This window comes from Neobacillus sp. S1227, assembly GCF_055385255.1.
The window spans coordinates 2899469-2957139 of the sequence record NZ_AP038276.1 but is presented as its reverse complement, the minus strand read 5'-3'; the positions used below and the strand labels follow the sequence as shown (position 1 = coordinate 2957139).

At 41.0% G+C, this 57671-nt stretch carries 46 protein-coding genes, 18 tRNA genes, 3 rRNA genes, 2 pseudogenes and 1 riboswitch (2 of these 70 running past the window's edge); of the genes and pseudogenes, 57 read left to right on the top strand and 12 right to left on the bottom strand.

The genetic code is table 11. The annotated features are described in order from the left end of the window. Positions 1–1788 carry the 3' portion of an AMP-binding protein gene (locus ACZ5AE_RS14940; RefSeq protein ID WP_464565089.1) on the top strand. It extends 1479 nt beyond the left edge of the window, so 1788 of the gene's 3267 nt are visible here — the last part of the coding sequence; its start codon lies beyond the left edge, outside the window; its stop codon occupies positions 1786–1788. A 902-nt stretch (positions 1789–2690) separates the two neighbouring features. Here ACZ5AE_RS14940 and ACZ5AE_RS14935 read toward each other — a convergent pair. Continuing rightward, positions 2691–4355 carry a long-chain fatty acid--CoA ligase gene (locus ACZ5AE_RS14935; RefSeq protein WP_464565087.1) on the bottom strand — a complete coding sequence of 555 codons (1665 nt, stop codon included), beginning with the start codon at positions 4353–4355 and terminating at the stop codon, positions 2691–2693. A gap of 379 nt (positions 4356–4734) precedes the next feature. On the opposite strand from ACZ5AE_RS14935, the gene ACZ5AE_RS14930 reads away from it, so the two are divergent. Continuing rightward, positions 4735–5679 (top strand): phosphotriesterase family protein, encoded by a 945-nt coding sequence (locus ACZ5AE_RS14930; protein ID WP_464565085.1) that lies wholly within the window; start codon positions 4735–4737, stop codon positions 5677–5679. Positions 5680–5813: 134 nt separating this feature from the next. Here the strand turns inward: ACZ5AE_RS14930 and ACZ5AE_RS14925 are convergent, their stop codons facing one another. Together ACZ5AE_RS14925 and ACZ5AE_RS14920 are read right to left on the bottom strand one after the other, a co-directional pair. Then, positions 5814–7064, bottom strand: coding sequence for a multidrug effflux MFS transporter (locus ACZ5AE_RS14925; RefSeq protein ID WP_464565083.1), 1251 nt, complete (start codon positions 7062–7064; stop codon positions 5814–5816). A gap of 186 nt (positions 7065–7250) precedes the next feature. Further along, positions 7251–8378 carry a 5-methyltetrahydropteroyltriglutamate--homocysteine S-methyltransferase gene (locus tag ACZ5AE_RS14920; protein WP_464565081.1) on the bottom strand — a complete coding sequence of 376 codons (1128 nt, stop codon included), beginning with the start codon at positions 8376–8378 and terminating at the stop codon, positions 7251–7253. A gap of 84 nt (positions 8379–8462) precedes the next feature. Further along, a riboswitch (SAM riboswitch) is annotated at positions 8463–8562 on the bottom strand. Between the two features lie 269 nt (positions 8563–8831). On the opposite strand from ACZ5AE_RS14920, the gene ACZ5AE_RS14915 reads away from it, so the two are divergent. The 3 genes from ACZ5AE_RS14915 (at position 8832) to ACZ5AE_RS14905 (ending at position 10426) form a co-directional block, all read left to right on the top strand. Next, positions 8832–9038, top strand: coding sequence for a hypothetical protein (locus ACZ5AE_RS14915; RefSeq protein ID WP_464565079.1), 207 nt, complete (start codon positions 8832–8834; stop codon positions 9036–9038). Between the two features lie 108 nt (positions 9039–9146). Next, entirely contained in the window at positions 9147–10106 is a 960-nt protein-coding gene (locus ACZ5AE_RS14910) for an aldolase catalytic domain-containing protein (protein ID WP_464565077.1), read from the top strand. 116 nt (positions 10107–10222) lie between these two features. Further along, positions 10223–10426 carry an SE1832 family protein gene (locus ACZ5AE_RS14905; protein ID WP_464565076.1) on the top strand — a complete coding sequence of 68 codons (204 nt, stop codon included), beginning with the start codon at positions 10223–10225 and terminating at the stop codon, positions 10424–10426. Between the two features lie 74 nt (positions 10427–10500). On the opposite strand, the gene ACZ5AE_RS14900 is transcribed toward ACZ5AE_RS14905, so the two are convergent. Next, on the bottom strand, positions 10501–11496 hold the full coding sequence (locus tag ACZ5AE_RS14900) for an LLM class flavin-dependent oxidoreductase (RefSeq protein ID WP_464565074.1): 996 nt from the start codon (positions 11494–11496) through the stop codon (positions 10501–10503). An 18-nt stretch (positions 11497–11514) separates the two neighbouring features. Continuing rightward, a complete protein-coding gene (locus ACZ5AE_RS14895; RefSeq protein ID WP_464565072.1) occupies positions 11515–11799 on the bottom strand; it encodes a DUF3219 family protein in 285 nt (94 codons plus the stop codon). Positions 11800–11978: 179 nt separating this feature from the next. On the opposite strand from ACZ5AE_RS14895, the gene ACZ5AE_RS14890 reads away from it, so the two are divergent. Continuing rightward, on the top strand, positions 11979–12362 hold the full coding sequence (locus tag ACZ5AE_RS14890; protein ID WP_464565070.1) for a PaaI family thioesterase: 384 nt from the start codon (positions 11979–11981) through the stop codon (positions 12360–12362). A gap of 7 nt (positions 12363–12369) precedes the next feature. Here ACZ5AE_RS14890 and ACZ5AE_RS14885 read toward each other — a convergent pair whose 3' ends face one another. Next, positions 12370–13323 carry an AEC family transporter gene (locus tag ACZ5AE_RS14885; protein ID WP_464565069.1) on the bottom strand — a complete coding sequence of 318 codons (954 nt, stop codon included), beginning with the start codon at positions 13321–13323 and terminating at the stop codon, positions 12370–12372. Between the two features lie 624 nt (positions 13324–13947). On the opposite strand from ACZ5AE_RS14885, the gene ACZ5AE_RS14880 reads away from it, so the two are divergent. The 30 genes from ACZ5AE_RS14880 (at position 13948) to ACZ5AE_RS14735 (ending at position 25884) form a co-directional block, all read left to right on the top strand. Further along, positions 13948–15497 (top strand): 16S ribosomal RNA (locus ACZ5AE_RS14880). 202 nt (positions 15498–15699) lie between these two features. Then, a 23S ribosomal RNA gene (locus ACZ5AE_RS14875) occupies positions 15700–18634 on the top strand. Positions 18635–18963: 329 nt separating this feature from the next. Beyond that, positions 18964–19080, top strand: a 5S ribosomal RNA gene (gene rrf / locus ACZ5AE_RS14870). The 16S, 23S and 5S rRNA genes sit together here with 18 tRNA genes alongside, the layout of an rRNA operon. 125 nt (positions 19081–19205) lie before the next feature. Continuing rightward, a tRNA-Ser gene (locus ACZ5AE_RS14865) sits at positions 19206–19296 on the top strand. Between the two features lie 19 nt (positions 19297–19315). Next, positions 19316–19390, top strand: a tRNA-Glu gene (locus tag ACZ5AE_RS14860). A 5-nt stretch (positions 19391–19395) separates the two neighbouring features. Then, positions 19396–19471 (top strand) — tRNA-Val (locus ACZ5AE_RS14855). A 21-nt stretch (positions 19472–19492) separates the two neighbouring features. After that, a tRNA-Leu gene (locus ACZ5AE_RS14850) sits at positions 19493–19577 on the top strand. A 7-nt stretch (positions 19578–19584) separates the two neighbouring features. After that, positions 19585–19659: transfer RNA gene (locus ACZ5AE_RS14845), tRNA-Gly, on the top strand. 22 nt (positions 19660–19681) lie between these two features. Then, positions 19682–19758 (top strand) — tRNA-Arg (locus ACZ5AE_RS14840). An 18-nt stretch (positions 19759–19776) separates the two neighbouring features. Next, positions 19777–19853: transfer RNA gene (locus tag ACZ5AE_RS14835), tRNA-Pro, on the top strand. A 17-nt stretch (positions 19854–19870) separates the two neighbouring features. Next, positions 19871–19946: transfer RNA gene (locus ACZ5AE_RS14830), tRNA-Ala, on the top strand. A gap of 21 nt (positions 19947–19967) precedes the next feature. Beyond that, positions 19968–20044, top strand: a tRNA-Met gene (locus tag ACZ5AE_RS14825). Between the two features lie 7 nt (positions 20045–20051). Next, positions 20052–20144 (top strand) — tRNA-Ser (locus ACZ5AE_RS14820). Positions 20145–20403: 259 nt separating this feature from the next. Continuing rightward, positions 20404–20477, top strand: a tRNA-Met gene (locus ACZ5AE_RS14815). A 3-nt stretch (positions 20478–20480) separates the two neighbouring features. Continuing rightward, positions 20481–20557, top strand: a tRNA-Asp gene (locus ACZ5AE_RS14810). A 29-nt stretch (positions 20558–20586) separates the two neighbouring features. Continuing rightward, positions 20587–20662 (top strand) — tRNA-His (locus tag ACZ5AE_RS14805). A 17-nt stretch (positions 20663–20679) separates the two neighbouring features. After that, positions 20680–20753, top strand: a tRNA-Gly gene (locus ACZ5AE_RS14800). 4 nt (positions 20754–20757) lie between these two features. Further along, positions 20758–20832: transfer RNA gene (locus ACZ5AE_RS14795), tRNA-Gln, on the top strand. Between the two features lie 4 nt (positions 20833–20836). Beyond that, positions 20837–20911: transfer RNA gene (locus ACZ5AE_RS14790), tRNA-Gly, on the top strand. Between the two features lie 8 nt (positions 20912–20919). Next, positions 20920–20994 (top strand) — tRNA-Cys (locus ACZ5AE_RS14785). Between the two features lie 6 nt (positions 20995–21000). Next, positions 21001–21082 (top strand) — tRNA-Leu (locus ACZ5AE_RS14780). Positions 21083–21243: 161 nt separating this feature from the next. Further along, complete coding sequence (locus ACZ5AE_RS14775; RefSeq protein ID WP_464565067.1) at positions 21244–21405, top strand: hypothetical protein; 162 nt, start codon at positions 21244–21246, stop codon at positions 21403–21405. Between the two features lie 57 nt (positions 21406–21462). Next, the gene (locus ACZ5AE_RS14770; RefSeq protein ID WP_464565065.1) at positions 21463–21714 is read left to right on the top strand and encodes a hypothetical protein; all 252 of its coding nucleotides are present in this window, start codon (positions 21463–21465) and stop codon (positions 21712–21714) included. A 267-nt stretch (positions 21715–21981) separates the two neighbouring features. After that, positions 21982–22194 carry a tyrosine-type recombinase/integrase gene (locus ACZ5AE_RS14765; protein ID WP_464573639.1) on the top strand — a complete coding sequence of 71 codons (213 nt, stop codon included), beginning with the start codon at positions 21982–21984 and terminating at the stop codon, positions 22192–22194. Positions 22195–22267: 73 nt separating this feature from the next. Beyond that, complete coding sequence (locus ACZ5AE_RS14760) at positions 22268–22405, top strand: hypothetical protein (protein WP_464565064.1); 138 nt, start codon at positions 22268–22270, stop codon at positions 22403–22405. A gap of 225 nt (positions 22406–22630) precedes the next feature. After that, on the top strand, positions 22631–22837 hold the full coding sequence (locus ACZ5AE_RS14755) for a hypothetical protein (protein ID WP_464565062.1): 207 nt from the start codon (positions 22631–22633) through the stop codon (positions 22835–22837). 508 nt (positions 22838–23345) lie between these two features. After that, a complete protein-coding gene (locus ACZ5AE_RS14750) occupies positions 23346–23507 on the top strand; it encodes a hypothetical protein (protein WP_464565060.1) in 162 nt (53 codons plus the stop codon). Positions 23508–23579: 72 nt separating this feature from the next. Next, positions 23580–24020, top strand: a complete 441-nt coding sequence (locus ACZ5AE_RS14745) for a hypothetical protein (protein WP_464565058.1) — start codon at positions 23580–23582, stop codon at positions 24018–24020. Continuing rightward, positions 24020–24472 carry a DUF6884 domain-containing protein gene (locus tag ACZ5AE_RS14740; protein ID WP_464565056.1) on the top strand — a complete coding sequence of 151 codons (453 nt, stop codon included), beginning with the start codon at positions 24020–24022 and terminating at the stop codon, positions 24470–24472. The genes ACZ5AE_RS14745 and ACZ5AE_RS14740 overlap by 1 nt, the downstream gene beginning before the upstream one ends. 77 nt (positions 24473–24549) lie before the next feature. After that, positions 24550–25884, top strand: a complete 1335-nt coding sequence (locus tag ACZ5AE_RS14735) for a GIY-YIG nuclease family protein (protein ID WP_464565054.1) — start codon at positions 24550–24552, stop codon at positions 25882–25884. A 588-nt stretch (positions 25885–26472) separates the two neighbouring features. Here ACZ5AE_RS14735 and ACZ5AE_RS14730 read toward each other — a convergent pair. The 5 genes from ACZ5AE_RS14730 to ACZ5AE_RS14710 form a co-directional block, all read right to left on the bottom strand. After that, entirely contained in the window at positions 26473–26862 is a 390-nt protein-coding gene (locus ACZ5AE_RS14730; RefSeq protein ID WP_464565052.1) for a DoxX family protein, read from the bottom strand. 282 nt (positions 26863–27144) lie between these two features. Then, complete coding sequence (locus ACZ5AE_RS14725; RefSeq protein ID WP_464565051.1) at positions 27145–27774, bottom strand: DsbA family oxidoreductase; 630 nt, start codon at positions 27772–27774, stop codon at positions 27145–27147. Between the two features lie 14 nt (positions 27775–27788). Beyond that, on the bottom strand, positions 27789–28766 hold the full coding sequence (locus tag ACZ5AE_RS14720; RefSeq protein WP_464565049.1) for a pirin family protein: 978 nt from the start codon (positions 28764–28766) through the stop codon (positions 27789–27791). A 9-nt stretch (positions 28767–28775) separates the two neighbouring features. Then, positions 28776–29510 carry an NADP-dependent oxidoreductase gene (locus ACZ5AE_RS14715; RefSeq protein ID WP_464565048.1) on the bottom strand — a complete coding sequence of 245 codons (735 nt, stop codon included), beginning with the start codon at positions 29508–29510 and terminating at the stop codon, positions 28776–28778. An 8-nt stretch (positions 29511–29518) separates the two neighbouring features. Continuing rightward, positions 29519–30001 carry a VOC family protein gene (locus ACZ5AE_RS14710; protein ID WP_464565046.1) on the bottom strand — a complete coding sequence of 161 codons (483 nt, stop codon included), beginning with the start codon at positions 29999–30001 and terminating at the stop codon, positions 29519–29521. 256 nt (positions 30002–30257) lie between these two features. Here ACZ5AE_RS14710 and ACZ5AE_RS14705 point away from each other — a divergent pair, with 256 nt between their 5' ends. The 17 genes and pseudogenes from ACZ5AE_RS14705 (at position 30258) to ACZ5AE_RS14625 (ending at position 52603) form a co-directional block, all read left to right on the top strand. Beyond that, positions 30258–30809 carry a TetR/AcrR family transcriptional regulator gene (locus ACZ5AE_RS14705; protein ID WP_464565044.1) on the top strand — a complete coding sequence of 184 codons (552 nt, stop codon included), beginning with the start codon at positions 30258–30260 and terminating at the stop codon, positions 30807–30809. 274 nt (positions 30810–31083) lie between these two features. Continuing rightward, positions 31084–31338, top strand: a pseudogene (locus ACZ5AE_RS14700) (Tn3 family transposase); the annotation flags it as partial. 417 nt (positions 31339–31755) lie between these two features. Continuing rightward, positions 31756–31878 (top strand): annotated as a pseudogene (locus ACZ5AE_RS14695) (recombinase family protein); the annotation flags it as partial. A gap of 504 nt (positions 31879–32382) precedes the next feature. Continuing rightward, positions 32383–34968 carry a PBP1A family penicillin-binding protein gene (locus tag ACZ5AE_RS14690; RefSeq protein ID WP_464565043.1) on the top strand — a complete coding sequence of 862 codons (2586 nt, stop codon included), beginning with the start codon at positions 32383–32385 and terminating at the stop codon, positions 34966–34968. Positions 34969–35441: 473 nt separating this feature from the next. After that, positions 35442–36131, top strand: a complete 690-nt coding sequence (locus ACZ5AE_RS14685) for a FadR/GntR family transcriptional regulator (protein ID WP_464565041.1) — start codon at positions 35442–35444, stop codon at positions 36129–36131. An 86-nt stretch (positions 36132–36217) separates the two neighbouring features. Continuing rightward, complete coding sequence (locus ACZ5AE_RS14680) at positions 36218–37528, top strand: FAD-binding oxidoreductase (RefSeq protein ID WP_464565040.1); 1311 nt, start codon at positions 36218–36220, stop codon at positions 37526–37528. A 2-nt stretch (positions 37529–37530) separates the two neighbouring features. Beyond that, complete coding sequence (locus tag ACZ5AE_RS14675) at positions 37531–38883, top strand: (Fe-S)-binding protein (protein ID WP_464573638.1); 1353 nt, start codon at positions 37531–37533, stop codon at positions 38881–38883. Next, positions 38883–40349, top strand: a complete 1467-nt coding sequence (locus ACZ5AE_RS14670; RefSeq protein WP_464565038.1) for an FAD-linked oxidase C-terminal domain-containing protein — start codon at positions 38883–38885, stop codon at positions 40347–40349. The genes ACZ5AE_RS14675 and ACZ5AE_RS14670 overlap by 1 nt, the downstream gene beginning before the upstream one ends. An 81-nt stretch (positions 40350–40430) precedes the next feature. Further along, positions 40431–42611: a malate synthase G gene (locus ACZ5AE_RS14665; protein ID WP_464565036.1), complete on the top strand. Its 2181-nt coding sequence runs from the start codon at positions 40431–40433 to the stop codon at positions 42609–42611. A 167-nt stretch (positions 42612–42778) separates the two neighbouring features. Next, positions 42779–43981 (top strand): NAD(P)-dependent malic enzyme, encoded by a 1203-nt coding sequence (locus tag ACZ5AE_RS14660; protein ID WP_464573637.1) that lies wholly within the window; start codon positions 42779–42781, stop codon positions 43979–43981. A 14-nt stretch (positions 43982–43995) separates the two neighbouring features. Then, positions 43996–44775, top strand: a complete 780-nt coding sequence (locus ACZ5AE_RS14655) for a fumarylacetoacetate hydrolase family protein (RefSeq protein WP_464565034.1) — start codon at positions 43996–43998, stop codon at positions 44773–44775. Positions 44776–44850: 75 nt separating this feature from the next. Then, a complete protein-coding gene (locus ACZ5AE_RS14650; protein WP_464565032.1) occupies positions 44851–45627 on the top strand; it encodes an IclR family transcriptional regulator in 777 nt (258 codons plus the stop codon). A gap of 395 nt (positions 45628–46022) precedes the next feature. After that, complete coding sequence (locus ACZ5AE_RS14645) at positions 46023–47717, top strand: L-lactate permease (RefSeq protein ID WP_464565030.1); 1695 nt, start codon at positions 46023–46025, stop codon at positions 47715–47717. 278 nt (positions 47718–47995) lie between these two features. Then, a complete protein-coding gene (locus ACZ5AE_RS14640) occupies positions 47996–48919 on the top strand; it encodes a VOC family protein (protein ID WP_464565028.1) in 924 nt (307 codons plus the stop codon). A gap of 618 nt (positions 48920–49537) precedes the next feature. Beyond that, on the top strand, positions 49538–50662 hold the full coding sequence (locus tag ACZ5AE_RS14635) for an NADH-dependent flavin oxidoreductase (protein ID WP_464565026.1): 1125 nt from the start codon (positions 49538–49540) through the stop codon (positions 50660–50662). Between the two features lie 307 nt (positions 50663–50969). Then, entirely contained in the window at positions 50970–52004 is a 1035-nt protein-coding gene (locus ACZ5AE_RS14630; protein WP_464565025.1) for a beta-carotene 15,15'-monooxygenase, read from the top strand. A 35-nt stretch (positions 52005–52039) separates the two neighbouring features. Then, positions 52040–52603, top strand: a complete 564-nt coding sequence (locus ACZ5AE_RS14625) for a ParB N-terminal domain-containing protein (RefSeq protein ID WP_464565023.1) — start codon at positions 52040–52042, stop codon at positions 52601–52603. A gap of 64 nt (positions 52604–52667) precedes the next feature. Here ACZ5AE_RS14625 and ACZ5AE_RS14620 read toward each other — a convergent pair whose 3' ends face one another. Beyond that, entirely contained in the window at positions 52668–53126 is a 459-nt protein-coding gene (locus ACZ5AE_RS14620) for a low molecular weight protein-tyrosine-phosphatase (protein WP_464565022.1), read from the bottom strand. Positions 53127–53508: 382 nt separating this feature from the next. Here ACZ5AE_RS14620 and ACZ5AE_RS14615 point away from each other — a divergent pair, with 382 nt between their 5' ends. The 4 genes from ACZ5AE_RS14615 to ACZ5AE_RS14600 all read left to right on the top strand — a co-directional run. Further along, entirely contained in the window at positions 53509–54303 is a 795-nt protein-coding gene (locus tag ACZ5AE_RS14615; RefSeq protein ID WP_464565021.1) for a hypothetical protein, read from the top strand. A 181-nt stretch (positions 54304–54484) separates the two neighbouring features. Further along, the gene (locus ACZ5AE_RS14610) at positions 54485–55699 is read left to right on the top strand and encodes an acyl-CoA dehydrogenase family protein (protein ID WP_464565019.1); all 1215 of its coding nucleotides are present in this window, start codon (positions 54485–54487) and stop codon (positions 55697–55699) included. Continuing rightward, complete coding sequence (locus ACZ5AE_RS14605) at positions 55674–56723, top strand: phosphotransferase family protein (RefSeq protein WP_464565017.1); 1050 nt, start codon at positions 55674–55676, stop codon at positions 56721–56723. The genes ACZ5AE_RS14610 and ACZ5AE_RS14605 overlap by 26 nt, the downstream gene beginning before the upstream one ends. Before the next feature lie 206 nt (positions 56724–56929). Continuing rightward, positions 56930–57671 carry the 5' portion of an acyl-CoA dehydrogenase family protein gene (locus ACZ5AE_RS14600; RefSeq protein ID WP_464565015.1) on the top strand. It continues 401 nt past the right edge of the window, so only the first 742 of its 1143 coding nucleotides appear in the window; it begins with the start codon at positions 56930–56932; its stop codon lies off the right edge, out of view.

Below are 57671 nucleotides of genomic sequence, written 5' to 3'. Positions count from 1 at the left end.
GAGATGCAGGGGATGAAAAAATCTATGGTCAAGGTAGAAACAAAAATCGATTATTCCTTGTGGGAAAGCGGGAAAGATGCGAATTGGTTTAGTGATGATCCCATTTTAACAAGGTATGGAGAACGCTACTTATCAGAGGATGTCCTTCAATACGTCCAGGAACAATTTAAAAAAACAGGTGCCCTTGCGGCAGGTCCTATGGACATTAGGGCTGTTCATACTGATCGCGAAGGTGCCCCAAAATTAATCAGGTATAATAAGAAAGGCGAAGAAAGTAATGAAGTATGGTATAACGAAGGGTACAAGCAAACCGTCAAGGATGGGTATGGAACGGGTGTTGTCGCCTATCGTTACGATCAAAATGCACCTGAAAAGATTCCATTTTTCGTTAATTCCATTTTGATATATTTAATGTGTGAAACTGAACCTGGGTTTACTTGTCCAGTTGGTTTATCCCAATCTACTGCTTTTGTTCTCGAAAAGTTTGGTTCAGAACAGCAGAAAGCCGAGTATTTATCCCGTCTCGCATCATGGGATTCTGACAATTTTGCTGAAGGTGCTACGTTTTTAACAGAAATTCAAGGTGGTTCCGATGTAGGTGCAGCCCAAACTAAAGCGATTAAAAATGGTGATCATTATTTGATATCTGGTGAAAAGTGGTTTGCCAGTAACTGTGATGCTGAAGTAGCCATTGTGTTAGCGCGCGTCAATGATAAGCCATCTACGAAAGGTTTGGGTCTGTTCCTAGTTCCACGTACCTTACCTAATGGAAATAGAAATAATGTAACGATTCGTCGTCTGAAAGACAAACTAGGTGTTCGGGCGGTTGCCAGTGGTGAGTTGATTTTAAATAATGCAATTGGATACCTGATTGGCGAGGAAGAAAAAGGCTTCAAATATATGGCCGAGGCTTTGAATGTTTCCCGGCTTGGGACTGGATTAAGCGGCATTGCTATTGCAAGAAGAGGTTTTCTAGAAGCTGCCATTTATACTTCTCATCGGGAAGCATTTGGTCAAACAATTAACAAATACCCAATGGTCAGAGAAACATTGGTTAATATGATCACAGAAATAGAAGCGGGTTGGGCTGCAGCAGCACAAACCATAAAACTTTTCGACGAAGTGCACACGTATGATCGTAGAAATGAAAATAATTATACTTTGTTACGCATATTGCTTTCTTTATTAAAATATCGTGGCAGCGAATTGGGGGTTTCTGCTGCCAAAGACGCCTTAGAACTGCACGGCGGCAATGGGTATATTGAGGAATACGTAACACCACGGTTAATTCGCGATGCCATTGTCAATCCTGTATGGGAGGGAACAGCAAATATCCAATCCCTCGAAGTGTTGAAAACGCTATCGAAGGTTGGCAGTAGTGTATTCGTTAACAATCTAAGGAATGTATTAAATACTATTTCTCATCCAGCTGTACTAGATTTAACATCATTTTTTAATAAAGAAGTAGACCGTCTTGAAGGGTTAATAGACCATGTTTTAAACCAGGATGATTACACACAAAATGCATTAGCGAAAAAATTAGCGGACATTATGTATGATGTTTTCTCTGGGGTTTATCTGCTTGAAGAAGCCCAATACGATCTAAATCAGAAGCAGGATGCGCGCCGGGTTTTGGCAGTGGAGCAGTGGATTCGTTTAAAATTTGATCGGTCGGAGGATAAAGGGATTCTAGCGAACTTTAGTGTATCAGATGAACTATTTGAATCCTTGGTTTGTTTCGGAAAAAAGGCTCCTCAGTTTAGAGAAGACTTATTAAATAAAAGTTAAAATGACAAAATTACTGCAAAAAATTCGTCTGATTTTGTAAACCGTTCAATTTTGAAGTAGCCGCAAAGGAAAAAGCAGTAAAAACAAAGATGAAAGCAGTGGAGTTCTCTTTCGAAATCTCACTGCTTTTAGCATTTTATACAAGGCTCTTTTCTCAGAGATTGTTGCTTTTAACTATATTGAAAACACCGAGTGGATTGGAGCAAAAGGCGCTTGACTCCTGCGGGAAATAGAGGAAAGGTCGAGACCCCGCAGACGGAACGTCGAGGAGGCTCGATTTCCTCCCCGCGGGTTTGCTGAGCGCCTGTAGCGGAAAGGAACGGACAGTGTTATTCCCAAAAACAACAAACTTTACGAAAAGAGCCTTATACCAACAATATTTGATAAAATTTGCTGATAAACTTCCTGAAAGGAGAGCAGAGTTGAAAAAGGAATAATGCCTATGTAGTTGAATTTAACTATTAGAGTCTGCTTCATTCGTGGACATTCCTTTTATTGAAAAAATGATAAAATGAATAAAGAATAATAACGATAAAGAAGATAATAATGAGAATTTATGTTTTGGGATGCAATCGATGGGGCACATTTATAGATTAGTATGCTAATAAAATTGGTCATGTTCCAATGCTATGGGGGAGAGAAAGTTCTCATAATTTTGCTGGATTATAAGAAACTAGTTAAATGAATATCTCTCATTACCCGATACAATAGATTTATGTAGCTCATTAGACAAATCCATAACATTTAATTTCTTACTGAAGAAGAAGTATTTAATATAAAGGAAAGATAACGGTTCGACAGAATTTTATAAACTTGATGTAACAAGAAAATGACGTATGCCAATTCATACGTCACTCCTTATGTCATTTAGAAAGAAAACAAATCAAAACGGAATCCTAATCTTATTTCACTTTCGCCTCTTCCATCTCCTGCAGCTTTCTCCACAGGATTTTTCCGCTTCCTGACATCGGCAGTTCATCTAAAAATTGAACAATCCTCGGAACTTTATAGGCGGCCATGTGTTCTTTGGACCAGGCGATAATTTCCTCTTCCAAAGTTCCTTTTCCTTGAGAGTTCAGCACGATGAACGCCTTAACGGTCTCACCGCGTCTAGGGTCGGGAACACCGATAACGCAGGCGTTCTGCACGGATGAGTGTTTATACAAAGTATTTTCCACTTCCGCAGGCCATACCTTGAAACCGGAGGCATTGATCATGCGTTTGACCCGGTCGACTAGGAAGAAATAGCCTTCTTCATCATAGCGGCCGATGTCGCCAGTCCGGAAAAATTCCTTCCCTTCAATCGTGACAAAGGAATTCTTGGTTTCCTCAGGCCTGTTCCAGTAGCCTTTTAACACTTGCGGTCCATTGACAATGATTTCACCTTGTTGGTTAGGGCCTAATTCTTTCAATGTGTTGGGATCAACGACGCGGGCGTCCACATCAAACTGCGGTACTCCCAAGCACTGCATCTTTGGCCGGTCAACTGGATTTTGATGTGTTTGTGAAATGGTCTCGGTTAGCCCGTAGCCTTCTACATAGCGAAGCCCTGTCAGCTCTAAAAGCTTTTGTCCGACTGCTTCAGGAAGGGGAGCACCGCCGCCGCTAATCATCTTCAGGGAATCGATTGAATAGTCTTTGAGATTTGGGTGCGCCAATAAATCAACGACCATCGTTGAAATGTTCGTCCATCTTGTGCACCGATAGCGATCGATCAATTTTAAGGCAACATCCCGGTCCCAGCGCGTCATCATCACCATCGTGGAACCAAGATAGATCGGCCCATTCATGTTATGCTGCAGTCCGGTCACATGGAAAAGGGGAAGTGTTGACAAACCAACATCAGCAGGTGTTGACTGCGACCATACAATTCCGCCAAGAAGAGTAGATTGCAAGGTTTTATGTGTGTGCATGCAGCCCTTTGGTTTGCCGGTCGTTCCCGAAGTATAAGGGAGGCAGCATAAATCATCACATGCGGCCTGGCTAGGATTCGCTTCTAGGCCTACTGTTATAGCTTCATCCCAATCAATAATTGCTAAGGATTCAAATCTTTCTTTTGGAGCAGCCACGGCAGGAGGGACAGTATAGTCCAAATCAGTTTGGGCATAGTCCGAATAGGCTGCAACAATAATCTGCTTCAGGGGAGTGATTCCAAAACACGGCTCAATTTCCGGAATTAATTCTTGCCCTGCAATCGCCACTTTGGCATCACAATCTGATAAATAAAATGCTACTTCATCCTTCACATTCATTGGATTAATTGGCACCACGACAGCGTCCGCCCGTAATATCGCGTAAAATGCGATAATATATTGTGGTGAATTTTGCATGTACAGCATCACGCGGTCACCTTTTGCTACACCAAGCTCTTTCTGCAGATATCCTGCTAGTTTGTTTACTTCTGCGTGAAGTTGTTTATAGGTGATTTCCGTACCGTAATAAATAATTGCCGTCTTATTCGGATAACGCTTTGTCGTCATATCCAGGTTGTCGTAAATGGTTGATTCAGGTATTGGTAAAGTTTTCGGCAGCCGTTCCGGCCAGAATTCAAAATGACGTGTAAACATTAAACAAATCACCACCAAATAAATTTTTTAAAAACTTCTGTTGAAATCGGTTACAACTATAATAATAATACATAAATAACAGAATATTCTAGTAATTGGGTTAATTTTTTTCGCAGAAAAATAATAAACTGCAAGAATTCTAGATTATTAACGGTTTTGGAATTTTTTACAAAAAAATAATTGACTTTACAGGAAAAGGCTTGGTACTATAACTATCAGATGATTCATAATCTTTTAAAAGTGGAGAAAGAGATAAGTACCAGATATGCCTTTTTTTATGCACCGAATTGAAAGCGTTAACATTATGTTGCTACAGACTTAGGTTATGGATTATTTTTTTTAAAATTTCAATGGACCGAGGGTGAAAGGGGAGTATGGAATGACACTTATTAATTCTGTTACAGGACAAGTCGATTCTTCTGAACTAGGTTTAACGCTAATCCACGAGCACATGCGTGTTCTCTCTGAATCTGTTTTCGTGCAGTTTCCCCATTTGTATGATGAGGAGAAGGACTTCGCTAGAGCAGTGGTACAAGTTAACAAAGCAAAAGCACTCGGTGTGAAAACCATTTGTGATCCAACCGTCATGGAACTTGGGCGTGACATCCGCTTTATTGAGAGAGTCTCCCGTGAAACGGGGGTTCAAATCATCGCCGCAACAGGAATTTACTCCTATCACTATATCCCACCTCATTTCCAAAATCGTGATATCGACTATATGGCAGATTTGTTTGTCCGCGATATTGAAGTCGGTATTCAGAACACATCCATTAAAGCTGGATTCTTAAAATGTGCCACGGATGCACAAGGGGTCACCCCTGATGTTGAGAAGGTTATTCGCGCAGTTGCTCGAGCTCAAAAACGGACGGATGTACCGATTATGACGCATTCTCATCCAGGAACCGGAACCGGCTTAAAGCAAATTGACATTCTTCTTGAAGAGGGAGTTGAGCCGAAGCGGATTCTGATCGGGCATACGGGAGATACAGATAACATGGAGTACATATTGAAGGTGCTCGACCATGGCGTATTTATTGGCATGGACCGTTATGGGTTAACCGCTGAATGTGCAACTGAAAATAGAAACACAACCGTTATCGAATTGGCGAAGCAAGGCTATGCGGACCGCATGTTTTTATCACAGGATCATTGCTGCTCGATTGATTGGTATCCTGAGGGAGCGACCGAGCAAATGGTCCCGAAATGGACGATGACATTTGTGCTTGAAGAGATTATTCCAGAATTGAAAGCGAGTGGAGTAACGGAAGAACAAATTAACCTGATGATGGTCGATAACGCACGCCGCTGGTTTGAAGGGAAATAGAAAAAACGACCTTCCAACGAATGGAAGGTCGTTTTTTAAAAGATATGATGAGAAAAAGAGCTGTTTTCAAAAATATTATTGCTGCTTTGAATAGAATTGACGTCGGAAAGAGTGAATTTTCGATTTTACAATTGTCAATTGCGAACCTTATTTTTCAACTTTATAAGGTTTCCCTTTACTAAAATCAAATACAATAGCACTGCGCCACAACCGGCACAAACAATCACCACACCCATCGGAATGGCCGTCTGTCCGCCGCCTATTCCAACCAGGGGAGCGACAAAACCGCCAAAGGTAAATGAAGTAACACCCAGTAAGGCAGAAGCACTTCCTGCATTTTTCCCTTGTGTTTGCATGGCAAGGGAAAATCCTGCTGTATTTACCATTCCTACACTGGATACAACGAAAAATAATGGAATCAAAACGAAAATTAGCTTCGCCTGAAAAAGTAAAAGAAGCAGTAAAATAATCCCGCCTGTTGCGGACATTCCCAATCCAACTTTGAACAGTTTAGCTTCAGGGACTCTTCCTGCCAACCTGCCTGTCGTTTGACTCATGATCATGATCCCAATGGCGTTGATTGCAAAGATCAAGCTAAACATTTGCGGGGAGGCACCATAAATATCTTGAACAACAAAGGGTGAACCCGAAATGTATGCGAACATGCCAGCAAAGACTAAGCCCTGCGCCAAAGCATAGCCCATAAAGCTTCGATTTTTGATTAATTTTAAAAAAGGGCTAAATGTATTCTTCATTCCTCCTGCCGAACGCTTTTCTTTAGGCAGCGTTTCCGGCAAGCCAAACAGAATGACAAAAAACATTGCGATTCCAATGATACTTAAAACAATGAAGACGCCTTGCCAAGGAACGGCCTTAAGCAGCTGCGCACCCACGATCGGAGCGAGGATAGGGGCCAGCCCGTTCACCAATGCAAGGAGTGCAAAAAACTTGGTTAATTCAGTTCCTGAATATAAATCTCTGACAATCGCCCTTGAAATCACAATTCCTGCTGATCCAGCAAAGCCCTGTATAAGCCTTAAGATAATCAATCCCCAAACGGAAGGACTAAATACGCATAAAAGTGACACGATAAAATAAATCATTAAGCCAACTAAAAGTGGTTTTCGGCGGCCAGTTACATCACTGATAGGACCAGTGAGCAGTTGTCCCGAAGCTAAACCGAGCACGAAAAGCGACAGACTGAGTTGAACAGAAGATGCGTTTGTATCGAAATCTTTCGCGATATTTGGCAGGGCCGGTAAATACATATCAATGGATAAAGGTCCAAATGCTGCAAGTGAACCGAGTACGATTGCCATCCATACTCGTTTAGAACGAGAAAGCACTTGTTGATTATCCTCTGGCTTGTGTATGAATTCCCCCATATATAAGTTATTCCTCCAGTTATATATATGCAATCTAGTTTTCTTGGATTTTATCATTCTATGTTAACAGATTAATGTATATTTGGAAATTCTTAAAAGTAGGAACAAACAACTAAATTAGGAAACTATTTAATAAAAAAGGCCGTCTTTCATAATATAAATGGAAGGCGGCCTTTCCGAGTGGATTTAAATGGTACCCCAAACATCCTTAGCAATAGTCACTACATGTTTAATCTTATTCCATTGCTCTTCTTCAGTTAATATATTTCCTTCTTCCGTGCTGGCAAAACCGCATTGAGGGCTAACTGCCAAGTTTTCCAGAGGAATGAATTGACTGGCTTCTTTAATTCGCGCTTTTATGGATTCTGGATCCTCGAGTTCTGGGAATTTAGATGTAAATAATCCTAGTACAACGGTTAGGTTAGGACACTTGAAGCCTTTTAAAGGTTCGAAGTCACCAGAGCGCTGATCATCATACTCTAAGAATAGCCCATCCACATTTAACTCAGCGAAAATGGCATCGGAAATTTGATCGTACCCGCCGCTTGTGATGTAGGTGGATCTGAAGTTTCCGCGGCAAATATGCATGGTTATAGTCAAATCTTCCGGCTTATTGGCAATGGTTTCATTAATTGCACTTACTCTTGTTTTAATGATTTCATGTACATCTAAGCCAACTTTTTCTATCACTGCCTTGATCCGCTCTTCTGAAACAAAATCAATCCAGGATGTGTCGTCTAATTGCAAGTAACGACAGCCTGCATCATAGAAAGCCTGGATGGCTTTTTGATAAGCAGCAACAGTATCCTTAAAAAACTGCTCATTGTTACCATTGTAATATTCATCACCCTGAATTCGAGTAAATAACATATTCGGGCTTGGAATGGAGAACTTTGCAACTTGACTGCCATCACCATATTTTTCAACTGCCTGTTTTAAAAACTTGAAATGCTCCAGCATATAATGATCATTAAAGTCTACTTTACCAACAACTTTAATAGCGCTATTTCTTGTTTGGGCACCCTTAAAGCTGCTGATATATTCATTTTCAAAGAACTCTACACCTTCCAAACCAGCCAAGAAATCCAAGTGCCACCATGAACGTCTAAATTCACCATCTGTGATGGATTTTAGGCCAGCCTCAATTTGGTTTTGAACCAATTTCTCAATTTCTTTATCCTCAACCGCCTTCAGGGCTGCTGCTTCAATTTCCCCATTGGCAAAAGCCTTTCTAGCTTCTTTAATCGGTTCTGTACGAAGAAAGCTTCCAACATGGTCGGCTTTGAATGGAGTTTTAACTAGTGTTGTTGTCATTAATTATTCCTTCTTTCTCGGTGTAATAAAAAACCCTCTTCTCAAAAATTAAGAAGAGGGGGGTAATAGACATTACTAGATCTCTTCTTATCTTCAAGCAAATCGCTTCTGGAATTGGCACAGTACTAACGTGTCTGCTGCCGAGGCTTCAAAGGGCCAGTCCCTCCACCTCTCTTGATAAGAATATTCAAAAATATTTAACTAAAAATTAAGTTACACCTGTTGAACAATTATGTCAAGAGGTGATGCACGGGGACGGATCTCATGCTTCATTAGCATAAGACCCTCCACAAACATCTTGATCTCATAATTATGTCGCAATTTGTCGAAAAATATATAAAAATGTACGCGTTTTCACCTGATATGATAGGTTCTATACAAATATTCTAAATATTCGCCCCTTTGTGATTAGCCAGTAAAAATACATTTATCGGTCTGACAGGAGGTATATCAATGTGCAAAAAACAAAGAAACAAAAATGTAGCTGTAAATTTTGAAATACCAGAACAGATCTTACAAAGTTTTAGTGATGCTGTCGAAAGAAATGGAAAGTCAATGAGTGACGTGCTTAGGTTATATATGCAAAAATACATATGGAAACAAAGTGAATTGCAAAGAAATAGACAAATGCGGCGTCAAAGTCTTGGAGCCAAGAGATAGAAAAACCCAAGTATTTCTAGACATGTCAGTTTGACACCTTTAAAGGATTCATGGTATATATATTCAAATTATGTCAAATGGGCATAACCACAGGGGGTATTTAAAATTATGGAACATCGCAGCAAAATTTTAGATTGTACAATCCGAGATGGGGGATTAGTTAACAATTGGGACTTCAGTGTCGAATTTGTCCAGGACTTGTATAATGGATTAAGTGAGGCAGGCGTTGAATATATGGAGCTTGGCTACAAAAATTCTGCTAAACTTCTAAACGCAACTGAGCCAAATCCATGGAGATTTCTTGATGATAACTTCCTGAAGGAAATCATTCCTGAGAAAAAGTTCACGAAGCTATCTGCTTTAGTAGATATTGGCCGTGTAGACCCAAACGATATCCTGCCTCGTGAGCAAAGTGTGTTGGATATGATCAGGGTAGCCTGCTATATCCGTGAAGTGGACAAGGGCTTGGAGCTTGTCCAAATGTTCCATGATTTAGGCTATGAGACAACGCTCAATATTATGGCATTATCCAGCGTTCCTGAACAGAAGCTTATTGAAGCAATGGAAATGGTCAAAGAAAGTCCAGTAGATGTTGTGTATATTGTTGACTCCTTTGGAAGCTTAGACCCGGCAGATATTGCGCATCAAGTGAAAAAGTTTCAAGCAATGCTTCCTAACAAGCAGCTTGGAATTCATACTCATAACAATTTGCAGTTAGCATTTGCCAATACATTGACCGCACATCAAAATGGGGTTACCTTCTTGGATTCCTCTGTTTACGGCATGGGACGGGCGGCTGGAAACTGCAATACAGAGCTTCTAGTCAGCTACATAAAAAAACCAAGCTATGAACTTAAACCGTTACTTGGTGTAATCGAAAAGCACATGTTAGACATGAGAGAAAAATGGGAATGGGGCTATATCATTCCTTATATGATCTCTGGTGTCCTAAATGAGCATCCACGGGTGGCAATGGCTTATCGAAATAGTGATGAGCGTGACAAATTCGTTGACTTCTATGACAAGGTAACAACACCTGAAGCAACTTTAGCAACTACTACTAGGTAGTTAATTAAATGTACAGCCGCCTGCGGGCGGTTCTTTTTTTGGGGAGTAAAGCAGCTGGGCAGATTAGTGGCGAAAACAAAACAAATTTGTAATCATGAAAAGATGATTTAAGACATATGGAGAGTGAACCGATAATGGACAAAAAACAGATTGAGTATAAAATTTTAGAGTTGAAAGATGAATACCTACAGCTGCAACATAATCTAGAAAAATTAGAGTATGTAAATGGAAACATAGCCCCGTTGGAAAAACGACTATTTGAAATTGAAGTGGAATTGAATTCTCTTAATCAATTATTACGAAAAATGGCCAGACAATAAAAACTCAGTTAAAGAGACCATCGAAATGATGGTCTCTTTTCTTGTATCAATGTTCTAATATCTATATTAGATAGTTATAAAAGCACTTTTTCCGCGACGAGTCGATAGGATTCGATGCGATCCTTCGGAGAATGTGTAATCGTTAATATCATAATTTCATCTGCATTATATAAAGCTTGTAACTGCTCAAGTTTCTTTTTTACTTCTAGCGGATTGCCTATGATCATCTTCTGTTTCATTGCTGCTACTTTTTCTAGTTCTTTTTCATTAAGTTCAATTTGCTTTGCTTCCTCGATGGAGGGCACAAATTTGCCTTCGCCTTTTTCCTTCTGCAATGACCAAATTAAATTACATAACGCGATGTCTTCTGCTTTTTCGGTTGTTTCCGCACAAACCACGTAAACAGTTAACAATACCTGAGGGGCTTGGCCGTGTTGGTTAGGTTGAAAGGTATCAAGATATTGTTGGATGATTTCTGCTCCGTCTTTATCACTCATGAACTGGCCGAATGCATATGCCAAGCCGTGTTCAGCAGCAAGCAGGGCACTTTTTTTACTTGTACCAAGAATCCACGGCAGCGGCGGCACTTCCGGCAGGGGAGAGGCCTTTACTTTTGAAAACTCGTGTTCTTCAGGAAAATCATTTTTTAAAAAGTGAAGCAGTTCTTTTACTAAGTCAGGCATTTTCCAAACCTGTTGTAAAAAGTTATCGGATAAAGCATTCGTTGCTTCCGCTGAACCGCCCGGTGCACGCCCAATGCCTATATCAATACGATTCGGATATAAGGTAGCCAGCATATTGAAAACCTCGGCCACCTTATATGGTTTATAATGCGGCAATAAAACCGCCCCAGAACCGAGGCGAATCCGTTTGGTATTGGCACCAATATAACTGATCATCACTTCAGGGGCAGAGCAGGCGAGACCTGGCAAATCATGATGTTCGGAGATCCAATATCGTGTGTACCCTAGCTCATCTCCAGCTTGGGCTAGCTTCAACGATTCATCCAATGCCTCTTTTGCTGTTTGATTGGAGGAGATGGGAGATAAATCTAATATGCTTAATTTCACTGCACCATGCCTTCTTTCTTAATTCTTCACTTCGAGTAAAGTCAATGTAAAAATGCCTACTTGTCCTTTTTCATATAGGTTCGTAACAGAAGTGGAATATTGTTGAATGGTCCCTCTAAACGCTAAACCAGTTTCAGGAACTTTTACATCAAAGGACCCTTCATATAGCAACACTGTAGTTTTGTGGTATTCCTCGCTCGTAACTTTAAATTCAATAAAAATTTTATGTATACCGTCCTCAAGCGCTTCTTTATATTTGTCTACACGAATGGAAGTATCATTTAAGATAATTTCATTAACCATGCACACCACCCCTTCTTTGTTTGTATGAAAAAATAATAGCACTAGGCTAATAGGGTAGCAAATAAGATGAAACTTTCCCTTTTTTATGTGGACAATTCATTTTAAATTAATCAGATTTGTTGCAGAATGAAAAAAACTAATGTAATATTCGAAATGTTAATTCTATTTAAAGAGGTGCCATGATGTTTATAAAGCAGCCATTTGATGAACTACTAGGTTTTAAGTACAAAAAAATAGATGAAGATCATTTAGAAATACAATTGCCGATTCAAGCTTTATTCCTAAATAGTGCAGGCGTTGTCCATGGGGGAGTTATCTCATCGCTGGCTGATGTAGCTATGTCAAACTTGATACCAGCTAAAGATAATGGGATCCAGCAGGCGTTAACAGTCGATTTAAATGTGTCATTTTTAAAAGCGGCAACTGGCGAATCTTTGATTGCAAAAGCCCAGATAGATAAGCAGGGAAGGAACTTAATCCACGCCGAGTGTTTGATTTATAATGATAAACAGGAACTCGTAGCAAAATCTAAAGCCATTTTATTTCGGATAACTCAAGAATAAATTCCGTTTAATGGCTAAAAATCGAATAATAAAAAACTTGGCAAATAAAATAAAGAAGTGGAATGGTGATGATACATAACAAAGTCGTTAAAATTACTCCAAATGATGCAAATAAAGTATCGCCGCCATATTTTTGTGCGTAAAGTGGGATTGTTGGAGCAGATGGCATACCTGAAACAATTACTGCAATAGCCAGGATTGGGAAAGAGAAAGAAAATGCAGCAAAGGGTAATAGAAGAAATGGGATAATTAGAAGCTTAGTTATGGCTGATTTCCATAAGTAGGAATTTTTTAATAGTAAGAAAAAATTCTTGGTTTGCATATTTGCAATAAAACAACCTATTAGGATCATTGAAAGTGGAACGGTCATTTTACCAACACTTTCGAGTCCATTTGAGATCGACTCCGGCCAGTTCAGTGGAGTAAATAAAAACACAAGCCCCGTCAAGGTGGAAAGAATGCCTGGATTTAAAAATAAATTTTGCCAGATCATCGTTTCTTTGTTCTTCGTAAACAGGAAAATCCCATACGTCCAAATGAGAATTAAATAATATAGATTAAATACGGTTAGATAAACAATCCCATTTTGCCCAAACAAAATAAACGTGACTGCATAACCGATAAAACCTTGGTTACCAAAAATGATAATTCCTTCATAAACACTTTTTTGATTTTCTGGAAGCAGAGAGTGTTTATTCATTAAAAATGCTAACATAATAGAAAGGGTAAGGATATACATCGACATGGCGATAAGCCAAATGAAGTCTTTACTTAAGGAATAGGAAAAGGAAATATCCAATGAAAATAAAATGAGTGCGGGCAATGTAACATATAGAATCAGTTGGGTTAGGACATGGTTGGCCTCTTTGTTTAAAATGTTTGTTTTTCTCAGGATAAACCCAAGAACCGCCATGCAATAAAGAGTTAACATTTCTTGTGAAAACGTCCATGTTGATATCATCAACCATCCCTCCTGATGGTTAGTTTATTTGGATGGTCATCATAAAGTTCTTTATCTAATGCTTTTTTCAACAGTTTCTTATATAAGATAAGCCCATTTCATTTATAAATTCTTAGCACATACATTGTTCATTATTTGGAAAAAATTTCAGGTTGATGATACATGAAAATCGCGATATATTATAAATCCGTCACTTACACGAGTGACAAAAGACATGATACATTTTTTGTTGGATTCATGAAATCAAAAAAAATTCTTGCAATGTAAAAAGGTATGTGATAAAATAATTAATGTCGCTTTTGAAACAGATCATTAACTTCTTGTTTTGGAAGAAATTGATGGTTGCTAGATTAAGAGATATGAGTTATAATATAATTCTTGTCTCTTGTACAAGCGGCATAGATAGTTCTTTGAAAACTAAACAAACAAAAACGTCAACAAACAATAATAATCATGTTTCTTCTATATAAATAGAAAACATGAGCCAACGTAACATTTTGAGCTAATCAACTCAACTTTTCCCCGTATTAACGCGCAGTAATATCCTTCGGATAAACTGCCCGTAAATACCCGGAAAATTCGACTAACCATCACGGGAAAAACATCCGCGACGGAAGTCTCATTTTTTTGGAGAGTTTGATCCTGGCTCAGGACGAACGCTGGCGGCGTGCCTAATACATGCAAGTCGAGCGAATCACTGGGAGCTTGCTCCTGGTGGTTAGCGGCGGACGGGTGAGTAACACGTGGGCAACCTGCCTGTAAGACTGGGATAACTTCGGGAAACCGGAGCTAATACCGGATAATTTCTTCCCTCGCATGAGGGAAGGTTGAAAGTCGGTTTCGGCTGACACTTACAGATGGGCCCGCGGCGCATTAGCTAGTTGGTGAGGTAACGGCTCACCAAGGCGACGATGCGTAGCCGACCTGAGAGGGTGATCGGCCACACTGGGACTGAGACACGGCCCAGACTCCTACGGGAGGCAGCAGTAGGGAATCTTCCACAATGGACGAAAGTCTGATGGAGCAACGCCGCGTGAGCGATGAAGGCCTTCGGGTCGTAAAGCTCTGTTGTCAGGGAAGAACAAGTATCGGAGTAACTGCCGGTACCTTGACGGTACCTGACCAGAAAGCCACGGCTAACTACGTGCCAGCAGCCGCGGTAATACGTAGGTGGCAAGCGTTGTCCGGAATTATTGGGCGTAAAGCGCGCGCAGGCGGTCCTTTAAGTCTGATGTAAAAGCCCACGGCTCAACCGTGGAGGGTCATTGGAAACTGGGGGACTTGAGTGCAGAAGAGGAAAGCGGAATTCCACGTGTAGCGGTGAAATGCGTAGAGATGTGGAGGAACACCAGTGGCGAAGGCGGCTTTCTGGTCTGTAACTGACGCTGAGGCGCGAAAGCGTGGGGAGCAAACAGGATTAGATACCCTGGTAGTCCACGCCGTAAACGATGAGTGCTAAGTGTTAGAGGGTTTCCGCCCTTTAGTGCTGCAGCTAACGCATTAAGCACTCCGCCTGGGGAGTACGGCCGCAAGGCTGAAACTCAAAGGAATTGACGGGGGCCCGCACAAGCGGTGGAGCATGTGGTTTAATTCGAAGCAACGCGAAGAACCTTACCAGGTCTTGACATCCTCTGACACTCCTAGAGATAGGAATTTCCCCTTCGGGGGACAGAGTGACAGGTGGTGCATGGTTGTCGTCAGCTCGTGTCGTGAGATGTTGGGTTAAGTCCCGCAACGAGCGCAACCCTTGATCTTAGTTGCCAGCATTCAGTTGGGCACTCTAAGGTGACTGCCGGTGACAAACCGGAGGAAGGTGGGGATGACGTCAAATCATCATGCCCCTTATGACCTGGGCTACACACGTGCTACAATGGATGGTACAAAGGGTAGCGAAGCCGCGAGGTGAAGCCAATCCCATAAAACCATTCTCAGTTCGGATTGCAGGCTGCAACTCGCCTGCATGAAGCCGGAATCGCTAGTAATCGCGGATCAGCATGCCGCGGTGAATACGTTCCCGGGCCTTGTACACACCGCCCGTCACACCACGAGAGTTTGTAACACCCGAAGTCGGTGGGGTAACCGTAAGGAGCCAGCCGCCTAAGGTGGGACAGATGATTGGGGTGAAGTCGTAACAAGGTAGCCGTATCGGAAGGTGCGGCTGGATCACCTCCTTTCTAAGGATATAAGCTGGACCTATGAGCCAGACAATACATGTTTGTTTGATTGTTTCTTGTTTGTTTAGTTTTGAGAGAATTATCTCTCAGAACTTTCGTTCTTTGAAAACTAGATAATCGTAAAAGAAGAAGTAACCAAGTAAGAACCGAGTAATCGCCATTTTAGTTTTTCTCTCTTATTTTTAAGAGTAAAAACCTTATAGGTTAAGTTAGAAAGGGCGCACGGTGAATGCCTTGGCACTAGGAGCCGATGAAGGACGGGACTAACACCGATATGCTTCGGGGAGCTGTAAGTAAGCGCCGATCCGGAGATTTCCGAATGGGGAAACCCACTGTTCGTAATGGAACAGTATCTTTACCTGAATACATAGGGTATTGATGGCAGACCCGGGGAACTGAAACATCTAAGTACCCGGAGGAAGAGAAAGCAAACGCGATTCCCTGAGTAGCGGCGAGCGAAACGGGAACAGCCCAAACCGAAAGGCTTGCCTTTCGGGGTTGTAGGACACTCAACATGGAGTTACAAAGGAACGGGGTAGATGAAGCGGTCTGGAAAGGCCGGCCATAGAAGGTAAAAGCCCTGTAGTCGAAACTTCGTTCCCTCCTGAGTGGATCCTGAGTACGGCCGGACACGTGAAATCCGGTCGGAAGCAGGGAGGACCATCTCCCAAGGCTAAATACTCCCTAGTGACCGATAGTGAACCAGTACCGTGAGGGAAAGGTGAAAAGCACCCCGGAAGGGGAGTGAAAGAGAACCTGAAACCGTGTGCCTACAAGTAGTCAGAGCCCGTTCATGGGTGATGGCGTGCCTTTTGTAGAATGAACCGGCGAGTTACGATTGCATGCGAGGTTAAGTTGAAGAGACGGAGCCGCAGCGAAAGCGAGTCTGAATAGGGCGAAATAGTATGTAGTCGTAGACCCGAAACCAGGTGATCTACCCATGTCCAGGGTGAAGTCCAGGTAACACTGGATGGAGGCCCGAACCCACGCACGTTGAAAAGTGCGGGGATGAGGTGTGGGTAGCGGAGAAATTCCAATCGAACTTGGAGATAGCTGGTTCTCTCCGAAATAGCTTTAGGGCTAGCCTCACGTAGTTAGAGTCTTGGAGGTAGAGCACTGTTTGGACTAGGGGCCCTCATCGGGTTACCGAATTCAGACAAACTCCGAATGCCAATGACTTATCCGTGGGAGTCAGACTGCGAGTGATAAGATCCGTAGTCAAAAGGGAAACAGCCCAGACCACCAGCTAAGGTCCCAAAGTATACGTTAAGTGGAAAAGGATGTGGAGTTGCTTAGACAACCAGGATGTTGGCTTAGAAGCAGCCACCATTTAAAGAGTGCGTAATAGCTCACTGGTCGAGTGACTCTGCGCCGAAAATGTACCGGGGCTAAACGTATCACCGAAGCTGTGGGTGGACACCATGTGGTGTCCGCGGTAGGAGAGCGTTCTAAGGGCGTTGAAGCTGGACCGTAAGGACTGGTGGAGCGTTTAGAAGTGAGAATGCCGGTATGAGTAGCGAAAGATGAGTGAGAATCTCATCCACCGTATGCCTAAGGTTTCCTGAGGAAGGCTCGTCCGCTCAGGGTTAGTCGGGACCTAAGCCGAGGCCGAAAGGCGTAGGCGATGGACAACAGGTTGATATTCCTGTACCACCTCTTTATCGTTTGAGTGATGGGGGGACGCAGGAGGATAGGGTAAGCGCACTGCTGGATATGTGCGTGTAAGCAGTTAGGCTGAGAAGTAGGAAAATCCGCTTCTCATCAGGCTGAGCTGTGATGCCGAGGGAAATATAGTACCGAAGTTCCTGATTCCACACTGCCAAGAAAAGCCTCTAGCGAGATGAATGGTGCCCGTACCGCAAACCGACACAGGTAGGCGAGGAGAGAATCCTAAGGTGAGCGAGAGAACTCTCGTTAAGGAACTCGGCAAAATGACCCCGTAACTTCGGGAGAAGGGGTGCTTTTTGGGGTGAATAGCCCCGAAGAGCCGCAGTGAATAGGCCCAGGCGACTGTTTAGCAAAAACACAGGTCTCTGCAAAGCCGCAAGGCGAAGTATAGGGGCTGACGCCTGCCCGGTGCTGGAAGGTTAAGAGGAGGGGTTAGCTCACGCGAAGCTCTGAATCGAAGCCCCAGTAAACGGCGGCCGTAACTATAACGGTCCTAAGGTAGCGAAATTCCTTGTCGGGTAAGTTCCGACCCGCACGAAAGGCGTAACGATCTGGGCACTGTCTCAACGAGAGACTCGGTGAAATTATAGTACCTGTGAAGATGCAGGTTACCCGCGACAGGACGGAAAGACCCCATGGAGCTTTACTGTAGCCTGATATTGAATTTTGGTACAGCTTGTACAGGATAGGTAGGAGCCTGAGAAACCGGAGCGCCAGCTTCGGTGGAGGCGTCGGTGGGATACTACCCTGGCTGTATTGAAATTCTAACCCGCACCCCTTATCGGGGTGGGAGACAGTGTCAGGTGGGCAGTTTGACTGGGGCGGTCGCCTCCTAAAATGTAACGGAGGCGCCCAAAGGTTCCCTCAGAATGGTTGGAAATCATTCGCAGAGTGTAAAGGCACAAGGGAGCTTGACTGCGAGACCTACAAGTCGAGCAGGGACGAAAGTCGGGCTTAGTGATCCGGTGGTTCCGCATGGAAGGGCCATCGCTCAACGGATAAAAGCTACCCTGGGGATAACAGGCTTATCTCCCCCAAGAGTCCACATCGACGGGGAGGTTTGGCACCTCGATGTCGGCTCATCGCATCCTGGGGCTGTAGTCGGTCCCAAGGGTTGGGCTGTTCGCCCATTAAAGCGGTACGCGAGCTGGGTTCAGAACGTCGTGAGACAGTTCGGTCCCTATCCGTCGTGGGCGCAGGAAATTTGAGAGGAGCTGTCCTTAGTACGAGAGGACCGGGATGGACGCACCGCTGGTGTACCAGTTGTCTTGCCAAAGGCATCGCTGGGTAGCTATGTGCGGACGGGATAAGTGCTGAAAGCATCTAAGCATGAAGCCCCCCTCGAGATGAGATTTCCCATAGCGTCAAGCTAGTAAGATCCCTGAAAGATGATCAGGTTGATAGGTCAGAGGTGGAAGCGCGGTGACGTGTGGAGCTGACTGATACTAATCGATCGAGGACTTAACCAAAACGAAAAGCGGAAGCGGCCGGTTAGCAACGTATGGCCTGGAGGGCTTTGACTGAGATAAGTGTAAACTCGCCGATTGGCAAGCCGTTAGGCGCAGACAGAGGCGAAGTTGAACTTATGCGTTCAGAATTTAGTAATAAATTCTGATTAGCTAAAGGAAACACGATGAGCGAAAGCGAATCAATGTTGACTTATCGTAGGGAAAAGACCGAAGGACACTAGTTGCTGGACGTTGGAGCTAGACAATGAACAATGTAATTTGGTGGACTCGTTCTTATTTACTTCTTCTGCATTATCTAGTTTTGAGGGAATGAAAACCTCTAAAAATAGTCCGGCAGCAATGGCGAGAAGGTCACACCCGTTCCCATCCCGAACACGGAAGTTAAGCTTCTCAGCGCCGATGGTAGTTGGGACGCAAGTCCCTGTGAGAGTAGGACGCTGCCGGGCTAAGACAGAAATTCAACTTTCTGTCTTTTTTCTTCCCCTATAATGAATTTGGAAGAAATTAGCCGTTGATAGAAAAGTAGAGATATGCGAAAATATTCACTGTCGCTTCTTTTATATAATATAATGGAGAGCTGTCCGAGTGGCCGAAGGAGCACGATTGGAAATCGTGTATACGTTAACCGCGTATCAAGGGTTCAAATCCCTTGCTCTCCGCCATCAATATATTTTTTTAAATGGCCCCTTGGTCAAGCGGTTAAGACACCGCCCTTTCACGGCGGTAACACGGGTTCGAATCCCGTAGGGGTCACCATTTACGGAGGATTAGCTCAGCTGGGAGAGCATCTGCCTTACAAGCAGAGGGTCGGCGGTTCGATCCCGTCATCCTCCACCATTACAGCTAATTACTTCTTTTGCGGGTGTGGCGGAATTGGCAGACGCACCAGACTTAGGATCTGGCGCCTTCGGGCGTGGGGGTTCGACTCCCTTCACCCGCACCATTTATTTGCGGAAGTAGTTCAGAGGTAGAACACCACCTTGCCAAGGTGGGGGTCGCGGGTTCGAATCCCGTCTTCCGCTCCAATTTTTCAATAAAACTAATAATGCGCCCGTAGCTCAATTGGATAGAGCGTCTGACTACGGATCAGAAGGTTATGGGTTCGACTCCTGTCGGGCGCGCCATCAATATAATTCAATTTTCGGGAAATAGCTCAGCTTGGTAGAGCACTTGGTTTGGGACCAAGGGGTCGCAGGTTCGAATCCTGTTTTCCCGACCATTCTTACTAAAATCAATGGGGCCTTAGCTCAGCTGGGAGAGCGCCTGCTTTGCACGCAGGAGGTCAGCGGTTCGATCCCGCTAGGCTCCACCATTTAATTTAAATATGTAATTTGGCGGTGTAGCTCAGCTGGCTAGAGCGTACGGTTCATACCCGTAAGGTCGGGGGTTCGATCCCCTCCGCCGCTACCATTTATTCGGAGGAATACCCAAGTCCGGCTGAAGGGATCGGTCTTGAAAACCGACAGGCGGGTTAAACCGCGCGGGGGTTCGAATCCCTCTTCCTCCGCCATTAGACTGTTATTTTTTTAAATTGTATCAATTGATCTCTTTCTTGAATATACTTTTGAAGAATTAATACAGTCAGATATCAACTTTATGCATATCTTTGCAAAGTATTTCTTATTATCGCGGGGTGGAGCAACGAGCGTTGCTTCGATGAATAACCTGCGAGTTGTATCAATCGAGCTGCTGCTTGAATAAGCTTTCTGAGATTGATACAGTCATACGTTAGCTTTTAGCATGACGTCAACTTTTGTACTTTTTATTATCGCGGGGTGGAGCAGTCCGGTAGCTCGTCGGGCTCATAACCCGAAGGTCGCAGGTTCAAATCCTGCCCCCGCAATTCGGTCTGGTAGTTCAGCTGGTTAGAATGCCTGCCTGTCACGCAGGAGGTCGCGGGTTCGAGTCCCGTCCAGACCGCCACTATTTATATTTTTATAAAAGCCAATATGGCGGTTGTGGCGAAGTGGTTAACGCATCGGATTGTGGTTCCGACATTCGTGGGTTCGATTCCCATCAGCCGCCCCATATATATATTTAATAATGCGGGTGTAGTTTAGTGGTAAAACCACAGCCTTCCAAGCTGTTGTTGTGGGTTCGATTCCCATCACCCGCTCCATTATTGGGCTATAGCCAAGCGGTAAGGCAACGGACTTTGACTCCGTCATTCGTAGGTTCGAATCCTGCTAGCCCAGCCAATATGCGGAAGTAGTTCAGTGGTAGAACACCACCTTGCCAAGGTGGGGGTCGCGGGTTCGAATCCCGTCTTCCGCTCCAAACAATATGGCGGCATAGCCAAGTGGTAAGGCCAAGGTCTGCAAAACCTTTATCCACCGGTTCGAATCCGGTTGCCGCCTCCAACTTATGCCGGTGTGGCGGAATTGGCAGACGCGCACGACTCAAAATCGTGTTCCTTCTGGAGTGTCGGTTCGACCCCGACCACCGGTATTAAAAAAAAGGTTAATCCTTTATTAGTCAATGCTTTGAGCGATCGGAGCATTGACTTTTTTTGTGCTTTATTTTGCTAAAGTAATCTCCGAATCGTGTATACAATAATTTTCGATTATTTAATACCTTTAAGACCATTTTTCTTAAAGGGAGAGATATTATTGGCTGTAATTAAAGGAAAGAAAAAAGCAAAAATGGAGAAAACCGTGGAGGAACTTTTTAATGATTTTCAGATGGATAACAGAATAACAAACTTATCTGAAATGACCATTAGATTCTATGATCAAAATCTAATTCACATTATGAGATTCCTAGACGATTAGGGAATTCAGCTTGTTAAATCACTTGAAAAGGATCACATTGATGAATTCATTTTGTTCTTGAAGGAAAAAGGCTTAAAGGCAACAACAATTAACACCTATCTGAGAGCTGCTAGAGCGTTTTTGTATTATTCAATGCGTGAGCAGCATTTAAACAAATTTGAGATTAATCTAATTAAAGCCGATAAGGAGCAAAAAGAGCCTTATTCAGAAATTGAAATTAAGAAGCTAATTAAAAAACCGAATATAAAGGAATGTGGATTTGTCAAACATAGAAATTGGGTGGTAGTTAATTACCTGCCTGAGACTTGAAACAGGCTTAATACTATACTCAACTTAAAAGTTGCTGATGATTTGGAAAATGGAATGGTTGTTTTAACGACAACCAAAAACAGAAAAGCACAGTTTAATCCGATCAGCGAAAATTTAGTAAAAATCTTAAACGAATATTTCAGGATGTATCAATTTGAATAGGATGATTTCTTGTTCATTAATGAATTAGGAGAAAAGATGACCAGGAATTCTGTACAGCATACAATTGCACGATATAACAATAAAAGAGGCGTAGAATGAACTTCTATTCATGCATTTAGGCATACTTTTGCAAAATACTATGTAACGAGTGGCGGGAATGCATTCAAGCTACAACGATTATTAGGACATTCAACACTTGATGTTACCTTAAACTATGTAAATTTGTATTCAAAAGATTTGAAAGAAGGGTTTAACAAGCATAGTATCCTCTCGAATTTTACTGAAAACCCAAGAATGAAGAGGGGACGAAAATCATAATGATACAAGAATGTTGAAGATCCGTTTTGCTTACAATAATTAATTCAAATGGACACTGAAAGAGGCAAAAACATTGAAAACACCTAAAAAGGAAACCATAAATATAAAAGAAATATTAGCAAGAAATACAGATAACATTAAGGTAACAGAAGTGAATAAACCAAACATCGACCAAATGGCGATGGCATTTTTAGAAATTTTGAAAAAATAATTTTAGTCCTTTAAAATAAAGTAAAAGCGTTGTTTTTTTAAAATTTTTATTTGGTTAGGATTTATTTAAAAAACAAAATATATCAATCAAGAAGAGAATTTGAGAACTCACAGTAGCCGCTGTGGGTTCTTTTGCATTATAGCAAAAATTAGCAGTATGTCTTTTTGTTTTGTATGAAAATTGTCCATGCTAGATAATAACAGAAAAGTATGGAGGCTTAAATATATGAATAAATTCAGCGATCGATTAACAAGCGAAGAAAAAGAAAAGCTTATAGCAGGTGTGCAGCCATTATTAAAATTTATGGAGAAATTCTATCAGCAAAATCAGGATGTACTTGATAAAACGGATGAATGGGGAGCCATTACTGGATTGGGCCTTGAAGAAATGGACGAGCTGGAATTATGGGAGGTAATCCAACTCGTTCGTTAAAAAATGACTCCAAGAGAAATTGAGTTATTGGATAGCATTATCCCTCAACTTTATGTTATGCCTAATAGTTTTGTATTTCGTTTAAGGGATAGGGGCGTTTTAAGTAAGTGAACAGATTTATAACAAATTAGTACGAGATAAAATTCCGTAAATAGTTAAACAGGATAACAAAGTTCCGATTACACACGTTGCTACCGAACAAGAGGTTAAGCCGTTATTGTTGTATAAATTAATAGAAGAACTGGAAGAGTTTAAGTCTACCCCTAACGAAGAAGAGGTTAGCGGATATATTAGAAGTAATTGACGGTATAGTGCAGGCCTTTAACTTAGATATGGACAAGGTATTAAAGGTAAAAGCTGATAAGTTAGAAAAACGAGGCGGTTTTAAGAAAAGGATTGTTTTGGAAAAGGTCATAGAAGGAGAATTGTAGGTGTGTTTTATTTATAATAGTGCGGTGTAATCAACATTAATATACATATAAGAGTGCTTATGTAGGAGAGTTAGTATATGGATAACAAAACTCAACTTTGGGATGTTTTTTGTTTACAACACAAAGTTATCGAAAAGGGTGTTCCTCTATTTGAAGTTGATAATGGGATAGTTAAAACCTTCAAATATGGAAATAACAATCGTAATATGCTCATGAGAAGCACCCAAATGGAATCTTAATTAATAAACGAGGTACAAAAGGTAATCATCGACTTTGAGGAAAAGTCAGAAAAATATGATGGAGTAATTTATATGATGTTTTGGAAAAATGCAAATTCAGTTATACCATTATTTATTGGCAAATCAGAGAAATATGGGAAAATTAAATGTAACCTATCCATAAATATAAAGAATATTATACTAAATCAGGCGTTTTTTTGTAGATGGGGATATAATTACGCTTATCACATAGGTGATTTAAGTGCAGTAGTTTGTGAGGGACATCCAGAAATTAAGAAATCAAAGAAATATTATAAGTGGGCTGAAATGTTATTCGAAGATTATCCAAGTAAAACCCCCATATTAAAAAATAATACATATTTTTGGATTAAGGCATTGAGTAAAGAAGATATTGGTGTTTGGAAGGAATACGGTAAGACTTCACTGACATTTCTAGAATACTTATTAATAGGTTTAGCGAGTGACATATTTACTGAAAAACTTTTAAACGAAGAAGGAGTTATCCGAAAATAATGAAACGCCTTTGTATTATACCATGTGGTTCAAAAAAGATATGGGATATTAGACCAGATGTTGGACCAACTGAAGCAAAAAATGTTTATGTAGGTACTTATCATAAAAAATGTCAGGCATATGCTTCACGTTACTTTGAACACTGGGTTATACTTTCGGCTAAACATGGCTTTTTATCTCCACATGATATGGTCCCTTCAAACTACGATGTTACATTTAATTCTAAAAATGCAGAAATCGTTAGTTTAACCGTGCTTAAGCATCAAATTGCTAACAAACATTTAGGTGATTATGATGAAATAGTTGTTTTGGGAGGTAAGGAGTATAAAAAAGTTGTTGAACAGGCTTTTGGTAGTAATAAAATCTTTCAATACCCATTAAGCGACTGTAGGGGTATAGGTTATATGCAACAGAAATTGAAAAATTCTCTCCAAAATAATGAAGAAATATAATGGAATAATACATAGAATTATTTTGGTGAAATGCAAGTGAAGATTCCTTAGCTATTACGTGAAAAGGGGTTAATAAAATGGGGTTGTTTAGCAAATTCTTTGGAAATAAAAAGCAAGAAAAACAGAATAGTAAACAGGAAGACCTCGAAAACAACGGAGAATTACAGAAACATGAAAACACGAGTAAACAGCCTAAAAATGCTAACGATGATGGAATAGGCATGGGTCTAACTATTAATATTTCATCTGACGAAAAAAATGGCTTTTCTATTTCTTCATCTCCCGTGGGCGTTGCTACAGGTAGTACAGCAACAGATTTTTATGTGTATGAATGGTTTATTAAAAATACTGGTGAAATATTTTATGTTGGAAAAGGACGTGGGGATCGTTATAAAACGTTCCATGAACGAGCATATGAAGCTGAAAAGATACGTAAAATGTATGATACGGACTCTCGCTTTGTTGGAACGAGGTTAATTGAAGAACAAGCACTAGATTTAGAGAGTAAAGAAATGACAAGAATACTAAATGAAACAAACGATAGGCTAACGAACCGTATAATTCCATTATTTACGAAAAGAGGCAACGGATACGACCGAAGTCCTAACACACCTGAACTTCAATTTGAAACTGCTCCTTGTCTTTACGCAAGCGAGATAGACGAACATTACTTTGGAATAAAGCGTCGATCATTTGATGAAGTTAAGTACGAAAATTTAAAAGCGGTAGTCTTTATCACTCGAAGTATGCGAGATGAAATCAATATCATTTATGGCAGGAACTTAGAGAAATATCAAGGTGAAACAATAGCAAAATTATCAAATAACGGCAACAAAATACTTAAAAGTAAATATGCAAAATCAGTTACTGCTTGGATATATATTGGTGACGATTACGTTGTTAATTATGAGATTGTCCAAGAGCAAGCATTCGAGAAGCTAGGGAGAAATATACCTACATATCATTTAATTGATGTTTGGAAGTTTTTAAAAGAAAAGTTTGGCGAAATTGAAGTTGTTCCAACAGAAGGGATATCTGTTAATCCAATTCACAATCGTATTCCGCTAAAAGAAATAAAGAACCTACAAAACTGGGACAAAGGCTTTGACGCAGGTATGCCATATTGGGAAAAAGGTGACAAGGAACGAAAAGCAGGCAACCTTGAACGAGCTATTGAGCTATTTGATAAAGCACGATACAACGGTTATAATGCTCCAGCTTTATATAATTCGTATGCAATGACATATCGAAAACTTAAAACCTTCGACAACGAAATTGCAATCATTGACGAAGCGATTGAACGTTTACAATCTGAAAAAATTAATGTAAACGAAACTCACATTCTGGAATTAAAAGAACGTAGAGCAAAAGCCCTTGCTTTGAAAAAAAAATTAAATAATTTGCCACGTTAATAGAAAAGGAAACAAAAAGGAATTGACGTATGTTGCAATCCAACTTATCATTAAAAAGTTGGTATTTAATAATCGTATGGACAATTACAAATAAAGCATTGAAAATAAAGTCATAAACCTTATACCCGTGCCTATTCCACGGATTTATCAGACGCGCACGACTCAAAATCGTGTTCCGTGAGGAGTGTCGGTTCGACCCCGACCACCGGTATCATTTAAGGCAAGAAAGCCTAATAGGAGTACTACCAACAAAAAGCGAAAAAAATACGCTAAGCAAATTTCGTCAAAAGAAAGCCGATTTTTCCTACGCTAAGGAAGTATCGGCTTTTATTGTCACTTTGAAATTTAAAGGAGTAAGCTCTTTGCGCTTATCACAACATTTTAACGATGAAACTACAACGCAACTATGAGCCTTTCCCTGATCACCCCAGAGTATTCACACACAATCCTGACCGAAGGATATGATAACTGTTCTTTAAATAAAAGATTTACGGGAAAACTCGTTTTTAAAAATATATTGCCTAACATCTATTAATAAAATAAAGCAGGGGTTACCTTTGCTTTATTTTATTTAGGACTTAACCTTTGTTAAAAGTTAATAGCATCCCAAGACCAATCTTGTATCTGGAGTAGCATTAACACCACGGATGCCAATGCGATGTTTTTCATAAATTGGGTTTGTTCCCCCATTTTTTTCATTGGGTCTTCTAATGTCCAGAAGTTGTGAACCGTAAATGCTGATATCAGCAAGAATATAAAAAGTAATAATACTCCCAGTCCAACATAAAAGCCGGTTAAAATAGTTACTCCGCCAATTATTAACATAAGACCCGAAACGATAACGGAGGTACCTGGCATAGGAATCTTTTTATATTGAGATGCTTGTTTCAACGCCTGAAAATTAGAGAAGTGATTAAAACCCACCATTATAAAATATGCCCCAAAAAGAGCACGACCTATTAACCATAAAATACTCATTCTAAATTCATCCTTTTTAGTTATTTGTTTTATTAATCTCGAATTAAATTATACTTAATTCGAGATTGATAATAATATTTCATACAAAGTCTATTCTCTACTAATGTGAACGATTTGATGATCAGGCTAGCAATCTAGTATGGCAAAACGAATCTAATGCCACGTCCGACTACAACAAGAAAAATCATACAGGTGCTAAAGTAGCCGTAGAGGCCTTTTTAAGGAATAAACGCCATTTTAGAAAATTGTTACCTTAAAGTTTAGCACTACCATGCTCTTTAGTTATTTTATCGCAGCCTTTTTGAAAGTTTGTAAAAACACATTTACTGGCTGTAAACCTTGAATGATATATTGACCATCAATGATAAATGTTGGAACACTGTGGATACCTTTTGTATTTGCATCCCGTCTATCTGCATTGACTTCCTTAGTAAAAGCATCAGAATCAAGAATTTTTTTAGCTTCTTTCTTATTTAAGCCAACAGAGTCAACAAATTGTAATAATTCCTCTTCGTTATTTAGATTAGCCCCTTCTGTAAATAAGCCATAGAAGAATGCTTCCGTTAAATCTCTTGCTTTACCAAACGATGCAGCCCATTTTGTTAAACGGTGTGCCTTCAACGTATTAGCTGCCTTCATAATCTCATAATTGTAGTCAAGTCCAAATTGACTCGCTTGGTTTTTTATTTGTGCTGTTCTCTCCAACATCTCTGCCTTTGATTTATTGAACTTTTTCGCTAACATCTCTACCGTTGGAATAGCAACCTCAGTAGATGCCTCAGGTGTTAACTGAAAGGATTTTAATTCAAATTCAATTTCTTCGCCCCTTTGTTCGATAGCTTGATCTAATAGACGTTTACCCATATAGCTAAATGGACATGTGAAATCAGCATAAAATTGTACTTTCATCATTTTTCCCACCTTTTTTAGTATGATGTTTCTTGTATAAATGTTCCATTTCTATAACTAGCAAATGCTTCATTGATTTCTTCAACTGTATTCATAACAAATGGACCTCTTGCAACAACAGGCTGTTTAATTTGCTCCCCAGCGAAAATGACAAATTTTGTTCTTTCAGTTCCAGAAATAGGTATAATGTCTGCTGTTTCATTCTGTTCAAAATGTACGACATCAAACGTATTAATGTGTTGTTCACTTATTTTAGCCTTTCCTTCTAGCATATATAAATAACTATTGTAGCCAGCTAGAATAGGAAACTCATAGCTTGCACCCTCTTCAAGTGAAACTACGCTGTAAAGGAATGGCGTAAACAGTTTTAATGGTGATGCCACACCATTCACTTCACCTGCATATACTTCAATATTGCCACCTTCAATAGGAAGAGCTGGTACTTGTCCATGTGGTAAATCTTCATATTGACCAGGTACCTTTTTGTCATCACTTGATAAATTTACCCACAGTTGAAGAACCCGAACGTCTTCACCTGGGTCTGGATTCTCATTATGAATAATGCCGCTTCCTGCAGTCATAATTTGAAAATCCCCCTCGTATAATCTTCCACCGCCGCCTGTTTTACTATCATAATGTTGTAAATTTCCCTCAAGCACGTATGTCACAGTCTGTATCCCTTTATGCGGATGATCGGCAAATGTATTATGCGCAAATTTGTCATCAGCTAAAATGATAAAGGGATCATTATCCATTAAATTGTTAGGCTGCATCACATAGCGTAAGTGGCGACCATCACCTTGTTGCAATGGAATAGCTTGTATGGTACGAATAGACAACATAATAAACACCCTCCTCGTTATTTTTATGCAAAATTTTATAGTTTTTATCCATCTACCTAGTTCAGATTTTAACAATACTTTACCTGGTATTTTCTTTTCAATAATTGCTTCGTGAGCTTTTTTAGCTCCTTCTGCCGTTAATGGAAAAGTCATTGCAGTTTTTTACTTTAATCCCACTTGTTTATTCAAATCAAACAAGTAATTAATTGCTTCTTTTTCAGTCATTGAGGCAGACCTTCCACGCATCCCAATGATTTCAACGTTTTTATTGGACACAGTTGTTTGGGGATCAGTGGTTAACGTAACATAGCGTCCGTCTTCTTTTAATAAATTGACCCCATTTTCAACACCTTTACCAAGAAGTGAAGCATCTATGACTACATCTGCTGATCCATTTATTTTTTCCATCTCTTTTTGATCATTGTAGTCTACAAATCTATCTGCTCCCAAGGAAAGTACATACTCTTCATTTTTCTTACTTGCAACTCCAATAACTGTCAATCCACAATCCTTTGCTATTTGTGCAGCTATACTTCCTACTCCTCCTGAAGCTCCCAGAATCACTACAGTCTCGCCTTTTTTAATATGGCCATACCCAATTAATGCCCAATATGCGGTAATCCCAACACCAGAAAAACCAGCCGCTATTTCTATATCCATATCCTCTGGCTTATTAAAAATACGATTGTTATCTGCAACAACATATTCGGCATACCCAGAACTTGGCACCTTTGCAATGACTGTATCCCCGACTTGCACGTTAGTTACTTGACTGCGGATTTTTTCAGCAATTCCTAGCGCTTCAGTACCAGGAATAACTACTCTATTCAATGGAATCCCACCAGACCAAGCACCACTACGAACGATTGTTTCTACAGGATGTATGCTAGAATACAATACTTTGACTAAAACTTATAACCTAAGCGACGAGCATCAGGGTAAAATAAAGATTCATTGGTGGCTTCAGCCAGTTCAATTATATAGCCCGGTGCCAATAGCAATCGACCTTGTGCGCCCATGATGTTTTCAGTACGTGGTTGCAAGATCGGTATACCTAACTGTTTCGCTTTTTCATACACTGCTTCAATGGAATCCACCACAAACATACTGTTGGTGTGTTGAATGAAATCGGGTAATTGGCGCAACGACTTGTCATCAATCACCACCGCGGACACATTGCCCAACACCGATTGCAAGCCGATTACTTTCAAATTGAAGTATTCTTCCAATCGAAACTCATACTCCAAAATACCGTCCATGTGCTTAAGGTAGTTTTTCACATAGGCGAATTCTTGTCCAGGTTGCAAAAAAAGTCGTTCATAAGGACCAGAAATCAAGTGATTTTCTAAAAAAGTACGTTCGACTAAACTGTTTTTACGTTCACTCATTAAACTCTCCTCCTATAAATCTTTAGGCGTCAATACATATCGCTAATTACATCGATAACCTTGTGTAACGGAATAGCTTGATGGTTTGAATAGATTACATTAAAAACACTCCATTACTAAACTGTTATTATTGACAACACGTGTTGTATATAGGTATTATAAAATGCTGAGAGCCGTACTACCATAAACAGTTCTATATATCTGTCGCTTACACAACATTTCTTAAAAATTGTTGCCAAAGGAGAGGTAAAAAAATATGAATACGCAAACGACAGACCCCCGTGCCGTTCGGACACGGCAAATGATTATCGACGCTTTCAATCAGCTAATAGCTACCAAGAATTTCGATCAAATTTCTGTCAAAGATATAACAGCAATAGCGACAATTAATCGAGCCACATTTTATACTCACTTCGTTGATAAGTATGAATTACTTGATGTGGTGTTAACAGAAAGAATTAAGGATATCATGAAGGGACAATTTAACTGTAATCAGGAACTCAATGAGGAAACAGTCGTGCAAATGTTTCAATCAATTGTGCAAATACACGAAAATATGCATACGCATTGTAGGCGAGGCTATAATACATTTACTCAAATGATAGAGGAAAAAGTAAAAGAGCAATTAACGTTGATTGTAACCCGCATCTTACAAACTGAAAATCGCATAGAAGCAGCTATGTTTGGTTGGGCATTATACAGTTCATTTGTTGAATGGGAACGAACAAGTCAAGAGCCAGCCGAACAATTTGCGAAGAAAGCCACAACATCACTACTTCGAATAATCGATACGCCTCACCATATTTAACGTAACTCCTATTCATTGCACATAAAAATGGAGATATAAGGTCAAAGAGTATCTTTTACTTTAGGTTAATTCCAAAAGAAAGAGGAAAGGGAAAGAGCAAAACTCTTCATCAATAGGCGTTAGAGATATTAAAAAGTGACTTTTAAAGCTACCTATTATATTGGTTGTACTGTCCATAATAATTTACTAATTCTAAAAACATTCGAAAATAAGGGGTGTACAGTTTTGGAACGAAATAAAGTGTATAAGAGGAAAAATTAAAATATTGAGAAGAATGCGGGAACGAGGACTCCAAGACCAGCTTCAACGTACAAGTTCTTTAAATATTATAATTAACGCCATTAGCGTATGGAATACCGTATATCTTACCGAAGCAACAAATTTGTTGAAGGAAAAAGGGGATTTACGGGAAGAATTACTAAAACATATTTCGCCATTGGGATGGGAACATATCAATTTTCTTGGGGAATACATCTTTGATATGAAGAAAGTGGCAAGTTTACATTCGCTGCGCCCTCTTATTCAATAAATAATAAGCCGAATTTTCTTAGCGTAGGAAAACTCGGCTTTTATTTATGTCGAAATTTGCTTAGCGTATGTTTTGCGCTTTTTGTTGGTTGGACCACTAATAGGTCAATGCTTTGAAGCAATTCGAGCATTGGCCTTTTTTCGTTTTAGTGGACTAAAGCGATATGCTAATTGTGTGGACAACAATTTTCGGTAATTAAGTACCTTTAAGACCACTATTTCTTAAATAGAGACGAAGAAATTGACTAGGGTAATAGCAGCCCTAGAAGAAAAAACTATAAGAAATTATATAAAGGCTTTTTAGCTTGATAACCTTATTAAAAATTTAACTGAAATGACTATCCGTTCTATAACCATAACTTAATTCATTAATTGAAAGCCGAAGGCTGCGACAAGATTTACAGTAGAAATGAAAAGAAAAAATATGATTGTGGAACGAACCCAATAAGGGAAAGAGTTAGCTAAGCAGCGTGAAGATTTTAGAGTAGGCCGCCCGAGAAAATTTAAAAAGACACAAATTGAACACGTTTTGAAGTTGCTCTTACCATCAATAGTCGTCGCGAATCCCTCAGAGCCACAACATTTTTTCAACTCTTCCGACTTTACCCATGCACTGAAAACTCTCTCATTTTTCACAGAATACACTCTTTAATTGCGAAGTAAAATTATGGACACTATTCATTACAATCATTATTACTTTCTCCGGTTTCATTTTCCACACTTGAAATTGTCTCTCCCATAATGATTTTAATTAATCTAGCCAGCTGGCACCCCCATAAATAGTGTCGGGGTGGAAATAATAATACATATACCTTCCCGCTTTTCTGAAGGAAACTAACACTGCATTTTCTAGACCTTCAAATGCTTAGTAAAAACTGTTAAATGAATCAAAAGGATTACTGCTAATTTTTATAAGGTTTTCTCACCCATTGATAGTTCTTGGATGATACCAACTTTTATTTAAAAAACACCACAGGAACGGTTCGCCTCGTCCAAATCGGGGCCACATTCTTGTCCATGGTCTTGAAAGGTAGGAGAAAGAAACATGACAGAAAATGATTGGTCGCGGACTGAGCGGAGAAAAAACATACAAGAACAACAACAAAGTTCTTCAAAACAGGATGAGAACAAGAGGCCAAGAAAAGGATTTTGGAAAAAATTCTTATACATTTGTCTTACACTAGGAATTGTACTGTTCTTGTTTGGAGTGGGTGCTTTTTACTGGATCATTAAAGACGCTCCTAAGTTTGACGAAACGCTATTAAAAGATCCTTTATCTTCCAGATTCTTTGCTAGTGATGGAAAAACCGTCATTGCCGAAATCGGTAAAGAGAAACGGAATGAAATTAATACTAAGCAAATACCTGATATCTTAAAAAATGCTGTTTTGGCTACAGAGGATGCCCGTTTTTATCAGCATCATGGAATTGATGTTAAACGTACTCTTGTTGCTGTTTGGACGAATATTACGACTGGTTCTTCTCAAGGCGGCAGTACGATTACACAGCAAGTTGTGAAAAATTCTTTTTTATCAATTGAAAAAACCCCTACAAGAAAAGTGCAGGAATGGTATTTAGCCATTCAATTAGAAAAAAAGTTCTCTAAGGATCAAATCCTAGAAATGTATTTTAACAAGAATTTATATGGCAATGATGTATATGGCGTCGCAAAAGCGGCCGAAAGGTTCTTCGGGCTTGGTCCCGATGAGTTAAATAAATTAACACTGGAACAAGCTGCACTCCTTGCTGGGATTCCACAAAGTCCCAATAACTATACACCTACTGTTGAAAGTAATCTCGATTCAGCAGAAAAACGCAGAAATATGGTTCTTTATTATATGAATAGACATGGATATATTTCCAAATCAAAAATGGAGAAAGCGCAAAGTACACCAATTGAAGATACATTAAATATTCAAGAAGAGGCACCAAATAAGTATCAAGCCTTTGTTGATACAGCCATTGCAGAAGTACAAGAAAAAACAGGCGGGAATATTTTTGAAGATGGATTAGAAATTTACACAACCATTGACCCAAAAATCCAGCAAGTTACGGAAGATGTTCTTTCAACAAATGATTATATCGATTTTCCAGATAATGATAAGCTGCAAACAGCTGTTATCATTGCCGAGACCCAGACGGGAGCCATTAAAGCCATTGGCGGAGGAAGAAATTATCAAACCGGAAAATTTAACTATGCAACAAGGATTAACCGTCATCCTGGTTCTACGATTAAACCAATTCTTGACTACGGCCCAGCGATTGAAAAATTCAAATGGTCAACTGGACACATAATAAAAGATGAGAAGTATCAATACTCAAATGGAGCCCCTATTCAAAATGCAAGTCATACCTATGCAGGAGATAAAACGATTAGAGATCATCTGGCCTGGTCACGTAATATCCCAGCATTAAAAACATATCAGGAAGTAGGAGCAGACTATGCCACTGATTTTGCCAAAAGCCTTGGTTTTCCTATTACAGAATCTCAAAAAGCAAATGAATCGAATGCAATAGGCGCCATTGATGCTGCATCTCCTTTAAATATGGCTGGAGCGTATGCAGCTTTCGGGAATGGAGGTTACTATGCAAAACCATTTACTGTTTCCAAAATAATTTATCCCGATGGAACGGAAAAAAACTTAGCTTCAAGTAAAAAGAAGGTAATGGAAGACTCCACTGCCTTCCTCATCACAGATATGTTACGTACAGTGGTGGATTCAGGTACTGGAACCATGGCAAATGTTAGCGGTCTTGATATAGCTGGAAAAACAGGAACAACCAGCTTCGATCAATCAGCAATAAAGAAATACGGTTTACCTAATAATGCGACAAGAGATGCTTGGTTTGTAGGATATACACCGCAGTACACTGGTGCTGTTTGGACAGGATACAAAGAAACTACTTCTTCAGATGACTATTTAGGAAGCAAAAGCGAGCACTTCTCTAAATTAGCGTTTAAAGAGATTATGTCACGAGCAGCTGCCAGCACGGAAGGATTTATACCACCAAGCAGTGTTGGAAAATTAGGCAAGGAATACTATGTAAAAGGTGGAGAAAAGCCGCCGGCACCTAAGATTGATAAACCAACCAATGCTCAGACGAAATATGATGAAGCTTCAGATAGCATACAATTATCATGGAATTATGCGTCTGAAACCAGTTCAAAAACAACCTTTGATGTTACTTATACAGTGGATGGAAATACAACAAAACTAACATCCACAATTGAAAACCAAGCAGTACTTCAAAGCCCGGAGAAAGGAAAATCATACACATTTACGATCGTTGCCATTTCTGAAGAGATAAAAAGTGATCCAGCATCGGTTTCAATAACAGTAGAAGGAAAAACTAAAGTGCCAAACAGCCCAACCAATTTGCAAGCTTACTTTGATAAAAGCTCTAATAATATTGTTATTAGCTGGGACAACAATAATGCAAGTACTCAAAATGTCAAATTTACCGTTTGGTTTACTGTGAATGGCCGTACGTATAGATTGAACCCCATCTCAGTAACACATGCAACGTTAAGTAAGCCTAAACCAGGTCAAACTTATGCCATTTCTGTTACAGCAGCAAATGATGCAGGTACCAGTGCCCCGGCCGCTACTTCAGTTACAGTTGAATACTAATACTGAAAGTAGCAACGAGTGACACCACTGGGACGGTTCATAACGGAGGCAATCGGAAGTTTTGCGCGCAAAAAGGCACAACTAGTGGTACTTAGCTAGTTGTGCCTTTGTTCTATCTTATACCTAAGATATAGTCGCAAATTTTTTGATTGAAATGACATGCAGGCGATTATGAATAAATAAATTATCATCATTTTTGGAGAAAAAGGTTTTTTCGTAACAGGTTAGATAATAAACAGTATATTTAGGATAAGTTCATAAATAAGATGAGGTGCAAATAATGATTGATAAGCTTCTGTTATTTCATTCACCTTCTTAGGAAGAGTTTATCAGTAGTCACGAACTGTCCCCATACATCACAATAAATATTTTATTCCGAAAATTCATTGAATTTTTTTGTTAAAGGTGGTTTAATATAGGTAATCGTCATTACTTATCAGATATGTGATATCTGAAAGGAAGGGGGGAGATGTTTGGAAATACAAAAGATCTCGACGAAAAAAGTATCCGATTCAGTTGCTGAGCAAATCGAGGAAATGATTAGATCCGGAACGTTTCAGGTGGGAACAAAGCTTCCTTCGGTCAGGGAACTATGTGAAATGTTTGGTGTTGGCCGTTCCGCAGTCCGTGATGCTATTACGACTTTAAAAGGAAAAGGTATTGTCGATGTAAAGCAGGGAGAAGGAACCTATATTTTGGAATTTGACTCAACGAGACTCTTCAACAATCATTTGCTGCTTACCCAACCAAGAGATATCAGTGAACTTTATCAAGTTAGAAAGATTTTAGAACCAGGGATTGCGGAGCTAGCCGCTATAAATCGGACAGAAGCAGATCTGCATGTAATGGCAGAAATCTTCGCCAACCCAACTATGAATGGGTGGGATTCCGATTATCTGTTACATACAGCCATCGCCAAAGCGGCAGGAAATGAAATTATTATTCAACTTTTGGAATTTATCTCGACAACAATGAAGAATGCCATGATTGATTTCCACCACTATATTAAGAAAAACCCAGCCACTGCTCAGATGATAGAAAAACAACATTATAAAATCTATGAATCCATTAAGCTTGGAATACCGGAGAATGCGAAACAGATGATGATGGAACACTTGGATTACGTCGAAAAAGAGCTTTTGAACAGTATTGCCATACAATAAGCTAAGCAGGCCGACATAATGATTTCATTTTTTTTAAGAAATAGCAGAAACTAAGTTGCTCATTACGCAACTAGGAGGTGTTGGCAGTGATTGCCACAGAACTTTTATCAGAGTTACAAGCCATTCTATCACCAGAGCGAGTCATCGAAGGGGATAAAAACCATCCGCTTGGAAATAGCGGCCTAGTAAAGGTGTATCCGCAAACAGAAGAAGAAATTTCAAGCATTCTCAAATTTGCCAATGAGAATGGTAAAACGGTATTCGTAGAAGGCAATGGAACCAAAAAGGGATTTGGTGGTTTAACCGAATCAGCCGATATTTTACTTTCACTATCAAACTATAAGGGAATTGTAGAACATGTTGTCGGTGATATGACGTTAACTGCTAAGGCCGGGACAAATTTTAAGGAATTGCAGGAGTATTTGGCGCAGTTTAAGCAAAAAATTTCACTCGATCCTACTTGTCCAGAGTCAGCAACGATTGGCGGAATTGTCGCAGCTAATGATAGCGGTCCCAAGCGGCTCGGTTATGGCTCATCAAGAGACGTTGTGATTGGGCTAAGAATCGTTTACCCGGACGGGAAAGTGATTCGGTCAGGCGGACGTGTGGTCAAAAATGTCGCCGGTTATGACATGAATAAATTGTTTATCGGTTCGATGGGTACACTGGGCGTGATAACTGAAGTAACCGTAAAGCTTCGACCGCTCCCTAAATATGAAAGTTTGAATTTAGTATTATTTCCACAAGGAAATATGGAAGAAATCAGGGCGTTTAGCACCAAGCTTCTGGATTCTACGATGGAACCTGTAACGCTGGAGTTGCTTAGTCCATCATTGTCGAAAAAACTGATAGGTCAAAGCTGTTATACAATCGTTGTTGGTCTGGAGGATGTTGAATCATCCGTTCGCTATCAAGAAAGCTTTATCCAGAACATTCAGCCGGCCCATTCAGAATTGAAAGTTCTTTCTCAACAAGAAGCACAGTCTTTTTGGAACCAATTTTACTCTCTTTCACCAAACTCCTCCACAGATTCAACACAAACTTCTTTGAAAATTGGTGTCGTTAACATGGATGTAACGCACGTAATAAATGAAAGTCATCTCCTTAGTGATTCTCACAACTTAGAGGTCGAAGCCCATGGCGGGTTAGGACACGGCTTATGTCAAATTAACCTTAGCGGTTCAAAGGACGATATCATTTCAGCCATTCAGCAAACAAGAGAATTGTCCACAAAACTCGGCGGGTACACTGTCATAAAGCATTTGCCTTTTGCCTTAAGACAGGAAGTAGACACCTGGGGTAACAAGCCATCACATTTCTTCCTATTAGAAGGGATCAAATCCAAGGTTGACCCGAATAGAGTTCTCAATCCTAAACGATTTGTGGGAGGGATTTAATGATGAGTCTTATAGAAGCGGATTTAAAGAAAGACCCAGCATGTACTACTAGTTTAAGTAATTATCTGGCGAAGGATCACCCAGATGAAAGCAAATGGGCAGATTGTGTACATTGTGGGATGTGTTTGGAATCATGCCCGACATATGAAATTACTGGTCAGGAGCAGCATTCACCCCGCGGCCGCGTCCATTTGATAAAATCGGTTGCGGAAGGGCGGCTCACTCTCAATGAACAGTTTATGGATCCGGTTTTCGCTTGTCTTGACTGCCGTGCTTGTACGACTGCCTGTCCAGCAGATGTGGAAGTCGGCGGGCTGATTGAAGAAGCCCGCGGCCAGATTCGCCAAGCAATGCCGTTAACAGGAGTAAAAGGTGCGGTAAGCAAGGTGTTCCTGCAAGGGTTATTCCCGCATCAAAATCGTCTCAATAAACTCGGAAGCCTGTTGCGATTTTATCAAAAGAGCGGTATGCAAAAGGTCGTTAGAAAGTCAAAACTGATTAATATCATGCCGCAGCATCTTGTCGATATGGAAGCGATCATGCCCGAGGTGAAAGAGCCTGTTCGAAAAAAATACAAAGATGTCAAAGTCATTAAGTCCAAAGGGGAAACAAAGCGCGAGGTGGCATTCTTAACAGGCTGTGTGATGGACGTGATGTTTAGTGATATTAATGAAGCAACGATTAACGTATTAACCCGTAACGGGAATGATGTTACGATTCCAAAGAACCAAACCTGCTGCGGAGCATTGCATGTCCATGCGGGGGACCGTGACATGGGAAGAAAGCTTGCAAAACAAAATATTGAGGCATTTAAGAATTCTGATAAGGTGATTGTCAATGCAGCTGGCTGTGGCTGTGCCTTAAAGGAATATCCGGAGTTGTTCCGGGATGATCCTGAATGGCATAAAAAGGCGGAAGAGTTTTCTGCGAAAGTGGAGGACATTTCGAAACACCTTTATGATACTGGCTACGAAATCCCAAAAGCGGAACTAAAAACCCGGATTACTTATCACGATGCCTGCCATTTGGCGCATGGACAGGGGATCCGTCAGGAACCGCGTGATCTGCTGCTCAATATTCCTGGAGTGGAAATGGTTCATATGCCAAATTCAGACCGTTGCTGCGGCAGTGCTGGAATCTACAATATTACGAATCCGGAAATGGCCTCTCTTGTCCTAGAAAACAAAATGCAAAATGTCCCTGAAGATGTCGAAATGATTTCGATGGGGAACCCAGGCTGTATGCTGCAGATGGCGATGGGTGTACAAAAGCATGGCAGGAACCAAAAAATTGTCCACACAGTTCAGCTGCTCGATTGGGCTTACCAAAAAGAAGACGGCAAGGGGGAACTCTAATGGCGGTCAAGGGAATCAAATCAACCGATCGGCATATTTTAAATCTTGCAAATATCGTAGGAGCCGCCCGGTCGATTATTTACAAAAAAGAAGATCTCATAGCCTATGACTGTGATGGCTTCACATTACACAGGCATTTGCCCAAAGCCGTTGTATTTCCGAAAAACACCGAGGAAGTAGCAGCCCTAGTTAAATATTGTTCCAATCATCAGCTGCCATTCCTCGCACGGGGAGCAGGAACAGGCTTAAGCGGTGGGGCCATCCCTTTAAATGGTGAGGTCATTATTAGCTTGGTTCGAATGAAAAAGTTGTTAAGTGTTGACTTCGAGAATCGACGTGCCGTTGTCCAACCAGGTTTTGTCAATTTGAAGCTGACGAACTCCATTTCTGATAAGGGCTATTATTATGCACCAGATCCATCCAGCCAATATTGTTGTACCATTGGCGGCAATGTTGCCGAAAATGCTGGAGGTGCGCATTGTTTAAAATACGGGGTAACCACCAACCATATCCTTGGGCTTGAGGTTGTTCTGCCAAATGGCGAAATTATTGAAATTGGCGCAAACGGTATTCCTGATGAACCGGGCTATGATTTACTCGGCCTATTAACAGGTTCTGAAGGTACATTGGGAATTGTGACGAAAATAACCGTCCGCATTTTGAAAAATCCAGAATCTAAGAAAACGGTGCTGGCTTATTTTGATAAAGTGGAAGACGGCTCTCAGGCTGTTTCTGATATTGTGTCGGCAGGGATCGTTCCTGCTGCCCTGGAAATGATGGATAAAACAGCGATTGAAGGGGTAGAGGCAGCCGCATTTCCAGTCGGGCATCCAAAGGATATTGAAGCCGTGTTGCTAATTGAGGTCGATGGCATTGAAGCGGGTTTGGATGAGCAAATCAACCAAATCCTAGAAGTCTGCAAAAAAAGGAATGTACGTGAGGTAAGAGCTGCAAAGGACGAGGCGGAACGCGGCAGATGGTGGGCGAATCGGAAAACTGGATTCGGTGCAATGGGGGCGATTTCTCCAGATTATTTAGTACAGGATGGCGTTATTCCACGCAGCAAATTGCCGGAAGTTCTAAATAAAATTAACAAAATTAGTGAAGAATCCGGCCTCCGGATTGCGAATATTTTTCATGCGGGAGATGGGAACCTGCACCCGTTAGTTCTTTTTGACGCGAGAATACCTGGACAAAATGAAAAGGCTTTGGAAGCAGGAAGTGCCTGTCTGCAGGCTTGCGCAGATGTGGGCGGCACCATCACCGGTGAGCATGGCGTAGGTATTGAGAAAAGAGAAGAAATGCGCTTCGTCTTCACTGATGAAGAAATTATCGCACAAACGGATATTCGCGAGGTCTTTAATCCTGATAATCTATTAAATGCCGGAAAGCTATTCCCGACGCCGGGACGATGCGTGGAAATTAAGAGGGATCTTAAAGAAAAGGAAACTGCCATTCCATCCTAATTTTGGCGCACCTGCTCAGTTCGTCATTAACCCATTTATCGAAACTACTATTTTTACCAAATCTAAGGAGGAACTCACATCATGCCTAACTATGTAAAAAAGGGAAATCTTCAAGTAGCCCAGGAACTCTATGAATTTATTAACGCGGAAGCTCTTCCAGAAAGCGGGTTGACTGCCGATCAATTTTGGTCTGGATTTGAAACGTTAATCACCGACTTAACGCCAAAAAACAAGGAGCTTCTGGCGGTTCGTGATGATATTCAAAGCAAACTGAACACATGGTATCGCGAGAACAATGGAAACTTTGACTTCGAAGCGTATAAGTCATTTTTAACAGAGATTGGCTATCTTGAACCAGAAGTAGAAGATTTTGAGATTACAACTGAAAATGTGGATGACGAAATCGCTGTTCAAGCGGGACCACAGTTGGTTGTACCAGTCAATAATGCTCGCTATGCCATTAATGCGGCCAACGCCCGCTGGGGAAGTCTTTATGATGCACTTTATGGAACAGATGCAATCAGCGAAGAAGATGGTGCTAGCCGGGAGGGCGGTTACAATCCTGTACGCGGCGCAAAGGTCATTGAGTTTGCGAGGAATTTTCTAGACAAATCTGCTCCATTAAAAGGTGCCTCACATAAGGACGCGGTTTCCTACACCGTAGCTGATGGTAAACTACAGGTCGCCTTAAGTAATGGTACAACCTCAGGATTACAAGATGAAGCTAAGTTTGTCGGCTATCAGGGTTCACAGGAGAATCCTTCCGCCATTCTTTTAATAAATAATGGACTCCATTTTGAAATCCAAATCGACCGAAATCATTCAATTGGCGCTACGGATGAGGCTGGTGTGAAAGATGTGATCATTGAGTCGGCGATAACAACGATCATGGACTGCGAAGATTCTGTAGCGGCCGTTGATGCTGAAGACAAAGTACTTGTCTATCGTAACTGGTTAGGCCTTATGAAAGGGACACTTTCAGCTACGTTTGAAAAAGGCAATAAAACGATGACACGGACACTTAATCCGGATCGCAGCTACCTGTCTCCTGCAGGCGAGAAAATCACCTTAAAAGGCAGATCTCTACTATTTGTCCGCAATGTCGGACATTTGATGGCCAATAGCGCGATTCTAGATCCAAATGGCGAGGAAATTCAGGAAGGTATTTTAGATGCGGTTCTGACTAGCCTTATTGCCAAACATACACTCTTAGGTAATGGTCCATTCCAAAACACGGAGAAGGGTTCCATCTACATTGTAAAGCCAAAAATGCATGGTTCAGAAGAGGTTGCTTTTGCCAATCAGCTGTTTGACCGTGTTGAAGATTTGCTTGGACTTGAGCGGAATACTTTAAAAATCGGTGTCATGGATGAAGAACGCCGAACCACTTTGAACTTGAAGGCATGCATTAAAGAAGTAAAAGAACGGATTGTGTTTATTAATACAGGGTTCCTTGACAGAACAGGCGATGAAATTCATTCTTCCATGGAAGCAGGTCCAATGATTCGCAAAAATGATATAAAATCATCCAAATGGCTGCAGGGCTATGAACAATCTAATGTGATTGCCGGACTTTCAAGCGGATTCATGGGCCGTGCCCAGGTCGGCAAAGGCATGTGGGCTATGCCCGATTTAATGGCTGAAATGCTAAAGCAAAAAATCGGTCATGTAAAAACTGGAGCCACTACAGCTTGGGTGCCATCTCCGACTGCTGCAACATTGCATGCCCTGCACTACCATGAAGTAGATGTAAAAGAGGTACAGAATGAAATGCTACATCAAACTGGAGACTTCCAAGATGATATCTTACAAGTCCCTGTTGCAAAGAACCCATCCTGGACTCCTGAAGAAATCCAGGAAGAGCTCGACAACAACTGCCAAACCCTTTTAGGTTATGTTGTCCGCTGGGTAGAACAAGGGGTCGGCTGTTCGAAAGTATTAGATATCAATAACGTAGGGTTAATGGAAGACCGCGCTACATTACGGATTTCCAGCCAGCATTTAGCAAACTGGCTTCACCATGGTATTTGTACAAAAGAGCAAATTCTTGAAACATTGCAGCGCATGGCCAAGGTTGTTGATAAGCAAAATGCAGGAGATCCGTTGTATCACAACATGGCCCCGAACTATGACGACTCCATTGCCTTCCAGGCTGCCTGCGACTTGATTTTTGAAGGCTATGACCAGCCAAATGGCTATACCGAGCCAATCCTGCATCGTAGACGAATTGAAGCAAAGGCTAAGTTCGCGGTAAAACAATAATCCGAATCAGAATCGATGAAATTCCGGGGCATTCTGGTAATGAGAATGCCTTGGAAAAAAATCAGCAGTTTAAAGTATCCGTTGAAATGAGAGACTCACCAAGCCTAAGACCGCCATTTTCAACATTACTTATACTTTTTGAAAAAATAAATGGAGGTTATGAGGCTATGCAAAACCTAAGGGAGACTTCGCTGGAACTTCACATGCAGTCAAAGGGAAAAATAAATATCAATGTTAAGGTTCCGGTGGAAAATGCATATGATTTAAGCTTGGCTTATTCACCGGGGGTGGCAGAGCCTTGTAAAGAAATTTATCAGAGCCCTGAAAAAATCTACGACTATACGATTAAAGGAAATCTTGTCGCGGTCGTATCCGATGGATCAGCCGTATTGGGCCTCGGCAACATTGGTCCAGCTGCTGCAATGCCCGTTATGGAAGGAAAAGCTGCATTGTTTAAGGCTTTCGCTGATGTGGACGCATTTCCAATCTGTTTGAATACAAATGATGTGGAGCAAATTATCCAAACGGTAAAATTACTGGAACCAACATTTGGCGGTATTAATTTGGAAGACATTGCAGCACCAAATTGCTTCATTATCGAAGAAAGACTAAAAAGAGAAATGAACATCCCTGTTTTCCATGATGATCAGCATGGAACCGCAATCGTCACGGCAGCTGGATTAATTAACGCATTAAAGGTAGTTGGCAAACGTCTCGAAGATACGAGAGTAGTAGTCAATGGCGCAGGTGCCGCGGGAATTGCCATTACAAAACTGCTTTTAAGTATGGGAGTCTGTGACATCATTTTGTGTGACACAAAGGGCGCAATCTATGAGGGACGCCAAACAGGAATGAATTCAATGAAAGACTCCATTGCCAAGGTGACAAACAAGAGCCATATTCAAGGTGATTTAACAGAAGTAATTAAAGGAGTAGACGTGTTCATCGGTGTATCTGCCGCCGGAGCAGTGTCACAAGAGATGGTCATGTCCATGAACGAGAATGCGATTATTTTTGCCATGGCTAACCCGATTCCTGAAATCATGCCTGATGAGGCAATGGAAGCTGGAGCAGCAGTGGTAGGGACAGGACGCTCCGATTTACCAAACCAGGTTAACAATGTTCTCGCATTCCCTGGTATTTTTAAAGGGGCGCTGAAGGTCCATGCTTCTGAAATAAATGAAGAAATGAAGCTGGCTGCTGTTTATGCCATTGCCAACTTGATCACGTCGGAAGAACTTTCCCGCGAATATGTGATTCCACATCCATTTGATAAAAGAGTTACAGAAGCAGTAACCGATGCAGTTGCTGAAGCTGCCATTAAAACAGGAGTCGCACGTAAGAAAATCGAGCAAGAAAAAACAGTTTGAGAGGAAGTAATGTAATGAAATTTACTAGATTTACACAAGGTTCATCTGTTTATACAGGTGTGATAAAAGATAGCACCATCCAGGAAATTAAAGGTGATATGTTTGGAGAATGGGAGTATACAGGGAACAGTTTCTCTGCAGCTGACGTGAAATTTCTGGCGCCATTTGAACCAAACCACATCATCGGAATTGGTGCAAACTATGTTTCTAAGCTTGAAGACCTGCCTTCAGAACTTCCGGAAATTCCAGTTTTCTTCTTTAAACCAACCTCATCCGTTATTGGACCAGAAGAAGAAATCATCATTCCTGAGGGAATTGAACAGGTAAAGTTCGAATCTGAGTTAGCCATCGTCATTGGAAAAGAAGCTAAGAACGTTCCTGAATCAGAAGTGTTGGACTATGTATTTGGATATACGGTTGGAAACGATGTGACAGCGCCTCAATTTTTCCACAAGGACGGGCATTGGACAATCGGCAAGTCCTTTGATACCTTCACACCGCTGGGACCAGTGATCGAAACAGAACTGGATCCATTCAATGTAAAGGTTGAAGCAAGACTTAATGGTGTGGAGAAGCAAAACAGTGCTACCGAGTTAATGATTATTCCGATCCGAAAAATGGTATCTTATTTGACAAAAGTGATGACTCTTAAGCCGGGAGATGTGATCTTGACAGGCAGTCCGCTTGGAGCTGAGCTGGTTGGTTCCGGAGATACTATTGAATGTGAAATTAAAGAAATTGGGACTTTGCGTAATACATTTGTATTGGCAAAAGAGTCCGTTAAATCTAATTAAATCCCTTGCATTGGCCGGTAAAAGATTTATGCTTTAATGTAACCTAAAAGGGACAGTATTTTGAGGTGAGCGAAGATGGAGAGAGAGAATATGGTCAAATCTGTAGGCAGGGCATTGGACATTATTCATTTGGTGAGTTTAAAAAAGGACGGACTAGGTGTTACAGAGATTGCTAAACAAATAGATATCAATAAAAGCTCTGTTTACCGCATCCTATCAACATTTGTCCAGTATGGTTATATCGAGCAAGATGAAGTTACCGGCCGCTATAAACTGGGTTATAAATTTTTGGATATCAGTTCAAAGCTGCTTGAATCCATTGATCTAAGGGCTGAGGCAAAGCCATTCTTAAAACAATTGGAAAGCGAAACCAATGAAGTCATCCATCTTGTTGTTTATGATCAAGGAGAAGTAGTTTATATCGAAAAATTAGAAGGAACTGAAACGTTACGAATGCATTCCAAAGTAGGAAAAAGGGCTCCCATGCATAGTACTTCGGTCGGTAAAGCAATCCTTGCTTTTCAGCCTACTGATGTTGTGCAGGAAATTCTTGAACGAAAAGGCATGCCGATGTACACAGATAAAACCATTACCAATAAAGACGATTTTTTCCGGGAATTAGCGGACGTAAGACGGAAGGGCTATGCACTTGATTTAGAAGAAAATGAATATGGAATTACATGCATTGCAGTACCGTTATTTGATTATTCGGGCAAAGTTATTGCGGCAGCCAGCCTGTCTGGTCCAACGATTCGAATGACGGATGATCGATTAAAACGACTGGAAGCACGAATGCTGCAAATAGCTAAACAAATATCATCTCGACTGGGTTTTGAGAATAGAGTTAGTTAAAAAAATATTTGACTAGTATAAATGATATACTAGTCAAATTATTTTTGATGGCTTTAATTATAATTTTCTAAAAATTATTGTAATTCAGTTAAAAATACGTATAATAAAAGAGTGGACGAAACATGTTATATAACAATTGAACTATTGTTATATAACATGTTTCGTCCATAGCAACAAATTAAAAGGTTGTTTCTTAATAAGAAACGGAGAGGGGTGAAAGTTTTAAATTTAAAAAAATTAAAGTGTGATATTGCTGCCGTTTCACATTCACTTACATATTAATCAGTCATCATAGAAATCTATTGATTTATCCATCAGAACTATTCATTTTTAGGTCTGAATAGGGAAAAGACCGATACATGAAAATTTTAATTTTTTTATGATGGGGGATTACTATGACATTTACACAAAATTTTACCGCGGTGGGAGATAGTCTCGCCTTATCCGCTTTGGTTGCACTTGTACCAATTTTATATTTTTTCTGGGCTTTAGCCATAAAACGCATGAAGGGCTATCTAGCCGGATTAACAACACTGCTAATTGCTTTAATACTTGCAGTTGTTGCATTTAAAATGCCTGCCGGTATGGCCGTCATGTCTGCCACGCAGGGGGCAGTTTATGGAATATTGCCAATTGGCTGGATCATTATTTCTTCAGTATTCCTATACAAGTTAACTGTCAAAACTGGCCAATTCGATATTATCCGTAATTCGGTCGTTTCACTCACCGAGGACAGACGTCTTCAAGCACTTTTGGTAGCGTTCTCATTTGGAGCTTTCCTTGAGGGAGCCGCAGGTTTTGGCGCTCCGGTTGCCATTTCGGCAGCACTGCTTGTGGGTCTGGGCTTTAATCCACTTTACGCTGCTGGCTTATGTTTAATTGCCAATACAGCCCCTGTTGCATTTGGTGCAATTGGTACACCAATTATTGCTGTTGAGGGACCAACAGGGATTTCGGCATTGGAAATTTCTAAAATGGTAGGACGTCAGCTGCCGTTCTTATCATTGTTCGTTCCGTTCTATTTAGTTGTCATTATGGCAGGCTTTAAGAAAGCGCTGGAAATCTTACCGGCCATTTTCATCACAGGGTTTTCTTTCGCTTTAACTCAATATTTGAGCTCTAACTTCCTTGGTCCTGAACTCCCAGATATTTTATCCGCACTCGTTTCTTTATTTGCTTTAGCAATCTTCTTGAAATTCTGGAAACCTAAAACCATCTTCCGCTTCTCAGCTGAACAAGAATTAGCTGCATCCGTGACAGCTAAAATATCAAATAACCAGCAATCAAAATTTTCAGGAGGCCAAATTTTTAAAGCATGGTCGCCATTTCTTGTATTAACTGCGTTTATAACGGTTTGGGGAATCCCAACAGTCAAATTGGCTCTGGCAGGCCATTATGAAGGAACAAATGTAATTTTGAAAGCAGTAAACATTCTTGGGCACGCCTTAACGTTAATGCCTGAAGTTCCATTATTAAATAACAAAGTCATTAATTCTGCCGGTACTCCAGTTGCTGCTATTTATAAGTTGGAAATCTTGGGTGCAGCCGGTACATCAGTCCTTATTGCGGCCATTGTCACCAAGTTTATCGTTAAAATTTCTTGGAAAGAATGGGTTGCAACCTTTGGTGAAACGCTAAATGAATTGAAGTACCCGATCATTACAATCGCTTCAGTTGTTGGGTTTGCCTACGTTACAAACGCTTCAGGGATGAGTACAACACTTGGAATGACATTGGCTAAAACAGGTACACTATTTGCCTTTTTCTCTCCAGTCCTTGGATGGTTAGGTGTATTTATCACTGGGTCAGATACTTCATCGAACCTTTTGTTCGGTGCGATGCAGAAGGTAACAGCGTTGAACCTTGGTATGGATCCAGTGTTAGCAGTCGCTGCAAACTCTTCGGGCGGGGTTACCGGAAAAATGATTTCGCCACAATCGATTGCTGTAGCGTGTGCAGCTGTTGGCCTGGCAGGAAAAGAGGCAGACTTGTTCCGCTTTACCGTTAAACACAGTATTGTTTTGGTGGTTATCGTCTGTATCATGACATTCCTGCAAAATAGCAGTATATTAGGTTGGATGGTTCCATAAAATAGAATCCAATTCGTTTCGGTTTAGGTCAGCCAAATTATAGGCTGGCCTTTTTGGGATACTTGGTGGAAATACATTGCCTACGGGCGGTGTAAATGACTATTAATCCTTAAAGAAAACATAGTTTCAAAAATAAAAATCTAAGGAAACAATTAATTATTTGATGAGAATCAGATGAAAAATAATGCACTTTAACTGTCTCTACGCATTTTAAGTACTTGAATTTTTTCCATATTTTTGTAGCATATATATTATCAGGTAAAAAAGGAGGAATCACTTTGTCAAAAACAAATCAAAAAATCGTTCCGCATTTATGGTATGACAAAGAGGCTAAGGAAGCAGCAGAGTTTTACGTTTCGATATTTCCAGATTCAAAAATTACTGATATAACAACGCTCCACGACACACCCTCGGGCGACTCCGATATCGTCACTTTTGAGCTATGGGGGCAGAAGTTCATGGCAATCAGCGCAGGGCCTTTTTTCAAACTCAATCCGTCGATATCTTTTATTGTTAATTTTGACCCATCTCAAGAAAAGGACGCGAGAGATAAAATTGATGAGGTTTGGAACAAATTATCCGATGGTGGCACTGCGTTAATGCCGCTTGATAAGTATCCGTTCAGTGAAAGGTATGGCTGGATTCAGGATAAGTTTGGTTTGACATGGCAGTTAATGCTTACCAATCCGGAAGGTGAAGAGCGTCCTCCATTAATTCCATCGTTTTTGTTTGTCGGTGATCAATGTGGTAACGCGGAAGAGGCGGTTAATTTTTATTTATCAGTATTTAAGAACGCGAAGCAGGGTCTTATCGCCCGCTACCCTAAGGGAATGGAACCTGACAAAGAAGGAACAGTCATGTTCAGTGAATTCATGCTTGAAAATCAATGGTTTGCTGCAATGGATAGCGGCCATGAGCATAAATTCGGTTTTAATGAGGCTTTCTCATTTATGGTATACTGTGATACTCAAGAAGAGATTGATTACTACTGGGAAAAGCTATCTAAGGTTCCTGAAGCGGAGCAATGCGGCTGGCTGAAGGACCAGTATGGTATATCCTGGCAAATTGTGCCTAGTGAGATGGACGAGATGATGAGCAAGAGTACACCTGAGCAACTTGAACGCGTAACGAAAGCATTTCTTAAAATGAAGAAATTTGACCTTGAGGAATTACGGAGAGCATACAAGGGATCAAGGGATTAGCGCTTATGGGTTGCTAGGAGTGCTGGTTTTACTCCCACAACGGTATACATAATGTAGCTGCATCAAGGCTTTCAACTAAATTAGTTGGAAGTCTTCTTTTTTGTATTTATTACTAAATCGTGTCTTAAATCATTTATCATAAATAGAAGTGGAAACGACTTAGTTTTCTGGGTTTTCACAATAATGATACACAACCGTCCGAGTTTATTGGAAGTTACCGGACTAGCTCTGTATTTTTAAGACCATTAAGAGTAGTTGAGTCGAAGGGAAAATTCTTTAATCCCCATCTTATAGACCAATATAAGTGCAATGAAGACCAAAACGACCCATGCCAAGGCGCAAAATGGTCTTCATAAGGGCAATGAAGACCAAAACGACCCATGCCAAGCGGCAAAATGGTCTTCATAAGGGCAATGAAGACCAAAACGACTCAAGCTAAGGCGCAAAATGGTCTTCATAAGAGCAATAAAAGAACAATATGGCTTGTCCAAGGAGGCATACTGTTAAATCCTCCTCAATTGGAAGTGTTTTCAATGGTCTCGAACCGGCCCCATGCATCACCTTCCTTTGTTAGGGAAAAGTATGGATGAACATAATTTCATTTTGGGGGATCATACATTGAATTCTAAATATAAAGCTTTGTTTGAGTCTTTTTCTTTTCCATGTGGTGTTGAATTGAAAAATCGGATTGTGATGGCGCCGATGACTAATTTTTCTTCGAATCAGGATGGGACGGTTTCGGATGCAGAAGTAAAATATTATGCAAGGCGGTCTGGCGGTGTAGGAATGGTGATTACTGCTTGTACATATGTTACTGCAAATGGCAAGGGATTTAATGGAGAATTTGGCGCTGATTCTGATGAATTAATCCCCAGTTTACGCCAACTGGCCATCGGCATTAAAGAGCAGGGTGCAAAAGCTATACTGCAAATTTTCCATGGCGGGAGGCAGGTTCCTCCTCAATTAGTGCCAAACGGTGATGTTGTCAGTGCTAGTGCCATTCCGTCTGAAGGGACAGGAAAGCCTGTTCCTAGAGAACTGCCGGAAGAGGAAATTAAAGCAATTATTAAAGCATTTGGAGAAACAACTAGAAGGGCCATTGAAGCAGGATATGATGGTGTTGAAATCCATGGGGCAAATGGCTACCTTATTCAGCAATTCTTTTCACCGCATTCCAATCGCCGGGATGACCGATGGGGAGGCAGCATAGAAAAAAGATTGACCTTTCCACTGGCAATTGTCGATGAAGTGAAAAGGGTTGTTGACGAAAATACAAATGAACCTTTCATTGTGGGCTACCGATTTTCCCCGGAAGAACCGGAAACGCCTGGGATTACGATGGCAGATACTTTGGTGCTAATCGATGCGCTGGCGGATAAGAACCTTGATTATCTCCATGTTTCATTAATTGACTTCTGGTCAAAACCAAGAAGAGGCGTGGACGATACCCGTTCTCGAATCGAAATTATACAGGAACGCATTGGCAGTAAGGTACCTGTTATAGGGGTGGGATCACTATATTCTGCAGACGATGTCCTTCGGGCAAAGGAGACTGGGCTGCCGCTTATTGCGATGGGCCGGGAATTAATTATTGATCCAGATTGGGTTCAAAAGGTTGCTGAAGGCAAGGAAGATGAAATTATTACTAAAATTGACAAAGGAAAGCAGGAGGAACTAATGGTTCCTGACCCATTGTGGCAGGCTATTATCCATTCTCCGGGCTGGTTTCCAGGTATTGAATAGAGGACTTCTTAAGAACCTTATCTTTTTGTACAAAGTCGTTAATTAATTTTCACACTCTGTTGAATGGAGCGGAAGGTGCGAAGACTCCTGAGGGAGTACGGGGCTGGGAAGACCTCTGCGCCGAACCTTCCCGGTATTCCCGCAGCAAGCGAAGCACCTGGAGCGGAAATCAACAGACAAATTTAATAAGCATTACATAAATAAGGGGCTGATCCTAAAAGTTACACTTTTGGGACAGCCTCTTATATATTCTAATAGTTCATAGGTAAAATATGGTATAATTAAAAAGAAGGAAAGGGGAACTGTTATGGTTTTAAAAAGAGCCCTACATCGCAATGGCTTGCTGATTCTGCTGTTATTAGTGTTTGGTGCGAATTATTCCTTGTACCATACTACATTGGGAATTCAAATATTGCCTGAACAGCCGAATATCATCGTTGCTGCTTCCATGGTAGACTTAGCATTGATTTCACCAATTTTATTTTTGGCATGGAAGCGAAAACTGAATTGGAAAAACCTGATAATAGGGATTGCAGGCGGACTTATTTTGGTGCGCTTCCTCATTCCGATGGAGTATTTAGCTCCATTTGAGGCTGTTACATGGGTTGGGTTTGCTGTTGAAGGCGGATTATTGTTGTTAGAGGTTTTGGTTCTTGTTTCGTTGTTCAAATATATGCCAAACATTGTACGTGCTGTTAAAAAAAGTTCCCTGCCGGCTATCTTTTCTTTTTCAAAAGCTGTGGACCAAGAGGTTAAACCATATCCAATTATTCGTATCATTTGTTCAGAAATGCTCATGTTTTACTATGCGTTCGCATCCTGGAAAAAGAAACCGCAGCATGGGCAGAATGTGTTTACGATACATCAAAAATCGAGTTTGATTGCGATGCAAGTAATGCTGATTCACGCCACCGTCTTTGAAATGGCTGGGCTTCATTGGCTGTTACACGAAAAGTCTATGATTTTATCAATTATTTTACTCGTACTTAATGTTTACACAGTCATTTTCTTTTTAGGTGATATCCAAGCCGTTCGCCATAATCCCATGCTCGTCACTGAAGAATGTATGTACATTTCCCTGGGTTTGATGAAACGAATGGAAATAAAGTGGTCAGATGTAGAGGAAGTTATCGAGGCGCCTAAGCTTGGAAAACATCCTAAAGATACAATCGAATTCATTGCCCGTGATTTTGAAGAGGTTCCGCCAGACGTCATTCTAAAATTGAAACACCCAGTCGAGGCTGCTTTATTTATGGGTATCAAAAAGAACTACTCTCAAGTAGCCATTCGTGTCGACGAACCAAACAAGTTTATCAGCGTTTTAAAAGAAAATGTGAAATGATGCATGGGGACGGTTCTTCATGCATCATTTATTTTATGAATGAGGCACAAGAACCATCTCCATGCTTCTTCTTAGCCAGGTTAAAGCATATAATGAGTGGGAATGGACTCATCATTAAACAGGAGGGGATGATGATGAAATTTACGGTACAATATATTCCACTTGATAAAATCAAGCCTGATTTTTCGGCGAAGATGACGGAACACATGAAGAGGCTGCAAAGATTTATGTGGGATTGTATGTTTGTTTTGGTTGTCAGAAAAAGCAGAAAAGACGGCGGCTATATTATTGTCAGCGGCCAGGAGCGCTTCGAAAGCCTCAAGAAACATACAAAAAGTATTTACGCGCCGTGTATTGTAGACAAAAGCACTTCCTCTGATATTAAATCGTGGTTTCATCGTTTGCTTAAAAAGCAGCCCCTGGATGATTTTCCTTTCACGCCAAAAAGCTGGTTGATTGTCCGATCCTTTCTAAAACAAGAACCCCGTTTCAAGCATCTTACCCGAACCCAACAACTCAGAGTCCTAATATTGGCTGTAAAGTACAAAAAAACCGTAGTTTACTCAATGAGAACGATGGTAAATGAAATCTTAAAATGATGCATGGGGACGGTTCTCATGCCTCGATTTTCCTGAGGTGTGGCGCAAGAACCGTCCTCATGTTTCATTGTTCAATATGGATTTTCTCAAGTAATGCCTTGCATCCTTCTAAAACAAGCCCGTAGGTTTCTTCAAAGTCTCCAGTGTAATATGGATCCGGAACATCTTTTTTGTGTTCAGTTAAATCGAGTAGACGGATGATTTTTGGATGATTTGGTTTACCGGTAATTTCGTAAATGTTCCTTGTGTTGCTTTCGTCCATGCCGATGATGTAGTCGAATTTTTCAAAGTCGTCTTTTGTTAATTGACGGCCGATTAGGCCATCCGAGGAAATCTTATATTTTGTTAAGGTGGCCATAGTTCCTTTATGCGGCGGTGAACCTATATGCCATGAACTGGTTCCGGCGGAATCCACAGTGATTCGGCCGGACAGATTTCCTTTTTTGACTAAGTCGCGAAACACAGCCTCAGCCATCGGTGATCGGCAAATGTTTCCCAGACAGACGAATAAAACGTTGATCATGTTATGAACTCCTTTAGGAAAGACTAGTGGGTCGAAACGGAATACCGTTCCGACAATTCTAAGAATAGTATAATTTAGGATTATTGAAAAGCGGATTGTATGTCCCCGGAAACAATGCCGAAAACACCTTCGATAAAAGAGTGAATTAGAACGAATGGAAATACTCATCAAAAACTCTCATAATCGAATAAACTCCTTAATATAGTGCTTCTTGCATTACTCATAATGAGGCATAAGAACCGTACACATGACTCATTTAATAGTCTTATTTAGCCATTCACATTCTTTTTTTCCTCCTTTAATATTAAATAGGAAACTATTAATATATATGGCCATTTGTGTCATTTTCTGTCACCTCAGGTGTTTTTGGAGGAGGAGCTGTGTGAATACTGATCAAGCTTTTGAGTTGTTAAAAAGTGCTGGAGTTCCGGAAGAGCTTAGCATTCAGACGGTAAGACGGTGGATGCGGGAGCGAAAAATAAGATTCGAAGGGAAGTATGGGCCCTCTAAAACAGAATACATACTAGAAGATACGGATCAAGCCTTTGACCTTTTGAAGGATGCAGGTGTTGCAGCAAACATCGGTATTCAATTGGTCAGACGATGGTATAATGAGGGGAAGATTCATAGACTAGGGAATGCTGCCCAAATCAAGGAGTACATTTCTACTCAGCCAAAATTACCGCTTTTTGAAGAAAGATCTTCCGATATGACCATTCGTGAGCTAAAAGTAAAACTTAAAGCACAGGATGAACAAATCAAGGGGATTCAAGAGCTTCATCAAACGACAGTAAAAGCGATGAGTCAGCAACGGGATAAGCTGCAAATAGAAATCGCCAACCTTAAGAAAGAAAATTCTGAATTGCAAAGGGATACAAAGCAGGTATTAAAAGAAAATATTGAGCTTCGCAAGGAATTGTTAAGACTAAATGAAGAGCTCTCGAAACAAGGTAAAGGAGGGGATGAAAAGGTCCAATCCCAATCCGCACTGCCATCTAATCCGCAAGATTATCGACGAAGACTGGGGCTCTCTAAAACTGCTAATCCAAAAGAAGTGTTAGTCGGATTTAAAAAATTATTAATAGAAACACACCCTGACCATGGCGGCAGCGCCAAAGCCTTCCATTACATAAAAACGGACTATGATCAATTCAAAAACAGCATAAAAGGAAACTAAACAACCACCCGTCATTTCAAAATGCGGGTTATTTTTTTTAGCAGCCAAAACATGCAGCAAGTCCATTTTAAATAAAAATTCAAAAATTGCTCAATTGTATAATTGAAAGAAAATTGCTATTATTTAATCAAATCCAAGAAAACGCTAACAATGATTCTTCGAAAAAAAGGAGCGATCAAAGGTGTTTCATTTCACTGAAAGTGACGAACAACGAAGAATGCTCAATAAAGCGGAAGAAATAATGGAAAAGCATGTATTTCCTAATGAAAAATACATGGTTCCACATCGCGGGCTGCCGGATGAAATTTTAAAGCCCCTGCAGCAGGTTGTAAAGGATAATGGCTTATGGGCGGCCCATTTGCCGAAGGAATACGGCGGAATGGGTATGGGCTTCGTTTCTTTAGGACTGCTGTCAGAAGTAATCGGTCAAAGCGCGCTTGGCCCTTACGTGTTTGGGTCGATGGCACCTGATGCCGGCAATGCCGAGATTTTAGTCCACGCAGCAACCGAGGAACAAAAGGAAAAATATTTAAAGCCGTTAGCAAACTATGATATCCGCTCCTGTTTTGCCATGACCGAGCCGGAAGTATCAGGTTCTGACCCGAGAACACTGAAAGGGAGGGCTGTCAAAGAGGGGGATGAATGGGTCATTAACGCCAATAAGTGGTACACCACAGGAGCAGAGGGGGCCGCATTTGCTATCGCCATGGTGGTGACCGACCCCGATGCAGACCCATACCACCGAACCAGCTTGTTCCTCATCGATACCGATAACCCGGGCTTTAAAATTATTCGTGAAGTCCCGGTTTTGGGTGACCATTATGTCGGCGGACACTGTGAGGTTCACTTTGATAACTGTCGTGTTCCAGATAAGAACTTGCTCGGAAAACGGGGCGAAGGCTTTAAGCTTGCCCAGCTGCGCCTGGGTCCAGGACGAATTACTCACGCCATGCGCTGGATCGGGGTTGCCCGCCGCTCCTTGAATGAAATGCTGGCCTATGCCTTAACGAAAAAAGACGGCCAGAAAACACTCGCAGACTCGCAAATTATCCAAAACTACATCGCTGATTCTGAAGCAGAAATACAGGCCTCAAGACTTCTGACACTGCATGCCGCATGGAAAATGGACCAGGGTGATGAAGCCAGAAAAGAAGTATCCCTCATCAAGTTTTACGGGGCACAGGTTTTAAACAATGTGATTGACCGGGCGATTCAAACCCTTGGAATGTACGGTTTAACCCCAAACACTCCGCTCGAAAGTCTTTACAGAGAAGCAAGGGCCGCCCGCATCTATGATGGTGCCGATGAAGTCCACCGGATGGTAGTAGCCAGACAGGTATTAAAAGAGTATCAAACAAAGGAGAGATTGAATGAGCCAGCAGCAGTCCAAAAATAAGGTAACCGAAGTGAACTGGGAAAAGGTTGAGCAATATCTCAAGCAGGAAATTCCTGTAATAAGTGACGAACCCATTCAATACAAGGCGTTTTCAGCTGGATACTCGAACTTAACTTACTTTATCAACATTGGGGAGTGGCAGGCTGTTTTAAGAAGACCGCCGTTTGGTGCAATACCGCCAAAAGCACATGATATGAAAAGGGAATTTGACGTCCTCGAAAAATTAAATCGCGTCTTCCCAATGGCGCCAAAGCCTTACTTGTACTGCGAGGATTCTGAGATCATGGAGCGGCACTTCTATGTGATGGAGAAAAAAGAAGGTGTGGTTCTCGATGATTCCCTGCCCGAAGAATTTAAATCCCGTGAAGATACAGGTATGCTCGTTTCCAATGCCGTAGTTGATACCCTCGTCAAGTTGCATGCTGTGGATTATGAAGCAGCTGGTCTTCAGAATTTCGGTTATCCAGACGGGTATTTAAGCCGTCAAGTGCATGGCTGGATCAAACGATTCCAAAATTCGAAAACGGATAATATCGCTTCTGTTGAAACTCTAGAAAAATGGCTTATTGACAACATTCCTCCTTCGCCCGCACCAACGATTGTTCACAATGATTTTAAATTAAATAATATGATGTTTGCCTCTAATAACCCTGGAGAAGTCGTCGGCGTCTTTGATTGGGAATTGAGTACGATCGGTGATCCGTTAACGGATTTAGCATCCGCGATCGCCTACTGGACACAGCCTAATGAAGAGAACAGCGGCTTGACTTCCGTTACCACCAACCCTGGCTTTATGACCAGAAAAGAAATGCTGGAGCGGTATGCAAAGAAAAGCGGCCGGGACATCTCTAATATTGATTATTATCTAACGTTCGCTTTTTATAAAATTGCTGTCATCCTTCAGCAACTATATTATCGCTGGAGTATCGGCGAAGCCCCAGATGAGCGCTTTGGCAAATTGGATACCGGCATCAGAAACCTGCTAAATATGGCAGCAAAAGCACAGAGGAAAGAACTTTTATGATGAGAATGCATTTTTTAGAGTAAGATGACATCCTATTAGCGGATTATACAGTTCTATTAGAGAATATAGAGGTTCTCCTAGCGGATTTTGAGAGCTTATTTGCGAAATTAAGCCGTTTATTTGCGAAATTAAGCCCTTTATTTGCGAAACCCCGACTCTTATTTACGAATTGAAAAATATCAATCTTTCGAAAAGAAGTGAGACTTATGCCCGACCTACTTGTCGAGAATGAAATAGAAATTTTAAGAAAAACCGTTCAGTCGTTCATCAAAGAGCATGTGCTGCCTGCAGAGCTTTCACCGGAAAAATACGTTAAAGACCTGCCGGAAGAGGTCATAACCCGCCTGCAGATGGTGGCCAAAAGGGTTGGATTGGATGCATTGCATGCCAAAGCAGAGTGGGGCGGTGCCGGTTTATCTCTGCCAGTCAGGGCCCTTTTATTGGAGGAAGCGTCGAAGCATCGGCTCGGACTATATCATCCGGCCGCCGATGCCTTTGGCGGCGAGTTTCCCAGTTTTTTAGAAAAATGCACTAAAGAACAGATTAACACCTATATTAAGCCAGCCATCAGCCAGGGAAAGGGGTGTTTTGTCGCTGTTTGGGAGGAGCAGGAAGATAACAATCTTGAAAAATTAACCTCGTCAGCCGTTAAAGATGGAAATGAGTGGGTAATAAACGGCCATAAGGCATACATTCAAAACATAGCTCAATCCTCCTTTGGCGTCGTTCTCGTCAATTGCCAAATAGAAAACGGAGCACCACAACCAACGTTATTTTTACTCGAGGCAGATTTACTAGAATTGAGAGAAACCGTATTAATTGATGTTCAAACAACACACTGTGTTACATTCAAAAATTTCCGTGTCCATGACAGCCAACGAATCGGTGCAGCAGGGGAAGGATTGTCCTTCGTTCGGCAATGGCTTGCAGAATCTCAAGTATTGCTTG

What these genes read in the sequence shown, in the direction of transcription:
- ACZ5AE_RS14905 (WP_464565076.1), top strand. Translation starts at nt 10,223, where the DNA reads ATGGAGAGTGAACCGATAATGGACAAAAAACAGATTGAGTATAAAATT.
- ACZ5AE_RS14740 (WP_464565056.1), top strand. Translation starts at nt 24,020, where the DNA reads ATGAAACGCCTTTGTATTATACCATGTGGTTCAAAAAAGATATGGGAT.
- ACZ5AE_RS14925 (WP_464565083.1), bottom strand. Translation starts at nt 7,064, where the DNA reads ATGGGGGAATTCATACACAAGCCAGAGGATAATCAACAAGTGCTTTCT.
- ACZ5AE_RS14605 (WP_464565017.1), top strand. Translation starts at nt 55,674, where the DNA reads ATGAGCCAGCAGCAGTCCAAAAATAAGGTAACCGAAGTGAACTGGGAA.
- ACZ5AE_RS14660 (WP_464573637.1), top strand. Translation starts at nt 42,779, where the DNA reads ATGCAAAACCTAAGGGAGACTTCGCTGGAACTTCACATGCAGTCAAAG.
- ACZ5AE_RS14645 (WP_464565030.1), top strand. Translation starts at nt 46,023, where the DNA reads ATGACATTTACACAAAATTTTACCGCGGTGGGAGATAGTCTCGCCTTA.
- ACZ5AE_RS14620 (WP_464565022.1), bottom strand. Translation starts at nt 53,126, where the DNA reads ATGATCAACGTTTTATTCGTCTGTCTGGGAAACATTTGCCGATCACCG.
- ACZ5AE_RS14750 (WP_464565060.1), top strand. Translation starts at nt 23,346, where the DNA reads ATGGATAACAAAACTCAACTTTGGGATGTTTTTTGTTTACAACACAAA.
- ACZ5AE_RS14730 (WP_464565052.1), bottom strand. Translation starts at nt 26,862, where the DNA reads ATGAGTATTTTATGGTTAATAGGTCGTGCTCTTTTTGGGGCATATTTT.
- ACZ5AE_RS14915 (WP_464565079.1), top strand. Translation starts at nt 8,832, where the DNA reads ATGTGCAAAAAACAAAGAAACAAAAATGTAGCTGTAAATTTTGAAATA.
- ACZ5AE_RS14630 (WP_464565025.1), top strand. Translation starts at nt 50,970, where the DNA reads ATGGTTTTAAAAAGAGCCCTACATCGCAATGGCTTGCTGATTCTGCTG.
- ACZ5AE_RS14755 (WP_464565062.1), top strand. Translation starts at nt 22,631, where the DNA reads ATGAATAAATTCAGCGATCGATTAACAAGCGAAGAAAAAGAAAAGCTT.
- ACZ5AE_RS14720 (WP_464565049.1), bottom strand. Translation starts at nt 28,766, where the DNA reads ATGACTTTTCCATTAACGGCAGAAGGAGCTAAAAAAGCTCACGAAGCA.
- ACZ5AE_RS14710 (WP_464565046.1), bottom strand. Translation starts at nt 30,001, where the DNA reads ATGAGTGAACGTAAAAACAGTTTAGTCGAACGTACTTTTTTAGAAAAT.
- ACZ5AE_RS14675 (WP_464573638.1), top strand. Translation starts at nt 37,531, where the DNA reads ATGAGTCTTATAGAAGCGGATTTAAAGAAAGACCCAGCATGTACTACT.
- ACZ5AE_RS14935 (WP_464565087.1), bottom strand. Translation starts at nt 4,355, where the DNA reads ATGTTTACACGTCATTTTGAATTCTGGCCGGAACGGCTGCCGAAAACT.
- ACZ5AE_RS14625 (WP_464565023.1), top strand. Translation starts at nt 52,040, where the DNA reads ATGAATGAGGCACAAGAACCATCTCCATGCTTCTTCTTAGCCAGGTTA.
- ACZ5AE_RS14735 (WP_464565054.1), top strand. Translation starts at nt 24,550, where the DNA reads ATGGGGTTGTTTAGCAAATTCTTTGGAAATAAAAAGCAAGAAAAACAG.
- ACZ5AE_RS14690 (WP_464565043.1), top strand. Translation starts at nt 32,383, where the DNA reads ATGACAGAAAATGATTGGTCGCGGACTGAGCGGAGAAAAAACATACAA.
- ACZ5AE_RS14920 (WP_464565081.1), bottom strand. Translation starts at nt 8,378, where the DNA reads ATGACAACAACACTAGTTAAAACTCCATTCAAAGCCGACCATGTTGGA.
- ACZ5AE_RS14650 (WP_464565032.1), top strand. Translation starts at nt 44,851, where the DNA reads ATGGAGAGAGAGAATATGGTCAAATCTGTAGGCAGGGCATTGGACATT.
- ACZ5AE_RS14930 (WP_464565085.1), top strand. Translation starts at nt 4,735, where the DNA reads ATGACACTTATTAATTCTGTTACAGGACAAGTCGATTCTTCTGAACTA.
- ACZ5AE_RS14670 (WP_464565038.1), top strand. Translation starts at nt 38,883, where the DNA reads ATGGCGGTCAAGGGAATCAAATCAACCGATCGGCATATTTTAAATCTT.
- ACZ5AE_RS14885 (WP_464565069.1), bottom strand. Translation starts at nt 13,323, where the DNA reads ATGATATCAACATGGACGTTTTCACAAGAAATGTTAACTCTTTATTGC.
- ACZ5AE_RS14705 (WP_464565044.1), top strand. Translation starts at nt 30,258, where the DNA reads ATGAATACGCAAACGACAGACCCCCGTGCCGTTCGGACACGGCAAATG.
- ACZ5AE_RS14725 (WP_464565051.1), bottom strand. Translation starts at nt 27,774, where the DNA reads ATGATGAAAGTACAATTTTATGCTGATTTCACATGTCCATTTAGCTAT.
- ACZ5AE_RS14655 (WP_464565034.1), top strand. Translation starts at nt 43,996, where the DNA reads ATGAAATTTACTAGATTTACACAAGGTTCATCTGTTTATACAGGTGTG.
- ACZ5AE_RS14665 (WP_464565036.1), top strand. Translation starts at nt 40,431, where the DNA reads ATGCCTAACTATGTAAAAAAGGGAAATCTTCAAGTAGCCCAGGAACTC.
- ACZ5AE_RS14895 (WP_464565072.1), bottom strand. Translation starts at nt 11,799, where the DNA reads ATGGTTAATGAAATTATCTTAAATGATACTTCCATTCGTGTAGACAAA.
- ACZ5AE_RS14910 (WP_464565077.1), top strand. Translation starts at nt 9,147, where the DNA reads ATGGAACATCGCAGCAAAATTTTAGATTGTACAATCCGAGATGGGGGA.
- ACZ5AE_RS14890 (WP_464565070.1), top strand. Translation starts at nt 11,979, where the DNA reads ATGATGTTTATAAAGCAGCCATTTGATGAACTACTAGGTTTTAAGTAC.
- ACZ5AE_RS14745 (WP_464565058.1), top strand. Translation starts at nt 23,580, where the DNA reads ATGATGTTTTGGAAAAATGCAAATTCAGTTATACCATTATTTATTGGC.